The sequence below is a fragment of the Enterobacter sp. PL_is379 genome, assembly GCF_055817355.1.
Genome location: NZ_JBVPGT010000023.1, coordinates 1 through 57,671, shown reverse-complemented (window position 1 = coordinate 57,671; position 57,671 = coordinate 1). Strand labels below are relative to the sequence as shown.

The window sequence follows — 57,671 nt, the reverse complement described above, 5'->3', positions numbered from 1 at the left end:
ATAACTACCCGCTGATCCTCTGCGAAGCGCTCTCAATCGGCGTGCCGGTGATTGCCACCCACAGCGATGCGGCACGTGAAGTGCTGGAAAAATCCGGCGGGAAAACCTTCACGGAGCAGGAGGTCCTGCCCCTGGTACAGCTGCCGAAGGCGCAGATTGCTGAGATCGTTTTTGGCACTGACCTGGAATCGTTCCGCAACCGCAGCCGCAAGGCCTACAGCGGACAACAGATGCTGGAGGAATATGTCTCGTTCTATCAGAGTCTGTAGTTATCTGCTGCTGCCGCTGATCTACCTGCTGGTCAACGTCAAAATTGCCCAGCTCGGCGAAAGCTTCCCGATAACCATCGTGACCTTCTTGCCCGTTCTGCTTCTGCTGTATGTCGATAAAATCAACCTGAAGAAGCTGATGATTGCCTTAGGGCTGGGCACGGGCCTGACGCTGTTTAACTACATCTTTGGCCAGTCGCTGGATGCCAGTAAATACGTCACGTCAACCATGCTGTTTGTTTATATCGTCATTATTATCGGTATGGTCTGGAGTATTCGGTTTAAAACTATTTCTCCACACAATTATCGGAAAATCCTTAGGTTCTTTTATATTGCCGTTGCGTTAATTGTTATGCTTGCCGCACTGGAGATGGCGCAAATTATTCTGACCGGTGGCAGCAGCCTGATGGAGATAATTTCGAAATATCTCATTTACAGTAACAGCTATGTATTGAACTTCATCAAGTTTGGCGGGAAGCGTACTACAGCCCTCTATTTTGAACCGGCGTTTTTCGCTCTGGCGTTAATCTCAATTTGGCTCAGCATCAAACAGTTTGGTATCAAAACGCCTAAGACCGATGCTATGATTCTTGCAGGAATTGTTCTGTCTGGATCGTTCTCAGGGGTAATGACATTTATCCTGTTTTACCTGCTGGAGTGGGCGTTCCAGTACCTGAACAAAGATGCGATTAAGAAAAAACTGCCGCTGGCGATTATCTCTCTGACGGTATTTATGGTAGGCGTGATATTTGCCTTCCCGTACATCTCAGAACGTTTGGGTGATTTGGGAACGGAAGGGTCTTCGTCCTATTATCGCATCATTGGGCCACTGGTGATGGTGGGTTATTCCTTAACCCATATTGATGGGGTAGTAAGATTCGGCTCACTTTACGAATATGTTGCATCATTCGGAATCTTTAACGGTGCGGATGTCGGTAAAACCATAGACAATGGTCTGTATCTGTTAATTATTTATTTTTCGTGGTTCGCCGTACTGTTGACCCTGTGGTATCTGTTTAAAGTTTTCAAAATGATGATTAACGCGTTTGGTGATAACCAGAACTTTCGCGTTCAGCTTTATCTTTTTACTCCGGTGTCGCTGTTTTTTACCGGGTCAATATTTAGCCCGGAATATGCTTTCTTGATTGTCTGTCCGTTTATTCTGCGCAAGGCGCTTAATATTACGAGCGTATGACGAAATGAGGTGATTTATGTTTCTTAGCGTCATTACTGTCGCTTTTCGTAATTACGAAGGGGTGGTAAAAACCTGGCGCTCGCTGCGCAACCTGGCGCGCGATCCAAGCCTCACCTTTGAGTGGATTGTGGTCGACGGCGGCTCGAACGATGGCACGGCGGAGTTTCTGGAAAAACTCAACGGTGAGTTCAACTTACGCTACATCAGCGAGAAAGATAAAGGCATCTACGATGCGATGAATAAAGGCATCAACATGGCACAAGGCCGTTATGCCATCTTCCTGAATTCGGGCGACATTTTCCATGATGACGTGGCGCTTTTTGCCCGTCAACTGGCGCGCCAGAAAGAGGATGCCATGTATATTGGCGATGCGCTGCTCGATTTTGGCGACGGACATAAAGTGTGCCGCAGCGCGAAGCCAGGCTGGTATATCTATCACAGCTTACCGGCCAGCCATCAGGCCATTTTCTTCCCGGTAAAAGGTCTGAAAAAACAGCCTTACGATTTGCAGTATAAAGTGTCTTCGGATTATGCACTGGCTGCCAGCCTGTACAAATCAGGTTACCCGTTCCGTCGAATTAAAGGGCTGGTATCTGAATTCTCAATGGGCGGCGTGTCAACGTCTAATAATCTGGAATTGTGCCAGGATGCCAAAAACGTACAGCGTAAAATATTACGCGTGCCGGCATTCTGGGCGGAATTGTCTTATTTATTACGCGTGCGCACCACGGGTAAAACGAAAGCCTTATATAACAAAGCCTGAATATAAGGAAACGTAATGCAGGATCTAAAAGGTTTCTCGGTACCGAAAGGTTTTCGGGGCGCGGGCGGTATTAAAGTGCAGCTGTGGTGGGCCGTTCAGGCCACCTTATTTGCCTGGTCACCGCAAATACTGTACCGCTGGCGAGCATTTTTATTGCGCCTGTTTGGTGCAAAAATAGGAAAAAACGTAGTCATCCGACCTTCGGTAAAAATTACCTATCCCTGGAAATTAACGCTTGGGGATTACGCCTGGGTAGGGGATGACGCGGTGTTATATACCCTGGGCGAAATTACGATTGGCGCAAATTCGGTGGTTTCACAGAAATGTTATTTGTGCACCGGCAGCCACGATTTTATGAGTCAGCATTTTGATATTACCGCTTCGCCTATTGTGATTGGCGAAAAATGCTGGCTGGCAACGGATGTTTTTGTTGCACCGGGTGTTTCTGTTGGCGATGGCACGGTAGTCGGTGCCCGCAGCAGCGTTTTTAAATCGCTACCGGCAAATAAAGTTTGCCGTGGCAACCCCGCAGTGGTGATACGCGAACGCGTTGAAACTGATTAAATTCATAAGTAGAGGAATATAAACATGTCTAAAGTCGCTCTCATCACCGGCGTTACCGGGCAGGATGGTTCTTACCTGGCAGAGTTCCTGCTGGAAAAAGGTTATGAAGTGCACGGTATTAAACGTCGTGCGTCTTCTTTCAACACCGAACGTGTGGATCATATCTATCAGGATCCTCACGCGGCGAACCCGAAATTCCACCTGCACTACGGCGACCTGACCGATACCTCCAACCTGACCCGTATCCTGCAGGAAGTGCAGCCGGATGAAGTGTACAACCTGGGCGCGATGAGCCACGTAGCGGTCTCCTTCGAGTCCCCGGAATACACCGCTGACGTTGATGCCATGGGTACGCTGCGTCTGCTGGAAGCGATCCGCTTCCTCGGCCTTGAGAAGAAAACTCGCTTCTACCAGGCATCCACCTCTGAGCTGTACGGTCTGGTGCAGGAAATCCCACAGAAAGAGACCACGCCGTTCTACCCGCGCTCTCCGTATGCGGTTGCAAAACTGTACGCCTACTGGATCACCGTGAACTACCGTGAATCCTACGGCATGTACGCCTGTAACGGCATCCTGTTCAACCACGAATCTCCACGTCGTGGCGAAACCTTCGTGACCCGCAAAATCACCCGCGCTATCGCCAACATCGCGCAGGGTCTGGAGTCTTGCCTGCACCTCGGCAACATGGATTCCCTGCGTGACTGGGGCCATGCCAAAGACTACGTGAAAATGCAGTGGATGATGCTGCAGCAGGAACAGCCAGAAGACTTCGTAATTGCGACCGGCGTGCAGTACTCCGTACGTCAGTTCGTTGAAATGGCCGCGGCACAGCTGGGCATCAAACTGCGCTTTGAAGGTACCGGCGTGGAAGAGAAAGGTATCGTTGTGTCCGTGACCGGCCACGATGCACCGGGCGTGAAGCCAGGCGACGTGATTGTGCAGGTTGACCCGCGCTACTTCCGTCCTGCTGAAGTAGAAACCCTGCTGGGTGACCCAACCAAAGCGCACGAGAAGCTGGGCTGGAAACCAGAAATCACTCTGCAGGAAATGGTTTCCGAGATGGTTGCCAAAGATCTTGAAGCAGCGAAAAAACACTCCCTGCTCAAGTCTCATGGCTACGAGGTTGCCATCGCGCTGGAGTCCTGAGAATGACAAAACAACGTATTTTTGTCGCCGGTCATCGCGGAATGGTGGGTTCCGCGATTGTGCGCCAGCTCGAGCAGCGCGGTGACGTAGAAGTGATTGTCCGCACCCGCGACGAGCTGAACCTGCTCGACAGCCGTGCGGTACAGGACTTCTTTGCTAACGAACGCATTGACCAGGTGTATCTGGCGGCGGCGAAAGTGGGCGGCATTGTTGCCAACAACACTTACCCGGCGGATTTCATCTACGAGAACATGATGATCGAGAGCAACATCATTCACGCGGCGCATCTGCACAACGTGAACAAGCTGCTGTTCCTCGGCTCATCCTGTATATACCCGAAAATGGCGAAGCAGCCGATCGCCGAAAGCGAGCTGCTGCAGGGCACGCTTGAAGCAACCAACGAGCCGTACGCGATTGCCAAGATTGCCGGGATCAAGCTGTGCGAGTCCTATAACCGTCAGTACAACCGCGACTATCGTTCGGTGATGCCGACCAACCTGTACGGACCGCACGACAATTTCCACCCGAGCAACTCGCACGTGATCCCGGCGCTGCTGCGCCGCTTCCACGAGGCGACCGCCGAGAACGCACCGGACGTGGTGGTGTGGGGCAGCGGTACGCCGATGCGTGAATTCCTGCACGTGGACGACATGGCTGCCGCCAGCATTCACGTGATGGAGCTGGATCGCGAGGTGTGGCAGGAGAATACCGAGCCGATGCTGTCGCATATCAACGTCGGTACCGGCGTGGACTGCACCATTCGCGAGCTGGCGCAAACCATCGCGCAGGTGGTGGGTTACAAAGGTCGCGTGGTGTTTGACGCCACCAAGCCGGACGGTACGCCGCGCAAGCTGCTGGACGTGACCCGTCTGCATCAGCTGGGCTGGTATCACGAGGTGTCACTGGAGCAGGGACTGGCCAGTACCTACCAGTGGTTCCTGGAAAACCAGCACCGCTTCCGGGGGTAACGATGTTTTTAAGTCAGGAAGATTTTGCCACGGTAGTGCGTTCCACTCCGCTCATCTCAATTGATTTGATTGTGGAGAACGAACGCGGCGAGTTCTTGCTGGGGAAACGAACCAACCGTCCTGCACAGGGCTTCTGGTTCGTGCCCGGCGGGCGCGTGCAGAAGGATGAGACGTTGAGCGATGCGTTTAAGCGTCTCACTCTGGCGGAACTGGGCCTGCAGCTGCCGATGGCGGCGGGCCAGTTTTACGGGGTCTGGCAGCACTTCTATGACGATAACTTTTCAGGCACCGGGTTCACCACGCACTACATCGTGCTGGGATTCCGCCTGAAGGTGAGTGAGGCAGACCTGCGTCTGCCTGATTCTCAGCATGACGACTACCGCTGGCAGACGCCAGAGGCGCTGCTGGCCAGCGACAATGTGCACGACAACAGCCGTGCCTATTTCCTGGCCGATCGTCAGTCCGGAGTGCCGGGCTTATGAAAATTTTAGTGTACGGAATCAACTACTCGCCGGAGCTAACCGGCATCGGGAAGTACACCGGCGAGATGGTCGAGTGGATGGCGAGCCAGGGACATGACGTGCGGGTCATTACCGCGCCGCCGTACTACCCGGAATGGAAAGTCGGGGAGCGCTACTCAAGCTGGCGCTACCGTCGCGAAGAGGGTGCAGCGACCGTCTGGCGCTGCCCGCTGTATGTGCCTAAGCAGCCCTCGACGCTGAAACGGTTGATTCATCTCGGCAGCTTTGCCCTGAGCAGTTTCTTCCCGCTGATGGCGCAGCGTCGCTGGAAGCCGGATCGCATCATCGGCGTGGTGCCAACGCTGTTTTGCACGCCGGGCATGCGTCTGCTGGGCAAACTCTCCGGCGCGCGCACCCTGCTGCACATTCAGGATTATGAAGTTGACGCCATGCTGGGCCTGGGGATGGCAGGCAAAAGCAAGGGCGGCAAGGTGGCTAAGCTCGCCAGCGCGTTTGAGCGCAGTGGCTTACACAACGTGGATTACGTCTCAACGATTTCGCGCTCGATGATGAACAAGGCGCAGGAGAAGGGCGTCCCGGCGGAGAAGGTGATCTTCTTCCCGAACTGGTCCGAAGTGGCGCGTTTTCGCGACGTGACTGAGCAAGACGCTCAGGCGCTGCGCGCGCAGCTTGGTTTGCCTGAAGATCAAAAAATCATTCTTTACTCAGGCAACATCGGCGAAAAGCAGGGGCTGGAGAGCGTTATTGAAGCGGCCCAACTGCTGAACCAACATCCGTGGACGTTTGTGATTGTCGGGCAGGGTGGTGGAAAAGCGCGGCTGGAAAAAATGGTCGGCGAACGCGGCCTGACCAACGTGAAATTTTTCCCGCTTCAGTCTTACGAGGCACTGCCTGCGCTGCTGAAGATGGGCGACTGCCATCTGGTGGTGCAAAAACGCGGTGCCGCGGATGCGGTGCTGCCGTCCAAGCTAACCAACATTCTGGCAGTGGGCGGCAACGCGGTGATTACGGCAGAAGCCGAAACAGAATTAGGCCAGCTGTGTGACAGCTATCCGGGCATTGCCGTGTGCGTGGAGCCGGAATCGGTCCCGGCGCTGGTCACCGGCATTGAACAGGCACTTGCCATGCCAAAAGTGAACACGGTGGCACGTGAATATGCCGAACGCACGCTCGAGAAAGAGAACGTGCTGAGCCAATTTATTGCAGATATACGGGGATAAATCATGAGTCAAACCACTTTGTATCCGGTTGTGATGGCTGGTGGCTCTGGTAGCCGGTTGTGGCCGCTGTCCCGCGTGCTCTATCCAAAACAGTTCCTCTGTCTGAAAGGGGATCTCACCATGCTGCAGACGACGGTAAACCGTCTGCACGGCGTGGAGTGTGAAAGCCCGGTGGTGATTTGTAACGAACAGCACCGCTTTATTGTTGCCGAGCAGCTGCGCCAGCTGAACAAACTTACTGAAAACATCATTCTGGAGCCTGCCGGTCGTAACACCGCGCCTGCGATCGCCCTGGCGGCGCTGGCGGCAAAACGCAGCAGCCCGGACTGTGACCCGCTGATGCTGGTTCTGGCGGCAGACCACGTTATCCAGCAGGAAGACGCATTCCGCGACGCGGTGCGTGCGGCCATTCCTTACGCCGAAAGCGGCAAACTGGTGACCTTCGGCATCGTGCCGGATCTGCCGGAAACCGGCTACGGCTACATCCGTCGCGGCAGCGTGGCGCTGGGTGAAGGCGACAGCGTGGCGTTTGACGTGGCGCAGTTTGTCGAAAAACCGAATCTGGAAACCGCGCAGGCCTACGTTGCCAGCGGTGAGTATTACTGGAACAGCGGGATGTTCCTGTTCCGCGCCGGACGCTATCTGGAAGAGCTGCGCAAATACCGCCCGGATATTCTGAACGCCTGCGAGAAAGCGATGGCGGTGGTGGACCCGGATCTCGACTTCATCCGCGTGGATGAAGAGGCGTTCCTCGCCTGCCCGGAAGAGTCCATTGACTACGCGGTGATGGAGCGCACGGCAGATGCCGTTGTGGTGCCGATGGATGCGGGCTGGAGCGATGTGGGCTCCTGGTCCTCCCTGTGGGAGATCAGCGCCCATACCCCGGAGGGTAACGTCCATCACGGCGATGTCATTAGCCACAAAACGGAAAATAGCTACGTCTACGCCGAGTCCGGCCTGGTCACCACGGTCGGGGTGAAAGATCTGGTGGTTGTCCAGACCAAAGACGCCGTGCTGATTGCCGACCGTAACGCCGTGCAGGACGTTAAAAAAGTGGTGGAGAAAATTAAGGCGGATGGTCGCCACGAGCACCATATTCACCGCGAAGTGTACCGTCCGTGGGGGAAATATGACTCCATTGATTCCGGTGACCGCTATCAGGTGAAACGCATCACCGTGAAGCCGGGCGAGGGGCTGTCGGTACAGATGCACCATCACCGTGCCGAGCACTGGGTGGTGGTGGCGGGTACCGCCAAAGTCACTATCGACGGTGAAGTCAAACTGCTGGGTGAAAACGAGTCCATTTATATTCCGCTGGGGGCGACGCACTGTCTGGAGAACCCGGGGAAAATTCCTCTCGACTTAATTGAGGTGCGTTCCGGCTCGTATCTGGAAGAGGACGATATCGTACGCTTCCAGGACCGCTACGGGCGGGTGTAGCACTCTGCATTATGCCCGGTGGCGCTGCGCTTACCGGGCCTACGAATGACAAAAAAATTAATTTGGCCATTTAGTGGTCAGGGCCGACTGTTGCCTGAAAAAGGGGTCATCATGGAAAAATTAACCTGTTTTAAAGCCTACGATATTCGCGGCAAGCTGGGCGAAGAGCTGAATGAAGACATTGCGTGGCGCATTGGCCGCGCGTACGGCGAATACTTAAAACCGCAGACCATCGTGCTGGGCGGCGACGTGCGCCTGACCAGTGAATCCCTGAAGCTGGCCCTGGCGAAAGGGCTGCAGGACGCGGGCGTGGACGTGCTGGACATCGGTCTTTCCGGCACCGAAGAGATTTACTTTGCCACCTTCCACCTGGGCGTGGACGGCGGTATCGAAGTGACGGCCAGCCACAACCCGATGGACTACAACGGCATGAAGCTGGTGCGCAAGGGCGCACGCCCTATCAGCGGCGACACCGGCCTGCGCGACGTGCAGCGTCTGGCGGAAGCCAATGACTTCCCGCCGGTGAATGAGGCTAAGCGCGGCAGCTACAAAAAAATCAACCTGCAGAAAGAGTACATCGACCACCTGCTGGGCTACATCAACGTGGCGAACCTCAAGCCGCTGAAGCTGGTGATCAACTCCGGTAACGGCGCGGCCGGCCCGGTGGTGGATGCGCTGGAAGCCCGCTTTAAGGCGCTGAACGTGCCGGTGACCTTCGTGAAAGTGCACAACACCCCGGACGGCAACTTCCCGAACGGTATTCCTAACCCGCTGCTGCCGGAGTGCCGCGACGACACCCGCAACGCGGTGATTGAGCACGGTGCGGACATGGGTATCGCCTTTGACGGTGACTTCGACCGCTGCTTCCTGTTCGACGAGAAAGGGCAGTTCATCGAGGGCTACTACATTGTCGGCCTGCTGGCGGAAGCGTTCCTTGAGAAAAACCCCGGGGCGAAAATCATTCATGACCCGCGCCTGTCATGGAATACCGTCGACGTGGTGTCCGCGGCAGGCGGCACGCCGGTGATGTCCAAAACCGGCCACGCCTTCATCAAAGAGCGCATGCGCGAAGAAGACGCCATTTACGGCGGCGAGATGAGCGCCCACCACTACTTCCGTGATTTTGCCTACTGCGACAGCGGGATGATCCCGTGGCTGCTGGTCGCCGAGCTGCTGTGCCTGAAGGGGCAGACGCTGGGCGAGCTGGTGCGTGACCGCATGGCGGCGTTCCCGGCGAGCGGGGAGATCAACAGCAAGCTGGCGCAGCCGGCCGAGGCCATTGCCCGCGTGGAGCAGCATTTTGCGATTCACGCGCTGGAAATTGACCGTACGGACGGCATCAGCATGGCGTTCCCGCAGTGGCGCTTTAACCTGCGCTCGTCCAACACCGAGCCGGTGGTGCGCCTGAACGTGGAGTCCCGTGCTGATACCGCGCTGATGGAAGCCCGAACGAAGGACATTCTGGCGCTGTTGAATCAGTAATAATTGCCCCTTCCGGTGGGAGGGGGAACCGAATACAGGAACAACGATGACGAATCTAAAAAAACGCGAACGAGCGAGAACGAATGCATCGTTAATCTCTATGGTGCAGCGTTTTTCTGATATCACCATCATGGTCGGTGGATTGTGGGCGGTGTGTCGGATCAGCGGGCTGCCGTTCTTATATATGCATCTGCTGATGGCCCTGATTGCGCTGGTCGTGTTTCAAATGATCGGCGGAATGACCGATTTCTACCGCTCGTGGCGCGGCGTCAAAATGACTACCGAACTGATGCTGCTGCTGCAGAACTGGACCTTGAGCCTGATCTTCAGCGCAGGCCTGGTGGCATTCAGCCATGATTTTGACAATCGCCTCGTCACCTATCTCTGCTGGTATCTGTTAACCAGCGTCGGCATGGTGGTGTGCCGCTCCCTGATCCGCTTTGGTGCGGGCTGGCTGCGTAACCGGGGTTATAACCGTCGCTTCGTTGCCGTGGCGGGCGATCTGCCGGTCGGGAAGGTGCTGCTCGACAGCTTCCGCAAAGAGCCGTGGTTAGGGTTTGAAGTGGTGGGGATTTATCACGACGCGAAGCCGGGCGGTGTCCCAGCGGACTGGGCGGGTAATTACGACCAGCTTATTGAAGACGCGAAAGCCGGCAAAATTCACAACGTCTACATTGCCATGCAGATGAGAGACGAATCCCGCATTAAGCAACTGATGCGCGAGCTGGCGGACACCACCTGCTCCGTGATCCTGATCCCGGACGTGTTTACCTTCAACATTCTTCACTCCCGTATTGAAGAGGTGAACGGCGTGCCGGTAGTACCGCTATACGACACGCCGCTGTCGGGCATTAACCGCGTGCTGAAGCGCGTGGAAGATATCGTGCTCTCTTCACTGATCCTGCTGCTGATTTCGCCTGTTCTGTGCTGCATTGCCCTGGCGGTGAAGCTGAGCTCTCCCGGCCCGGTTATCTTCCGCCAGACCCGCTACGGTATGGACGGTAAGCCGATTATGGTGTGGAAATTCCGCTCCATGAAGGTGATGGAAAACGACAAGGTGGTGACCCAGGCAACGCAGAACGATCCACGCGTCACCCGCGTGGGGAACTTCCTGCGCCGCACCTCACTGGATGAACTGCCGCAGTTTATCAACGTCTTTACCGGCGGCATGTCGATTGTTGGCCCGCGTCCGCACGCGGTGGCGCACAACGAGCAGTATCGCTCGCTGATTGAGGGTTACATGCTGCGCCATAAGGTGAAGCCGGGCATCACCGGTTGGGCGCAGATCAACGGCTGGCGCGGCGAAACCGACACGCTGGAAAAAATGGAAAAACGCATCGAGTTCGATCTGGAGTACATCCGCGAGTGGAGCCTCTGGTTCGATATCAAGATTGTTTTTCTGACCATCTTCAAAGGTTTCGTGAACAAAGCGGCGTACTAAGATGAGCTTACGTGAAAAAACCATCAGCGGCGCCAAGTGGTCAGCGATGGCGACCATCGTCATCATTGGCCTCGGCCTGGTGCAGATGACGGTGCTGGCGCGCATTATTGATAATCACCAGTTCGGCCTGCTGACCGTCTCGCTGGTGATTATCGCGCTGGCCGATACGCTGTCTGATTTTGGTATCGCCAACTCGATTATCCAGCGCAAAGAGATTAGCCATCTGGAGCTGACCACGCTCTACTGGCTGAACGTGGGGCTGGGGATTTTCGTGTTTGTGCTGGTGTTTCTGCTGAGCGATACCATCGCCAGCGTGCTGCACAACCCGGATCTCGCTCCGCTGATGCGCACGCTGTCGTTTGCTTTCGTGGTGATCCCGCACGGACAGCAGTTCCGCGCGCTGATGCAGAAAGAGCTGGAGTTCAACAAGATCGGCATGATCGAGACCAGCGCCGTTCTGGCGGGCTTTACCTTCACCGTGGTGAGCGCCCATTTCTGGCCGCTGGCTATGACCGCTATTCTGGGATACCTGGTTAACTCGGCCGTGCGTACGCTGCTGTTCGGCTACTTTGGCCGCAAGATCTACCGTCCGGGGCTGCATTTCTCTCTCGCGTCCGTCTCGTCCAACCTGCGCTTTGGCGCGTGGCTGACGGCGGACAGCATCATCAACTATGTGAATACCAACCTGTCGACGCTGGTGCTGGCGCGTATTCTTGGCGCGAGCGTGGCGGGGGGCTACAACCTGGCCTACAACGTCGCGGTGGTGCCGCCGATGAAGCTGAACCCGATTATCACCCGCGTCCTGTTCCCGGCGTTTGCCAAGATTCAGGACGACACAGAGAAGCTGCGCGTCAACTTCTACAAGCTGCTTTCCGTGGTGGGGATTATTAACTTCCCGGTGCTGCTGGGGCTGATGGTGGTGTCCAGCAACTTCGTGCCGCTGGTGTTTGGTGAAAAGTGGAACGGCATCATTCCGATCCTACAGCTGCTGTGCGTGGTAGGGCTGCTGCGCTCCGTGGGGAATCCGATTGGTTCCCTGCTGATGGCAAAAGCGCGCGTGGACATCAGCTTTAAGTTCAACGTGTTCAAAACCTTCCTGTTTATTCCGGCGATTATCGTCGGCGGGCATATGGCCGGCGCCATCGGCGTGACGCTGGGCTTCCTGCTGGTGCAGATCGTCAATACCGTTCTGAGCTACTTCATCATGATCAAGCCGGTGCTGGGTTCCAGCTACCGTCAGTACATCCTGAGCCTGTGGCTGCCGTTCTATCTCTCATTGCCAACCCTGGCGGTGAGCTACGGCCTGGGCATCATCCTCAGCGGCCACTTGCCGCTGGCCGCGCTGCTGGCGGTGCAGGTTGCCGCGGGAGTGCTGGCCTTCGTCGTGATGATCGTACTTTCTCGCAATGCGCTGGTGGTAGAGATGAAGCGCCAGTTTTGCCGTAACGAAAAAATGAAAACGCTGCTTCGCGCAGGCTAGTTATTTAAGAGGCCATTATGAAATTATTAATTCTTGGCAACCATACCTGCGGCAACCGTGGCGACAGCGCCATCCTGCGCGGTTTACTGGATGCAATTAACACCCTTAAGCCTGAGACCGAAGTGGACGTGATGAGCCGTTATCCGGTCAGCTCATCCTGGTTACTGAACCGCCCGGTGATGGGCGACCCGCTCTACAGCCAGATGAAACAGCATAACAACGCCGCGGGCGTGATGGGCCGCGTGAAGAAAGTGCTGCGTCGTCGCTATCAGCACCAGGTGCTGCTTTCCCGTGTGACCGATACCGGCAAGCTGCGCAACATCGCTATCGCGCAGGGCTTTACCGACTTTGTTCGCCTGCTGTCCGGCTATGACGCCATTATCCAGGTCGGCGGCTCGTTCTTCGTCGATCTCTACGGCGTGCCGCAGTTTGAGCATGCGCTGTGCACGTTCATGGCGAAAAAGCCGCTGTTTATGATCGGCCACAGCGTGGGGCCTTTCCAGGATCCGCAGTTTAACCAGCTGGCGAACTATGTGTTTGGCCACTGCGATGCGCTGATCCTGCGCGAGTCGGTCAGCCTCGACATGATGAAGCGCAGCGAAATTGACACCTCAAAAGTTGAGCACGGCGTGGATACCGCCTGGCTGGTGGATCATCAGGACGACAGCTTCCAGGCGAGCTACGCGGTGCAGCACTGGCTCGACGTGGCGGCGAAACAGAAAACCGTCGCAATAACCCTGCGCGAGCTGGCGCCCTTTGATAAACGTTTAGGCACGACGCAGGCGGCGTATGAGAAAGCCTTCGCCGACGTGGTAAACCGCGTGCTGGACAGCGGTTACCAGGTGCTGGCGCTCTCAACCTGCACCGGTATCGACAGTTACAACAAAGACGACCGTATGGTGGCGCTGAACCTGCGTAATCTTGTGAACGATCCGTCCCGCTATCACGTGGTGATGGATGAACTGAACGACCTGGAGATGGGCAAGCTGCTCTCCGCCTGCGACCTGACGGTGGGCACCCGTCTGCACTCCGCCATTATCTCCATGAACTTCGGCACGCCGGCCATTGCCATTAACTATGAGCACAAGTCCGCCGGGATTATGCAGCAGCTCGGTATGCCGGAAATGGCGGTGGATATTCGTCATCTGCTGGATGGATCGCTCGGGGCGATGGTGGGGGACACGCTCGGCCAACTGCCTGCTATCAATGAACGTCTGGCGGTGGCGGTGAAAGCCGAGCGCGAGAAGGGCATTGGGATGGTGAAATCGGTACTCGATCGCGTACGGGAGGGGAAATGAAGGTTGGTTTCTTCTTACTGAAATTTCCGCTGTCGTCCGAAACGTTTGTTCTGAACCAAATCACCGCGTTTATCGATATGGGATATGACGTGGAGATTATCGCCCTGCAAAAGGGCGATACCCAAAACACCCATGCGGCGTATACCCAGTATGGGCTGGAGGCGAAAACCCGCTGGCTGCAGGATGAGCCGTCCGGGAAGCTGAGCAAGCTGCGCCACCGGGCCAGCCAGACATTACGCGGGATCCACCGCGCGTCGACGTGGCGGGCGCTGAATGTTTCCCGCTATGGGGCGGAGTCACGCAATCTGATCCTGTCGGCCATCTGCGGGCAAACGGCGCAGCCGTATCGTGCCGACGTGTTTATCGCTCACTTTGGCCCGGCGGGCGTCACCGCCGCGAAGCTGCGCGAACTGGGGGTGATTGACGGTAAAATTGCGACCATCTTCCACGGTATCGACATCTCAAGCCGTGAAGTGCTGAACCACTACACGCCGGAATACCAGCAGCTTTTCCGACGCGGCGACATGATGCTGCCTATCAGCGACCTGTGGGCCGGACGGCTGAAAAACATGGGCTGTCCGGGAGAGAAAATTGCCGTTTCGCGAATGGGCGTGGATTTAACGCGCTTCACGCGTCGTCCTGTAAAGGTGCCGGGAACACCGCTGCAGATCATCTCCGTCGCGCGTCTGACCGAGAAGAAAGGGCTGCATGTGGCGATTGAAGCCTGCCGCCAGCTGAAAGCGCGCGGGGTGGATTTCCACTACCGCATTCTCGGCATTGGGCCGTGGGAGCGTCGTCTGCGCACGCTTATCGAACAGTATCAGCTGGAAGATGTCGTAGAGATGCCCGGTTTCAAGCCGAGCCACGAGGTCAAGGCCATGCTCGACGAGGCAGATGTGTTCCTGCTGCCCTCCGTAACGGGTGCCGATGGTGATATGGAAGGCATTCCGGTGGCGCTGATGGAGGCGATGGCCGTGGGTATACCGGTGGTATCGACCCTGCACAGCGGGATCCCGGAGCTGATTAAGTCGGACCATTCCGGCTGGCTGGTGCCGGAGAATAACGCCATGGCCCTTGCGGACCGATTAGCTGCCTTCAGCGACATCGACCAGCAGGCGCTGGAGCCGGTGCTCCAGAATGCCCGAGAAAAAGTTGAAACCGATTTTAACCAGCAGGTGATTAATCGCCAGTTAGCGAGCCTGCTGCAAACGTTGTAACGCCGAGGATGTATGCTGAAAAAGATTACCCGACGCACCTTTGTCTCTTCTCTGTCCGTTCTGGCGGCCACGCCGCTTCTGTCGTCACGCATTGCGCGGGCGGCAACCGGAAGAACGGTCTCTGTTAATCAGTACAATAACAACGACTGGATCGCCGCCTTTAAGCAGGCATTTACTGATGGCGACACGGTTGTGGTCCCTGCCGGGCTCACCTGCGAAAACATCAACACGGGTATTTTCATTCCCGACGGTAAAACGCTGCTGATCCGCGGGGCGTTAACCGGTAACGGGCGCGGCCGCTTTGTGCTGCAGGAAGGCAGCAAAGTGATAGGTGAAGGAGCGGGCCGCACGGAGAACATTACGCTCGACGTTCGCGGCTCTGACTGCGTCATCAAAGGGCTGGCCATGAGCGGTTTTGGCCCGGTGACCCAGATCTACATCGGCGGCAAGAAACCGAGCGTAATGCGCAACCTGCTGATTGATAACATCAGCGTGAGTCAGGCCAACTACGCCATCCTGCGTCAGGGTTTCCATAACCAGGTGGACGGAGCGCGCATCACCAACAGCAAATTTAGTCACCTGCAGGGCGATGCGATCGAGTGGAACGTCGCCATCAACGATCGCAATATCCTGATCTCCGATCATGTCATCGACAACATCAACTGCACCAACGGCAAGATCAACTGGGGCATCGGCATTGGCCTCGCCGGCAGCACCTACGATAATGACTATCCGGAGAAGCAAACCGTCAAGAACTTCGTGGTGGCCAACATTACCGGCAGCAACTGTCGCCAGCTGGTGCACGTGGAAAACGGCAAACATTTTGTTATCCGCAATATTAAAGCCAAAAATATTACTCCCGACTTCAGTAAAAAGGCGGGAATAGACAACGCCACGGTGGCCATTTATGGCTGTGATAATTTCATTATTGATAATGTCGATATGGTGAACAGTGCTGGAATGTTAATTGGCTATGGGGTGATAAAAGGCGATTATTTGTCCATCCCGCAGAACTTCAAGCTCAATAATATTCACCTCGATAACCGCCAGCTTGCCTATAAATTGCGCGGAATACAGATTTCATCCGGTAACGCGACCTCGTTTGTGGCGATAACCAACGTGGATATGCAGCGTGCTACGCTTGAACTGCACAACAAGCCGCAACATCTTTTTTTACGCAACATCAATGTGATGCAGGAAGCCGCTGTGGGGCCCGCCCTGAAGATCAACTTCGACCTGCGCAAGGATGTGCGGGGTAAATTTATGGCGAAAGACGAGACGCTGCTGTCGCTGGCGAACATAAAAGCCGTTAATGAGAAGGGGCAAAGCTCGGTGGATATTGACCGGGTCGACCAGCAGGTGGTGAATGTGGAAAGGCTGAACTTTGCGCTTCCGCACAGATATTAGACAATCGTCAGTTTTGAGACTATTCCTGGCATAAAAACGTGATCGAATCAGAGTACAACTACAGAAATTGGTGATGCGAAGGCGTAACATTGCCTCTGGATTACGGCAAATCATGCTGGCGAAAACAGGTTTAAGAGCTATAATTCGTCAACCATTTTAAGGTGGAAGAAATAATGATTAATTTGAAAGCAGTCATTCCGGTAGCAGGCCTGGGCATGCATATGCTGCCAGCCACAAAAGCCATTCCTAAAGAGATGCTGCCGATCGTCGACAAGCCAATGATTCAATACATTGTTGACGAGATTGTTGCTGCAGGGATCAAAGAAATCGTCCTGGTTACGCACTCCTCTAAGAATGCGGTAGAAAACCACTTCGACACCTCTTACGAACTCGAAGCGTTGCTGGAGCAGCGCGTCAAACGCCAGCTGCTGGCGGAAGTACAGTCTATTTGTCCGCCTGGTGTGACCATCATGAACGTGCGTCAGGCGCAGCCGCTGGGTCTGGGTCACTCTATTCTGTGTGCCCGTCCGGTTGTGGGTGACAATCCGTTTATCGTTGTTCTTCCGGACATTATTATCGATACCGCTTCTGCCGATCCGCTGCGTTACAACCTGGCGGCAATGGTGGCTCGTTTCAATGAAACGGGTCGTAGCCAGGTGCTGGCGAAACGCATGAAAGGCGATCTCTCTGAGTATTCCGTAATTCAGACGAAAGAGCCGCTGGAGACGGAAGGGCAGGTGAGCCGCATCGTTGAGTTCATCGAAAAACCGGATCAGCCACAGACGCTGGACTCAGACCTGATGGCGGTTGGTCGCTATGTTCTGAACGCCGACATCTGGGCGGAACTGGAAAAAACCGAGCCAGGCGCCTGGGACCGTATTCAGTTGACCGACGCGATTGCCGAACTGGCGAAAAAACAGTCTGTTGACGCGATGCTGATGACCGGCGACAGCTATGACTGCGGTAAGAAAATGGGCTATATGCAGGCGTTCGTGAACTATGGGCTGCGCAACCTGAAGGAAGGGGCGAAGTTCAGAAACCGGATTGAGAAATTGCTGGCTAACGACTGATATTTCAGCCTCGATCTGAACAAACGGCAGTCATTATTTTGGTGTGTTGATTTCTAACCAAAATGATGACTGCCGTTTTTTGTTATAAATTAAACGATTACATGAAGTTATCTAATATAAATCTGGACCGCTTTGTAGCGATTTGTGCTTGTTTCTGAGGTCGTTTAGGACGACAATTAACGCCAGTTTTTTGTCTGTATCCAGACAAGAAAAATCATTTAATCAAACATCGCTCAGTGCACTGGTAGCTGTTAAGCCAGGGGCGGTAGCGTGCTCAATTTCTGAAACTGGTTATAAATTCTCAGTTTTCAGAGCGCCAGTATCCAGACATATACACTAGACGGAACAGATAACGTGAAAATTCTTGTGACGGGCGGGGCCGGCTTTATCGGCTCAGCGGTTGTACGACATATTATTAAAAATACCCAGGACGACGTCGTCAACGTGGACAAGCTGACCTATGCCGGCAACCTTGAGTCGCTTAGTGAAGTCAGCGACAGTGACCGCTATGTTTTTGAACATGCCGATATTTGCGACAAAGACGCGATGGATCGCATTTTCGCAAAGCATAAGCCTGACGCAGTGATGCACCTGGCCGCTGAAAGTCACGTTGATCGTTCCATTACTGGCCCGGCAGCGTTTATCGAAACGAATATCGTCGGCACTTACGTGCTTCTGGAATCTGCTCGTGCATACTGGTCAACGTTGGATGAGCAGGCGAAGAAAGCGTTTCGTTTCCATCACATCTCTACCGACGAAGTGTATGGTGATTTACCGCATCCGGATGAGCATCCGGCATCAACTGAGCTGCCACTCTTCACTGAAACTACCGCGTATGCACCAAGCAGCCCGTATTCAGCGTCGAAAGCCTCCAGTGACCATCTCGTGCGTGCCTGGCTGCGTACCTACGGTTTCCCGACTATTGTCACCAACTGTTCGAATAACTACGGCCCGTACCATTTCCCGGAAAAACTGATCCCTCTGGTTATCCTGAATGCGCTGGACGGTAAAGCACTGCCTATTTACGGGAAGGGTGACCAGATTCGTGACTGGTTGTATGTAGAAGATCATGCGCGTGCACTCTACACCGTTGTCACTCAAGGGAAACCTGGGGAAACGTACAATATTGGCGGACATAACGAGAAGCAGAACCTGGACGTAGTGCATACGATTTGCGATCTGCTTGATGAGATAGTGCCTAAAGAGGGGTCATATCGAGATCAGATTACGTATGTAGCTGACCGTCCGGGTCATGACCGCCGCTACGCGATTGATGCGCATAAAATTGGCGTTGAGCTGGGCTGGAAGCCTGAGGAGACGTTCGAAAGCGGAATTCGTAAGACGGTGGAATGGTATCTGAGCAATCAGAACTGGGTTAACAACGTGAAAAGTGGTGCTTATAAAAGTTGGATCGAGCAGAACTACGGGGAACGTTAATAATGAATATTCTTCTGTTCGGTAAAACAGGGCAGGTGGGCTGGGAACTCCAGCGTGCGCTTGCCCCACTAGGAAACTTAATAGCGGTCGATGTGCATTCTAAAGAGTATTGCGGAGACTTTAGCAATCCTAAAGGAATTGCGGAAACTGTTCGTACAATTAGACCTGACGTTATCGTTAATGCCGCAGCGCATACGGCCGTAGATAAGGCTGAGTCTGAGCCGGATTTTGCCAGACTCCTCAACGCAACAAGCGTTGAAGCGATAGCCAAAGAAGCCGCAAAAATAGACGCATGGGTTATTCACTACTCTACCGACTATGTATTCCCCGGTGACGGTGAAAAGCCATGGTATGAAACGGATTTGACTGCTCCACTGAATGTGTACGGTGAGACAAAGCTTGAAGGTGAAAAGGCATTACAGGCGCATTGTCCTAAGCATCTTATTTTCCGTACCAGTTGGGTATATGCGGGGAAGGGCAACAATTTCGCTAAAACGATGTTGCGGCTCGCAAAATATCGTCAAGAACTCTCCGTAATCAATGATCAAGTTGGTGCCCCAACGGGGGCTGAGTTGTTAGCCGACTGTACAGCGCATGCTATTCGTGTCGCAATGAGGAAGCCTGAAGTTGCAGGCCTCTACCATCTGGTCGCGTCAAATACGACAACCTGGTATGACTATGCAGCACTGGTGTTTGATGAGGCCAGAAAAGCAGGTATTGAGTTGGCCATTGAAAAGCTAAATGCGGTTCCAACATCGGCTTACCCGACTCCTGCACGTCGACCGCATAACTCACGCTTGAACACAGAGAAATTTCAGGCGAATTTTGGTCTTGTACTCCCTTCCTGGGATATTGGCGTAAAACGGATGCTTACCGAGCTTTTTACGACACAATCAATTTAATGAGATAAATGCCCTTATATTGGCATTTGGTTTTTATAGAGAAAAAATGATGGCTACGCGTAAAGGTATTATTCTGGCCGGTGGTTCTGGCACTCGTCTGTACCCTGTGACCATGGCGGTGAGTAAACAACTACTGCCAATTTATGACAAACCAATGATCTACTATCCGCTGTCAACACTCATGCTGGCAGGGATAAAAGATATTCTTATTATCAGCACTCCACAAGATACACCGCGTTTTGAACAATTGCTGGGTGATGGCAGCCAGTGGGGACTGAATCTGCAATATAAAGTACAACCAAGTCCAGATGGCCTTGCACAGGCATTTATCATCGGTGAAGAGTTTATCGGTGATGGCAGCTGCGCTTTGGTATTGGGTGACAATATTTTCTACGGGCATGACCTACCGAAGCAACTTGAAGCCGCAGTAGATAAAGCTGATGGTGCTACTGTATTTGCCTATCATGTTAATGACCCTGAGCGCTATGGTGTGGTGGAGTTTGATAAGAGCGGCACCGCAATTAGTTTGGAAGAGAAGCCGTTAGAACCGAAGAGCAATTACGCCGTTACAGGGCTGTATTTCTATGATAATGACGTGGTTGAAATGGCAAAAAATCTGAAGCCGTCTGCACGTGGTGAGTTAGAAATTACAGATATTAACCGTATTTATCTTGAGCAGGGACGCCTGTCTGTTGCAATGATGGGGCGTGGGTACGCGTGGCTGGATACGGGGACCCATCAGAGTTTGAATGAGGCAAGTAATTTTATTCAGACAATAGAAGAGCGACAAGGTTTAAAAGTTTCGTGTCCAGAAGAGATTGCATATCGTAAGGGTTTTATAAATGTTGATGACTTACGGAAACTTGCTGAACCCTTAATAAAAAATAACTATGGCCAGTATCTTATGAATTTAGTAAAAGGTAACGAAAATGAATGTTATTAAAACAGCAATTCCTGAAGTGTTAATATTTGAACCGAAGGTTTATGGTGATTCAAGAGGTTTCTTTTTCGAAAGCTATAATGAAAATGTTTTCAGTGAGGCAACTAATCGTAAAGTTGATTTTGTCCAGGATAATCATTCAAAATCTAAGAAGGGTGTGCTTCGCGGACTGCATTATCAGCTAGAACCGTATTCACAAGGAAAACTTGTACGTTGTATTGTGGGTGAGGTTTTTGATGTGGCCGTTGATATTCGGCGGACCTCTGAAACATTCGGAAAATGGGTTGGTGTGAATCTTTCTGCACAAAATAAGCGTCAACTTTGGATTCCAGAAGGTTTTGCTCATGGTTTTCTGGTGCTTAGCGAGGAAGCTGAGTTTGTATATAAAACTACAGCGCAATATTCTGTTCAACATGAACGGTGTATTCTATGGAATGATGAAGAGCTCTCTATTGATTGGCCAATTAATAATGAATCATTGATTATTTCGGACAAAGACTTATCAGGTGAGAATTTTTCTTTATTTTTTTAATTGAAAAGATTCAGGATGCTTTGTGAATAAGAATCTGATGAAGAATATCCTTTCTCTACTTGCTGTTCAGGGAGCTAATTATTTAATACCACTGCTAACATTACCTTTTCTGGTTGTTACGCTTGGGCCCAAGGCATTTGGTAACCTAAGTTTTTCTATAGCAGTTGTACAATATTTTGTGTTGCTTGTCGATTACGGTTTTAGTTTGTCAGCGACAAGACAAATATCAACAGCAGCAGAAACAAAAAAAAATATTAGTTCCATATTCTGGAATGTCATGGCGTGCAAAATAATATTATTTATTGCAAGTATCATAATTTTGTTTCTATTGATAAATAGCAGCACGTATATTAAATCAAACAGTGTCGTTATAATTTATTCTTTAGGTTTGGTTCTGGGCAATCTTCTTTTTCCAGTATGGCTTTTTCAAGGGCTGGAAAAAATGGGAATTGTTTCAATAATCAATATAGCGACTAAATTTCTTAGTGTTCCACTCATCTTTTTGATCGTCAAAGAACCACAAGATGACCGAGTTGTTGCTTTGATTTATAGCTTGGTAGCTACTCTGGCAGGTATCATCTCATTAATAATGACAGCAAAACTTAATCTGATAGGAAAAGTTGCTGTTACGATCTCTGATGTCAAATTCCAGTTTGCAAATGGGTGGCATCTGTTTATTTCTGGTGCCTCTGTGAGTTTATATACAACTAGCGTGACGGTCATTTTAGGTTTTGTCGCAGGGCCACATGCCGTTGGATTTTTTACCTCTGCGGATAAAATCAGGCAAGCTTTCCAGGGGTTAATAGTACCTATATCACAGGCATGCTTCCCAAGGATTAATGCGGTTCTAACACAGAATAGAGAAAAAGGTATTCAGCTAATCAGAATTTTATTTAAATTACAATCACTAGGAACACTTTTGATAAGCATTTGCTTATTTGTTGGGGCTCCATATATCATTCAAATATTATATGGGAATGATTATACCAATTCTATTACAGTATTAAAAATTCTTGCATTTTGTCCATTCTTGGTTGGAATTAGCAATGTGCTTGGTATACAAACAATGCTTCCTATGGGGTATACGAAAGAGTTTAGCAAGATATTACTAATTGCAGGTTTTATATCTTTAGCTGCTATATATCCGCTAGCAAAATTTATTAAGGAAGATGGTGCTGCACTGTCTGTGCTATTAACTGAGAGCTTAGTCGTAGCGATGATGGCTTATTTTATTTTTATAGAAAAAAAGTTATTAAGTAAGAGAGATAGCAATGAAATATGATTTCTTGATAGTCGGTAGTGGCCTCTTTGGTGCAACATGTGCACATGAATTAACAAAAAGAGGCAGTCGAGTTTTAGTTATCGATAAGCGAAACCATATTGGAGGCAATGTTTATACTGAAAATACTGATGGTATTCATGTTCACAAATATGGCGCACATATTTTTCACACTAACGATAAAAAAATATGGGATTATGTAAATTCTTTTGTAGAGTTCAATCGGTTCACTAACTCCCCGTTAGCATATCATCAGGGTAGGTTATATAACCTACCTTTCAATATGAATACATTCTATCAGCTGTGGGGAACTATTACACCAGAAGAAGCCAGAAAGGAAATAGCTAGGCAACGTGAAGAAATGTTAGGAAAGGTCCCTACAAACTTAGAGGAACAGGCAATTTCGCTGGTAGGTAGAGATATTTATGAGCGACTTATAAAAGGCTATACAGAAAAACAGTGGGGTAGAAAAACAAGTGAATTACCGGCTTTCATAATTAACAGAATCCCTGTGAGATTTACATTCGATAATAATTATTTCTCTGACCGCTATCAGGGTATACCAGAAGGTGGATATACAGCAATAATTGAAAAAATGCTTCAGGGGGTAGATGTAAGGTTAAATTGTGATTATCTTTTAGAAAAAGAACACTATAATAAGATTGCTGAAAAAACAATATATACTGGCCCTATTGATGCTTATTTTAATTTTTGCTATGGCACCCTTGAATATAGATCCCTTCGTTTCGAAAATGAGCATTTAAATACCCCGGATTATCAAGGGAATGCAGTTGTTAATTATACAGACTCCGAAGTTAAATTTACTCGAATTATAGAGCATAAACACTTCCAGCCAGTTGATTGTGATTACACAATTATAACAAAAGAATACCCACAAGAATGGACACCTAAGGATGAAGCATATTATCCAATTAACGATCAAAAAAATATGAATTTGTATCATCAGTATCGAAAGCTAGCCTCTGAAGAGAAAGTTTTATTTGGTGGAAGATTAGCTGAGTATAAATATTATGACATGCATCAAATAATACGCTCGGCCTTCAATTTATTAGAAAAAATATAATTATGAAAAAAATTAAAATTGTCCATATCTGCATGGGATTTCCAGTTGAATATCCTGGTGGCATAACTAATTACGTCCGTTCTTTAGCAACTGCGCAGTCAAAAAATGGTGATAAGGTAGTTGTTTATTGCAATGGAGAAAACAATAAAAATACAGAATCGGATTATTTAGTTAAGCGTTATAATTCTAGCATTAGACCTTTCACATTAAACTTGTTTGCGAGTGATCCTTCATATCTTGAATTTTACAATGATCTGGTGTCTGAAAAGGCAGATGTGTATCATATACATTCATTGCTGGGAATTGATATCAGCTTTTCAGAGTTATTTTCGAAATCAGGGTTGAATTATATAGTTAGTTTACACGATTATAATCTAATTTGCCCTAGAGTATTTATGGTTGACAAAAAACAAAATGTTTGTCGAAATATCGATCTCAGTAAATGTTCGAATTGTGTAGGAAAATTAGAGCAGTTTGATTTTCTGACCCGTGGGCTGAACAAGTTAAAAATAACAATACCAACATTTCCTAGCGATCGCATTTATAAGCGAACATACTTTTTCACAATGCTTCTTAGGAATGCGCGCTTTGTACTTCCAGTTTCAACTCGTGTCGGTGAGATTTTTTCTGATTTTACTAAGTCTAATCAGAAAACAGTAAGTATAGGTAATGACACAGCTTATGTAGTTCCAGAAAGAATTAAAGTAATAAGTGATAAAATAAACGTTGCTTTCCTAGGTAGTTTTACAAGAATCAAAGGTGCCGAGTTATTCATAGAAATTTGCAAGAAGAATACTAATCCTCAATTAAAATTCAGCTTTTATGGTAGAGGCGACAGTGAATTGCTTAAAAAATTTAAAGCTGTAGGTGGAGAAGATTTTGGTCCATATAATGCAAATACATTACCAGAAATTTTGAAAAAGATAGATGTTGGTGCTGTTTTATCTATTTGGGAAGATAATGGTCCCCAAGTGGTGATGGAAATGCTTAATAATGCAATCCCTGTTCTGGGAACTAAACGTGGAGGAATTACTGATTTTATCTCTGCAGAGAATGGTTTCCTGTTTGAACCTGATGAAGGGGTTAGTTCTGCTTTAAATTGGTTAAATACTTTATCACCCAATGTAGTAAAGAATTATCATGGTAACATACAACAACTTAAAACTCCCGAGCAACATTATTATGAAATAAATAATATATATTTAGAAAGTTTGTCTAAAAAAGAGGTCACTAATGGGGATTTTTTCGTTTATAAATAAAAATATAACCCTCTATTCTCATAAAAAAAAATGGCGTAAGTTGAATAAACATAATGAAACAGTTGCTATGAGGATATTTGACAGAGACAAAGTTTCTGTGGGTAATTACACTTACGGCCATCTAAATGTATTTGAATGGGGAATGATAGAAGAGAGATTACAAATAGGAAATTTTGTCTCTATCGCAGAGGGAGTGAAATTTATTCTCGGTGGTAATCATTCAATAGATGGCTATTCAACATTTCCATTTAGCGCCAAGGCTGGTTTAGATGCGGAAATAGATGCCAAATCAAAGGGCGCGATTGTGGTTAATGATGATGTATGGATTGGGCTTGATGCAGTCATTTTATCTGGAGTTACAATTGGACGCGGAGCAGTTATTGCAGCAGGAAGTATAGTCACTCGTGATGTACCGTCGTACGCAATTGTTGCAGGAAATCCAGCTAAATTAGTAAAATACCGATTATCACAAGATGAAATAAAGGTTGCTTCCAATATTGATTTTAAAAAAATCAAAGTTGAATTAATTAATGAAAAAAATGTTCATGTTTTATATAGCAAGCCTAAAGAAGTTGAATTAATTAAAATAAATAGGTTATATGGCGATGAGTAATGAGATTATAAAACCTTTTGTATTGGCTTATTATCTTCCACAGTTTTACGAAACTCCAGAAAATAACGAATGGTGGGGTAATGGGTTTACAGAGTGGACTGCGTTGAAACAAAGTGTACGGTATCAAAGCAAACAGCAAATAAGGCAACCTGTAGAACCGCTTGGATTTTATGAACTGCCCCAAAAAGAAGTTTTAGAGCAGCAATATGAGTTTGCTAAAGAACATAATATTGATGGTTTCTTAATTTGGGATTACTGGTTTGGTAATGGAGAAAAACTCTTAGAAAAGCCGAAAGATTATTTGCTTGAAAATAATGTTAATTTCAAATATGCATTTATATGGGCCAATCATAGTTGGTACAATAAAACAAAAAACACAATGCTAAAAGAACAATTATTTTTAGGTGAAAAAGATTATAAAAGTTATTTTGATAGTCTTTTGCCGCATATGAAAAAAGACATGTATCTCAAAATAAATAATAAGCCAATTTTTGGTGTGTTTATGCCATCAATCATTCCAGATCTTGACGTTTTCATGCGTGTTTTTACTCGCGCAGCAATTGAAAATGGTTTTGACGGAATTTATTGGATTGCAGAAAATACTAAAAAAGAAAATCCTTTCGCAAAGGCATTCGATTGCTATCTTAATAGTACGAAATATTTTATAAATAGGAAGTTTCTTCATCCAATAAATTTCACAAAAGAAATTTTGATTAAAAAATTAAATTATAATAGAATCGGACCAATCAACTATAGTTATAAAAGGCTTGTTTCAAATTATTCAGATTATGATGGCAGTGAAGTCGCTGCTGTATTTACTGGATGGGATACTACACCAAGGCATAAACGGCGAGGGACAATCCTACATGGCTTCAATGAGTCTTCTTTTGAACGTCATATCACTAACGTTTTCCAATATTCCAAAGAAAGAAAAAAAGAATTAATTATTATTAAATCATGGAATGAATGGGCTGAAGGAAATCTACTAGAACCTGATCATATATTCCGTAAAAATTTGCTTGATATTTTCTCTAAAAACTACAAGAAAATATTTGGTGAGTAAGAGGGAACAATGCTAAAACGAAATTTATCAGCTAATTTGTTCTTGTTGTTTTTATTGTTAATGCCTATTAACAATATTTTTGAAGTCTATGCAATGAAGCAGGGCGTTCTCCCATATGGTGGTTGGAGTATGGCATTAACTCCGGCATATATAAAAATTTATAAAGATGTATTCCTTTTCATCTTTGGCATTTTTATACTTTTCCAATTAGCTAATTCGCATCAATATCGAATATATTTTTTTAGTTACCCGGTAATTCCTATATTGTTCTTGATAGTATTGATGCTTATTTTTGTAAGCATCTCTATAATTAATAGTAGTATGTTAACTGCAATTCTTGGGCTACGTGCTTATATGAATGTAGTATATATTTTTGTAGGCTTGATGCTTTTTCCTACGTTAAAAAAAGAAAAATTACATAACGTATTGTTTTTATTGATATTGCTTCAATTAATCTTGCAAGTTTATCAATACATCGAAGGGCAGGGAATTCCTGTTTTTGCCGAATTACGGTCGCCCGGATTTTTTATTGTCCCAGCAACAGCTGGTCTATTTTCATTGTTAACATATTATGCATTGCCGCGGAATAAAACTAACTTTTTTTTATGCTTTACGTCGCTTGTTTTGTCAACGAGTACAATTGGTTTAGTTGTTTTTATTTTTACCATAATCTATTGTTTTTGCAGACGATATATTAACAACCTTTTAGGAATGACATTATTCTCAATTCTAGGTGTAAGTGTTTTGAGCATTTTATACAATTTTGCTGCTGATATCACAGGCCGAGGGGCGGGGGCTATAGAAAGCTTAAATGCGCGTATTGGTATCCTTTCAACTGTTTACTCAAAAAGCGACATTGGTACCATTATTTGGGGGAATGGCTTTGGTCTTGCGACTTCACAGGCTACACTTTCAGAATCGACTGAATATTTTATTACAGACAATACCTTTCTATCTCTGTTTCTCAATATGGGAATGATAGCAGTTGTATTTTATATTGTTTTTCTTGTTACTCTTTTTATAGCAGATAGGTCAAAAATGATTTTCTTTACTGTTTTGTTATATAGTATTACTGCAAATATATTTGAGTTAAACCCTGTATCTGCTCTACTTTTCGTTATCGTAGGATTTATTTTCCATGATTTTTATACGAATCACAAGAATCCTGCGTTTATTAAAAACACCCATATAAAGGTATAAAGATGAAGAGGGTTTTATTCATTTCTGCTTTCCATCCAAGTGGTATTGGTTCGATTGGCGCAGGCGAAGCCATTTGTGGTAATAATTTAAAAGAGTTTTTAGCACAGAGTTATGAAGTTGATGTAATCGTATGCACTCCTTCAGATCAGCGCAGGAATGAAGAACTCGCAACTCGCTGTGCATCTTATGTTGAAGAACATACGTCTAAAATAAAGCAAATATCAGGAATATTATTTAACTTTTTTAAAGGAAGCATTTTTGCACCTTGGTTTTATACACGCATAACACCATTCTTAATAAAGATAATCCAGCATAAACTTGATCAAAATGACTATGATATTGTGTGGTTAGACTTTCCTTCCGTTTTGGGATGTGTTGATCATATTAAACATAATAATATTCATTATTTTGCACATGATGTTGTTTCACAGCGGATCAGTCGAACTAAAATAAATAAGATTTTCTTTCCATGGGTTGGTACTATTGAAAGTGGTTTATTAAATAAACTCACTGGTATAAGAACCATGTCAAATAAAGATAAGGACCTAATAAGAACATTAGGATTCAATGGTGCTGTTTCAGTTGTTGAATTGGGACAACAACGTGTTGGGCAGGTTGATAATGGTACTGAAATTTCAAAGATAGTGTCCTCATTTGCTGGTAAAACTAATCTTGTTTTTTTCGGTAATATGAAACGTTCTGAAAATCATTGGTCCATTTTATGGTTTATTTTCTTTCACTTTATAAAAATGAAAAAAGAAAAAAGAAATCTAAACTTATGGGTTTTAGGAATTCAGCCACGGCAGTCGCTTAAAATTTTAGAGAAATTAATCACGGGAGTCCACGTCGTGGGAGCTGTCGATGATCCTGTGCCAGCCTTTATTAGAGCTGACTTAAATATAGCTCCACTATTATATGGGGCAGGTGTAAAAATAAAAGTGTTACAGATACTTGATGCAGGTGCAAAAGTTGTTGCAACAGAGATTGGTGCTGAGGGGATTCAACATCATGAAAATCTTTTTATTGTCAACAAAGCTGATATTAGTAAAAAAATTCTAACTTTGCTGGAATAAAAAACATGCATTCTTTTGCTTTAATTATACCAACATATAACGCTGGTGCTGGTTGGGAAGAGTGGTTCTTGGCTTTAAAGAAACAGACTATTCAGCCTTCAGAGGTGATTGTAATTGACTCGGCTTCTAAAGATGATACATGTGAAATAGCACGTCGTTATGGTAGCGTAATCATCAATATCACCAGTGAGGAATTTAATCATGGAGGCTCTAGAAATAAAGCATCTTTAAATGTCCATGATTGTGAATTTATTATATTCCTTACACAAGATGCCATCCTTGACAATGAAAATTCGCTTGCTCAGATGGTAAATGTATTCCAGAATCCTGACGTTGCAGCCGTTTGCGGAAGACAAATTCCTCACTATGATGCAAACCCTCTAGCAGTTCATGCAAGAAATTTTAATTATAGTTCTGTTTCTCAAATAAAAAGCCAGTCTGATATAAGTACTTTCGGTATCAAAACCGTATTTATGTCGAATTCTTTTGCTGCCTATCGGCGTACCGTTTTTGAAGAATTAGGTGGTTTTCCTGAACATACAATTCTTGCCGAAGACATGTTTATGGCGGCAAAAATGATTCAGGCGGGTTATAAGGTCGCGTACTGTGCTGAGGCGGTGGTAAGACATTCTCATAACTATACCCCGCGAGAAGAGTTCCAGCGATATTTTGATACTGGCGTATTCCATGCTTGTACACCATGGATCCAGCGTGACTTTGGGGGCGCTGGTGGAGAAGGATTACGGTTTGTTAAATCTGAAATACGGTTTCTTCTTAAAGAGTCGCCTTTATGGATACCGAGGGCGTTACTTACAACTGTTGCTAAGCTTTTAGGATATAAGTTAGGAAAACGTTGGCAATCGCTACCATTGCCTTTGTGCCGGACTTTAAGTATGTACAAGAGTTACTGGAATAATATCCAGGGATCAAAAATGAAAGAGATAAAATAAATGTCTGTTCTTCCCGTAATAATGGCAGGCGGTACAGGCAGTCGTCTGTGGCCACTTTCGCGTGAATATCACCCCAAACAGTTTCTTAGCGTTGAAGGTAAGTTTTCGATGCTACAAAATACCATAGCTAGATTAGCTCCGCTCACAACGACTGCGCCTGTTGTTATATGTAACGATCGTCATCGCTTTCTCGTGGCAGAGCAGCTTCGTGCCATTAATAAACTAGCCAATAATATCATTCTTGAACCTGTAGGCCGTAATACAGCTCCAGCGATTGCACTAGCTGCATTAAGCGCTCGGCAAAATTCGCTGAATAATGATCCTATCTTGCTGGTCCTCGCTGCGGACCATGTTATTCGAGATGAGGTCGCCTTTATTCGAGCCATTATGCAGGCGGAACCCTTGGCTGCGAAGGGTAAACTTGTGACTTTTGGCATCGTTCCTACGCATGCTGAGACGGGGTATGGATACATACGATGTGGTGAAAATCTCGGGGAAGATGCGTATGCTGTTGCTGAATTTGTCGAGAAACCTGACCTTGATACCGCCTACCATTACCTTGAAACTGGAAAATATTACTGGAATAGTGGCATGTTCCTTTTTCGTGCGAGCGCTTATCTAAATGAGTTAAAAAAATTATCTCCTAATATTTATCTTGCATGCGAAAAAGCAGTAGGGCGTGTAAATCCCGATCTTGATTTCATTCGTATTGATAAAGAGGCCTTTACGCTTTGTCCCAGTGATTCCATAGACTATGCCGTGATGGAACATACTCAGCACGGGGTTGTTGTGCCAATGGATGCAGGCTGGTCAGATGTGGGGTCATGGTCTTCGTTATGGGATATTTCTGCAAAAGATCAGCAAAGAAACGTCCTGCACGGGGACGTCTTTGCATATAGAAGTGAAGATAATTATATTTTTTCAGAAAATGCATTTGTGAGTACTTTAGGCGTCAGTAATCTCGTTATCGTTCAGACAGCAGATGCTGTACTCGTTGCGAATAAAAATGATGTACAAGATGTTAAGAAAATTGTAGACCATTTAAAACAAAAAAATAGAGCCGAGTATAGGCAACATCAAGAAGTTTTTCGTCCATGGGGAAAATATAACGTTATCGATAGTGGCGTTAACTATTTAGTCAAGCGTATTACTGTTAACCCTGGAGAGAAATTTGTTGCGCAAATGCATCATCATCGTGCGGAACATTGGATTGTAGTATCTGGCACTGCCCGTGTAACAAAGGGAGAGCAGACTTTTATAGTCTCAGAAAATGAGTCAACATTTATCCCACTTCAGACTATTCATGCATTAGAAAATCCAGGATTGATTCCTTTAGAATTAATAGAAGTACAGTCTGGCTCTTATCTTGGTGAGGATGACATAATCCGCCTTGAGCAGCGTTCAGGATTTTCGGAGGAAGAGACAGATGAATCAAATTTGTAATAGCCGCAATGTAATCAGCTCTTCAGGCATAGCTTTTGGGACCAGTGGTGCTCGCGGTCTTGTTACCGATTTTACACCTGAAGTTTGTGCCGCATTTACCGCTTCGTTTGTGCAAGTTATGAAGCAAAATTTCGTATTTAAGACGGTTGCATTGGCGATTGATAACCGACCAAGCAGCTATGCAATGGCTCAGGCTTGTGCTGCAGCATTGGATGATAGAGGAATTAGTACTAATTTTTATGGCGTTATTCCGACACCGGCTTTAGCGCTTCAGGCTATGACCGATAAGATTCCTGCAATCATGGTGACGGGCAGCCACATACCGTTTGATCGGAACGGGCTAAAATTCTACCGTCCCGATGGTGAAATTACTAAAGATGATGAATTAGCCATTCTTAGTGCTAAAGCTATATGCGAAGAGCTTGTACTCAAGACTTTGCCAGTTTCAACAATCGCTGCTGAAAATTACATCACGCGTTATCTATCCTTGTTCCCTACGCCATTTCTTAAGAATAAGCGCCTTGGAATTTATGAACATTCAAGTGCAGGACGCGATCTCTATAAACCCTTGTTCGAAGCCTTGGGGGCCGAAGTTATCAGTTTGGGTAGAAGCGACAACTTTGTTCCTATCGATACTGAAGCCGTTAGTGAAGGCGATAGGGTGAAAGCGATCTACTGGGCTGAGCATTATAAGCTAGATGCTATTTTTTCTACTGATGGTGACGGCGATAGGCCTTTAATTTCCGATGAGAAAGGGCACTGGTTGCGAGGCGATGTGCTAGGCCTATTGTGTTCATTAGCACTTTCTGCTGATGCAGTCGCTATTCCTGTGAGTTGCAATAGTATGATTTCTTCCGGAGATTTCTTTACGCATGTTGAACTTACTAAAATCGGCTCCCCATATGTAATCGCAGCCTTTTCTGAACTTTCAAAACGCTATAAAAATATCGCTGGCTTTGAAGCTAACGGCGGGTTCCTGTTAGGAAGCGATGTGATCATTAACGGTCAGGCATTAGCGGCACTACCAACTCGCGATGCTGTGTTGCCCGCTATCATGCTTCTTTACAGCAGCAGAGACAAAAATATTAGCTCTCTTGTTGAACAACTGCCTTGTCGCTACACTCACTCTGATCGATTACAGAATGTTACACCTGAAAAGAGCAACAAGTTGATTGCGATGGGCATAAAAAACCAGCAATTGTTGTTGAATAAAATAGGCTTACAAGACGAAATTGCTGTATCGCTAGATACAACGGATGGAATAAGAATGACGCTTGGCAGTAACAGTATCGTGCATTTACGACCTTCAGGTAATGCTCCAGAGTTACGCTGTTATGCAGAAGCGAATTCACTCGAGTCAGCTCAACATATTGTGAAAAGAGTTCTTGCTACCATTGGTAATACTTAGTTCAATATATTTTCTTTTCATTTGTGTTCGGGTGTGATTATATAAATATATATTTATACAATCTTTTGTTACCCATTTAGAGGGTGAGGGTTAATGGATAATATTGATAACAAGTATAATCCACAGTTATGTAAGGTCTTTTTGGCTGTGTCAGATCTGATTTTCTTTAATATGGCTTTGTGGCTTTCTTTAGGGTGTGTATATTTAGTTTTTAATGAAGTTCATCGTTTTATTCCGCAAGAACAATTAGACTCGCGCTTCTTTTCCCATTTCTTACTTTCAATCGTCTGTGTAGGATGGTTTTGGATACGGTTGCGTCATTACACTTATCGCAAACCATTCTGGTATGAATTAAAAGAAATTATTCGGACTATTGTGATTTTTGCCGTGTTTGACTTGGCGCTTATTGCGTTTACAAAATGGCAGTTTTCTCGTTATGTTTGGGTATTTTGCTGGTCGTTTGCGCTGATTTTGGTACCCTTTTTCCGTGTGCTCACAAAGCACTTGCTCAATAAATTAGGCATCTGGAAAAAAACAACCGTCATTCTTGGCAGTGGTGAAAATGCGATCGGTGCATACAATGCCTTGCAGAGTGAAGAGATGATGGGTTTTGATGTTGTTGCTTTCTTTGATACTGATGCTGCAACGTCTGAAGTTTGCTCTCTACCGGTAATACAAGATGCAGAGAAAATTTGGAGTTTAAATCGCACCGGAGATATTCATTATATACTTGCCTATGAATATACTGAGCTTGATAAAACACAATTATGGCTCCGTGAATTATCTAAACACCATTGTCGTTCAGTTACAGTTGTGCCTTCTTTCCGTGGATTGCCCTTATATAATACCGATATGTCCTTCATTTTTAGCCATGAAGTGATGTTATTGAGGATACAAAACAATCTTGCCAAAAGGACCTCTCGTTTTCTTAAGCGTACTTTCGATATTGTTTGCTCTTCATTAATATTGTTAGTCGCATCACCACTCATGATGTACCTGTGGTACAAAGTGACACGTGATGGGGGGCCAGCCATTTATGGTCATCAGCGCGTAGGGCGAAACGGTAAGTTATTCCCGTGCTACAAATTCCGCTCAATGGTGATGAATTCTCAGGAAGTGTTAAAAGAGCTTCTGGATAGCGATCCGGAGGCGAGGGCTGAGTGGGAAAAAGATTTTAAATTAAAAAATGATCCACGCATTACTGCTGTAGGACGTTTCATACGTAAAACCAGCCTTGATGAATTACCGCAATTATTTAATGTGCTTAAAGGCGAAATGAGCCTTGTCGGCCCGCGGCCTATCATTTCTGATGAGTTGGAACGGTACTGTGATGATGTTGACTATTATCTGATGGCGAAGCCAGGCATGACGGGCTTATGGCAGGTGAGTGGCCGTAATGACGTAGATTATGATACACGCGTCTATTTTGATGCATGGTACGTCAAGAACTGGACACTATGGAATGACATAGCCATTTTGTTTAAAACGGTGAAGGTTGTGTTACATCGCGATGGCGCATACTGAGATCCTCAGATGATACTTTACTAGAAAATATGTAGTTTTGTGATGAGTGCATCAATTGCTACCCTCTTACCTCTCCCTTGAGTTAACATGTTTTTTACTTAACCCGTCGCTTTCATTCCGGCGGGGTATCCACACCTGACAGGAGTATGTAATGTCCAAGCAACAGATCGGCGTTGTCGGTATGGCAGTGATGGGGCGCAACCTGGCGCTCAACATCGAAAGCCGTGGTTATACCGTCTCCGTTTTCAACCGCTCCCGTGATAAGACCGAAGAAGTGATTGCCGAGAACCCAGGCAAGAAACTGGTTCCTTTCTATACGGTTAAAGAGTTTGTTGAGTCTCTGGAAACGCCTCGTCGTATCCTGTTAATGGTGAAAGCAGGCGCAGGTACCGATGCAGCTATCGACTCCCTGAAGCCTTACCTCGAAAAAGGTGACATCATCATTGATGGCGGTAACACCTTCTTCCAGGACACCATTCGTCGTAACCGTGAACTGTCTGCTGAAGGTTTCAACTTCATCGGTACCGGTGTATCCGGTGGCGAAGAGGGCGCGCTGAAAGGCCCATCCATCATGCCTGGCGGCCAGAAAGAAGCATACGAACTGGTTGCGCCTATTCTGACCAAAATCGCTGCTGTTGCAGAAGATGGCGAGCCGTGCGTGACCTATATCGGTGCGGACGGTGCGGGTCACTATGTGAAAATGGTGCACAACGGTATTGAATACGGCGATATGCAGCTGATTGCTGAAGCCTACTCCTTGCTGAAAGGCGGTCTGAACCTCTCTAACGAGGAGCTGGCTGAAACCTTTACCGAGTGGAACAAAGGCGAGCTTAACAGCTACCTGATTGACATCACCAAAGATATCTTCACGAAAAAAGATGAAGAGGGTAAATACCTGGTTGATGTGATTCTGGATGAAGCAGCGAACAAAGGTACCGGTAAATGGACCAGCCAGAGCTCTCTGGATCTGGGCGAACCGCTGTCTCTGATCACCGAATCTGTCTTCGCGCGTTACATTTCTTCCCTGAAAGAGCAGCGCGTCGCGGCGTCTAAAGTGCTGTCTGGCCCACAGGCTAAACCAGCAGGCGATAAAGCAGAATTCGTTGAAAAAGTGCGTCGTGCACTTTATCTGGGTAAAATCGTTTCTTACGCGCAGGGCTTCTCTCAGCTGCGTGCGGCATCAGACGAGAACAACTGGGACCTGAATTACGGTGAGATTGCGAAGATCTTCCGTGCGGGCTGTATCATTCGTGCCCAGTTCCTGCAGAAAATCACCGATGCCTATGCTGAAAATGCCGGTATCGCCAACCTGCTTCTGGCACCGTACTTCAAGAAGATTGCGGACGAATACCAGCAGGCGCTGCGTGATGTAGTTGCCTATGCTGTTCAGAATGGTATTCCGGTTCCAACCTTCTCTGCTGCAGTAGCCTACTACGACAGCTACCGTGCGGCAGTCCTGCCTGCAAACCTGATTCAGGCACAGCGTGACTACTTCGGTGCGCATACTTACAAGCGTACCGATAAAGAAGGTGTGTTCCATACCGAATGGATGGAATGAGTTAACACGCTCGCAGTCATCGCAACCCGGAGCTCGTCTCCGGGTTTTTTTATGCAAAAACTGCCGCCTGTTACTCGAAGTAGTCTGAATCTCATCCCCCTCGCAGTGATTACTCCTGGTTTGCCTTGACAGTCCAGTTTGCCAGGAGGTACAAAGCCCAACAGTTATGTTTATCGCGATGGCCTGGGGGCCATCAGTACAGTTAACTTACAGAAGTCATTAGCGAATGAAAATTACAATCTCCGGAACAGGATACGTCGGTCTCTCTAACGGCATTCTGATTGCTCAGAATCATGAAGTGGTTGCGCTGGATATCGTGCAGGCCAAAGTGGATATGCTCAATCAGAAAAAATCTCCGATTGTCGACAAAGAAATCCAGGACTATCTCAGCAATAAACCGCTGAATTTCCGCGCCACGACTGACAAAGAAGATGCATATCGCGATGCGGATTACGTCATCATTGCGACGCCTACTGACTACGATCCTAAAACCAACTACTTCAACACCTCAACGGTAGAGGCGGTGATCAAAGACGTTATCGCGATCAACCCTGATGCGGTAATGGTCATTAAATCGACCATTCCTGTCGGTTTTACCAAATCCATCAAAGAGAAGTTTGGGATTGATAACATCTTCTTCTCGCCGGAGTTCCTGCGCGAGGGGAGAGCACTTTACGATAACCTGCATCCTTCGCGTATTGTTATTGGCGAACGTTCTGAGCGTGCTGAGCGGTTTGCCGCTCTGCTTCAGGAAGGGGCGCTCAAGAAAGATATTCAGGTGTTGTTTACCGACTCCACTGAAGCTGAGGCGATTAAGCTCTTCGCTAATACCTATCTGGCAATGCGAGTGGCTTATTTCAATGAGCTCGACAGCTATGCAGAGAGTCTTGGGCTGAATACCCGTCAGATTATTGAAGGGGTATGTCTCGATCCGCGCATTGGTAATCACTACAACAACCCTTCATTTGGCTACGGTGGCTACTGTCTGCCAAAAGACACTAAGCAACTGCTGGCAAACTATCAGGCTGTGCCAAACAACCTGATATCGGCGATTGTTGATGCTAACCGCACACGTAAAGATTTCATCTCCGATTCCATCCTTGCGCGTCAACCGAAAGTCGTCGGGGTGTACCGTCTGATCATGAAGAGTGGCTCCGATAACTTCCGCGCCTCTTCCATTCAGGGGATCATGAAGCGCATTAAGGCGAAAGGGGTTGAGGTTGTCATCTATGAGCCTGCCATGCCGGACGATCAGTTCTTCAATTCACGGGTGATCCGCGATCTGGACGCATTTAAGAAAGAAGCCGATGTCATCATTTCAAACCGCATGGCGGAAGAGCTGGCTGACGTGGCGGATAAGGTTTATACCCGCGATCTGTTTGGTAGCGACTGATTCTCTTCTTTATCCTATAAAAAACCCGGCTGAGTTGCCGGGTTTTTATTTTCAGACTTTGTAGAAATCGCGGTACCAGTCAACGAAGTTCTTCACCCCATCTTTAACCGAGGTTTGTGGTTTAAATCCGATCGCGTCATAAAGTGGCTGGGTATCGGCGCTGGTTTCCAGAACATCCCCGGCCTGGAGTGGCATCATATTTTTTTCCGCTTTTTTACCCAGGGCCTCTTCCAGAGCGGTGATGTAGTCCATCAGCTCTACTGGTGAACTGTTGCCGATGTTGTAAACCCGGTAAGGCGCTGAGCTGCTTGCAGGTGACCCGGTCTCAACGGTCCAGTTTGAGTCAGGCTGGGGAATAACATCCTGCAGGCGAATAATCGCTTCAGCAATATCATCAATGTAAGTGAAGTCGCGCTTCATCTTACCGTAGTTATAGACATCGATGCTTTTGCCTTCAATCATCGCCTTCGTAAACTTGAATAACGCCATGTCCGGGCGCCCCCATGGGCCGTACACGGTGAAGAAACGCAGGCCGGTGGTTGGCAAGTTGTACAGATGCGAATAGGTATGCGACATCAGCTCATTGGCTTTTTTGGTCGCGGCATAGAGTGATACCGGGTGATCCACGGAATCGTCAGTCGAGAAGGGCATCTTGCGGTTGAGGCCATATACGGAGCTGGATGAGGCATAAAGCAGATGCTGAACGTTGTTATGGCGGCAGCCTTCCAGCACGTTGAGATGGCCGATAAGGTTGGCGTCCGCGTACACGTGAGGGTTTTCAAGGGAGTAGCGCACACCCGCTTGCGCGGCCAGATGAATCACACGATCAAACTTCTCACCGGCGAAAAGCGTGGCCATACCTTCCCGGTCAGCTAATTCCAGCTTGTGGAAGGTGAAACCCTCAGAGTTTAACAGTTCCAGGCGTGCCAGCTTCAGGTTGACATCGTAGTATTCATTAAGGTTATCAATACCGACAACCTGATGACCGGCCTCCAGGAGGCGTTTACTCACATTTGCACCGATAAAACCAGCTGCACCCGTTACCAGAAATTTCATCTCTTCCCTCATAGCCTATATTCTTACAGATGCCATAGCGCATCACATGGCCTCTATGATACCGCGAAGGGAGGTAAGTTACATAACCGATCTTTCCGATATTACTCATCGGATTCTTATAGAAAAATTGCCAGCAATAGATAAACTATGCAAACAACATAAAGTTTGCCCGTTTTCATCTGTTAGGGATTATATGACACAATATAACAATAGTCAGGTCAGTCGAAGCAATGATCCTGAGCAAATCGATTTACTTGATTTAGTGCTGCAGCTGTGGCGTGGGAAGTGGATGATAGCAACCTTTGTTGTTGTTTTTATCGTCCTGGCAATTGGGTATCTCTCTGTCGCGAAGGAGAAATGGACCTCCAGTGCGATCATTGCGCAGCCTGATGCTGCCCAGATAGCAACCTATTCAAATGCATTGAATATCCTTTATGGTACCGCAGCACCTTCAATGCTGGACACGCAAACGCGCGCTATTGACCGTTTTAATGCCTCTTTCTCAGCGTTGTCTCAGGCGCTGGACAATCAGACAGTACCTGAAAAACTCACCATCGAGCCTGCTGTTAAAGGGCAAGCACTGCCATTAAGCGTCTCCTATACCAGTACATCCGCAGAAGCCGCACAAAAGCAATTGGCGCAGTATATCCAGCAGGTCGATGAGCAAACGGCGAAAGAACTTGCCGTTGACCTTAAGGACAACATCAAGGAACAGATAAAAACCCTGAATGACTCCCTGCAAAACCAAGAGAAGGTTGCTCAGGAGCAAAAAGATCTGCGTATCAAACAGATTGCTGAGGCACTCAAGAATGCTGAAGCAGCGAAAATTTCCTCTCCACAGCTCCAGCAAACCCAGGATGTCACGCAGGAAACATTGTTCCTGCTGGGAAGCGAAGGTCTGAAGTCGATGATTGACAATGAGGCTTCTCGTCCGTTGGTCTTCTCAACGGCCTATTACCAGACCAAGCGAAATCTGTTGGACATCCAGAATCTGAATGTAAACCCGGATACGATCCACGTCTATCGTTACGTGATGAAACCGGATCTGCCCGTTCGACGCGACAGCCCGAAAAAAGCGGTTGTTCTGATTCTTGCCGTTCTGCTGGGTGGAATGATTGGTTCAGGTGTGGTACTTGGCCGTAACGCCTTACGAAACTACAAACCAAAAGCCTGATTTGCGGATTAAAAAAAACCGGGGATATACCCCGGTTTTTTTATTTGTGACGCTTACGAAGATTCTCTATCACCGCCGTCAAATCCAGCTCCTGATCCTGCAGCAGCACCAGCAGGTGATACATCAAATCAGACGCTTCATTCGTCAGTTCCTCGCGGTCATGCACCGTCGCGGCCAGCGCGGTCTCAACTCCTTCTTCTCCTACCTTCTGTGCGATACGCTTGGTTCCGCTGGCGTACAGCTTCGCGGTGTAGGAACTTTCGGGATCCGCCGTTTTACGCTCTGCCAGCAGCTGTTCCAGTTGATACAGGAACAACCACTGGTGGCTCGTCTCACCGAAGCAGCTGCTGGTGCCCTTGTGGCAGGTCGGCCCGATCGGATTGACCAGCACCAGCAGGGTGTCGTTATCGCAGTCCGGCGTAATGCTGACCACGTTCAGGAAATGACCCGAGGTTTCCCCTTTGGTCCACAGGCGCTGTTTCGTGCGCGAGAAAAACGTCACTTTGCCGCTGTCGATCGTTTCTGCGAGCGCGTCCTGGTTCATATACCCCAGCATCAGCACTTCGCCTGAGACGGCATGCTGGACAACTACCGGCAGTAATCCGTCCGTTTTTTTCCAGTCCAGCTGCGCCTGTTGTTGCTCTGTTAACATACCCTGATCTCCACGCCCTGGTCGGCCAGGTACGTTTTTAACTCACCAATATTAATAATCTGTTTGTGGAAAACGGACGCGGCCAGCGCACCGTCCACGTTGGCATCACGGAATGCTTCGAGGAAGTGTTCCATGGTGCCCGCGCCGCCGGAGGCGATCAGCGGAACGTGGCAGACCGCACGGACTTTTTTGAGCTGCTCCAGATCGTAACCGTTACGCACGCCGTCCTGGTTCATCATGTTGAGGACAATCTCGCCCGCGCCACGCTTCTGCACTTCCTGCACCCAGTCGAGCGTTTCCCACTGCGTTACGCGCGTGCGGCTTTCGTCACCCGTATATTGATTGACGTGGTACTTGCCCGTTGCGGCGTCATACCAGGTGTCGATCCCAACCACAATACACTGCACGCCAAAACGATCGGCCAGGCGGGTGATCAGCTCCGGGTCGGCCAGGGCAGGGGAATTGATGGAAATCTTGTCGGCACCAAACGAGAGAATTTTGGCGGCGTCGTCTGCGGATTTAATCCCGCCCGCCACGCAGAACGGAATATCGATCACTTCCGCCACGCGCGCCACCCAGCTTTTGTCGACCACGCGGCCATCGCTGGAAGCGGTGATATCATAAAAGACCAGCTCGTCTGCGCCTTCATCGGCATAGCGTTTTGCCAGCGGGACGATGTCGCCAATGATCTCGTGGTTGCGGAACTGCACGCCTTTCACGACCTGGCCGTCACGTACGTCCAGGCAAGGGATTATCCGTTTTGCCAGCATTGAATCGCCTCCGTCACAGTAAATTTACCTTCCAGCAGGGCTCGGCCCACAATCACGCCCTGAACGCCCGTTCCGCGCAGCGCGGCAATATCGTTTAAATCACCAATTCCGCCAGAAGACTGGAAGGCTACCTGCGGATAACGCGCACAGACCTCTTCATACAGCGAGACGTTGGAGCCCGCCAGCGTACCGTCGCGAGAGATGTCCGTGCATAACACGTGCTTCAGGCCGACGGGGAGATACATCTCGACCAGCGCTTCCAGCGTCACGCCGGAGTTTTCCTGCCAGCCGCTGACCGCCACCTGCTTATTACCCTGTTCATCAATACGAACATCCAGCGCCAGCACCAGCGCGTCGGCGCCAAAGCGGCGGAACCAGCCTTTTACGGTCTCTGGCTCTTTCACGGCGGTTGAACCGACCACCACGCGCGCTACGCCCGCGTCCAGCAGCGCCGCAACGTCATCTTCCGTACGCACGCCGCCGCCAACCTGTACCGGCACATCAACACCGGCGACCAGATTTTTCAGCAGGGGGATCTGGCGCTTCGCCGGATCTTTCGCGCCCGTCAAATCCACCAGATGCAGCACCTGCGCACCCTGGGCGGCATAATCCTGCAGACGCGGCAGCGGGTCGTTTCCGTAGTCTCGCTGCTGGCCGTAATCGCCCTGGTGGAGACGGACAACCGTGCCGTCAATTAAATCTAAAGCGGGAATAATCATCACATCTCCAGGAAGTTTTTCAGCAGCTGCGCGCCTGCGGCGCCAGAGCGCTCCGGGTGAAACTGCACGCCGAAGAAATTGTCTTTCTGTACGGCCGCGGTAAACGCCTCGCCGTAGGTGCACTGGGCGATCGTATTCACGTTCACCGGCATGGCGTAGCTGTGCACGAAGTAAAAATACGCACCGTCTTCAATGCCGCGAAAAAGCCTGTCGCCCGCTTTGGCGTACACGCGGTTCCAGCCCATATGCGGCAGAGGCAGGCCGTGATCGGTCATTTTCGGCACGTCTTCGTCGATAATGCCCAGCAGGTCAACGCCGTTGCTCTCTTCGCTGCGGCGGCCCAGGATCTGCATGCCCAGGCAAATCCCCAGCACCGGCTGGGTACAGGCTTTGATCAGATCGACCAGCTCGCGTTCGCGAATCTGATCCATCGCGGCCTGCGCGGTTCCCACGCCCGGTAAAAAGAGTTTGTCTGCACGCAGCACCACGTCCGGGTCACGGCTGACCACCGGCTCGTAGCCGTGGCGCGCAATCGCCGACTTTACGGAGTTCAGGTTGGCGCATCCGGTATCCAGAATCACCACGTTCATTACAGCACTCCTTTTGATGAGGGCAGGGCATCGCCTTCCACGCGGATTGCCTGGCGCAGCGTTCGGCCGAAGGCCTTGAAGAGACTCTCTACGCGGTGGTGGTCGTTCTTGCCTTTGGTCTTCAGGTGTAGCGTCAGGCCCATGGTGTAGGACAATGAACGGAAGAAGTGCTCCACCATTTCGGTGCTCAGATCGCCCACGCGCTGGTAATTGAAGTCTGCTTTATATTCCAGATGCGGACGACCTGAGATGTCCATCGCGCAGCGCGCCAGGCACTCGTCCATCGGCAGGACAAAGCCAAAACGGTTGATGCCGCGTTTATCACCGAGCGCCAGCTTGAGAGCTTCGCCCAGCGCCAGGCCGGTATCTTCCACGGTGTGGTGATCGTCAATATAAAGGTCGCCTTTTACCGTGATCTCCATGCGGAAACCGCCGTGGGTGGCAATCTGGTCCAGCATGTGGTCGAAGAAACCGACGCCGGTGTGGATCTTGCTGCCGCCTTCGCGGTCCAGCCAGACCTTCACATCAATCTGCGTCTCTTTGGTGTTGCGTTCAACGTGCGAGAAGCGGTCACGTTTTGTCAGTTGTTCGCCAATCATCGCCCAATTAAGGTTGTTGCGGTCGTAGCGAAGCCCCGCGATGCCCATGTTTTCCGCGAGTGTAATATCGGTGATACGATCGCCGATGACATAGCTGTTGGCCTTATCCAGCACATCCGCCGCCAGATAGCGCTCGACCAGCTTCACCTTTGGCTTACGGCAGTCACACTCGTCGGCCGGCATGTGAGGGCAAATCAGTACCTCATCAAAAACCACACCCTGAGAGATCAGAACCTGCATCATCAGATTATGCGGGCCGTCAAAGTCTGCCTGCGGGAAGCTGTCGGTACCCAGACCGTCCTGGTTGGTGATCATCACCAGCTTGTATCCGGCTTTTTGCAGCTTAAGCAGCACCGGGATTACGTCAGGTTCGAACGCCAGCTTGTCGAATCGGTCGACCTGAAAATCAGCTGGTGGCTCCGAAATAAGGGTGCCGTCACGATCGATGAAAAGGATCTTCTGGGTCATACTTTCTCCGCTTTCAGGGCGTCAATCACGCGCTGGCTCTCTGCACGGGTGCCGACGGTAATGCGCAGGCATCCGCTCAGAGAAGGTTGTTTATTCTGGTCTCGTAAGATAATGCCCTGATCCCATAAAGATTTAAATACGGCGCTGGAAGCGGTAAAGCGCACCAGGATGTAGTTGGTTTCCGAGTCGAACACCTTCTCCACGCACGGGATATCTTTCAGGGCCGTCACCAGGTACTGACGCTCTTCCAGAATTTGCGCCACGCGCTCGCGCATGGCGTTGATGCCCTGCGGCGCCAGCGCCTGTGCGGCAATGTCGGCAACCGGCGTGGAGAGGGGGTACGGAGCGATCACCTTCAGCAGCAGGTCGATGACCTCTTTATTGGCCAGCGTAAAGCCGCAGCGCAGGCCCGCGAGGGCGAAAGCCTTCGACAGCGTACGCAGCACCACCAGGTGCGGATACTCTTCAATCCAGCCTGCCAGCGTCGCCTTCGGGCAGAACTCGATGTAGGCTTCGTCGGCCACCACCAGCGCTTTACCGCGCGTCATCTCCAGCAGGGTTCGGATATCCTGCGGGTTGATAATCTGTCCGGTGGGGTTGTTCGGGCTACAGACAAACACGACCTTTACGCCGTCAAGATTGTCGGCAATGCCCTGCAGATCCAGCTGCCAGTTCTCCAGTGAGAGCACGTTGCGGCACGCCACCCCGAAGGTTTCCGCGCTGACGCTGTACATGCCGTAGGTCGGCTGGCAGTACATCACCGCATCTTTGCCCGGCTCGCAGAAGGCGCGGATCAGCAGTTCAATGCCTTCATCCGCGCCGCGGCTGACCAGCACCTGCTCCGGCTTCACGCCCGCGTACTGCGCGTAGTTTTCAATCACCGCTTTTGGCTGACACTCCGGATAGCGGTTCAGCGTTTGCTGCGACAGCTCAAACTGTACCGCCGTTGGATATTCGTTGGCGTTCAGCCAGACATCCCCTTTACCGCCCAGACGACGCGCAGACTGATAGGGCGTCAGGCGACGGACATTTTCACGGGCTAATTCTTCAATGTTCATGCTTGCTCCTTCAGGGCTGCAACGCGCAGCGTAACGGCATTTTTGTGGGCGGTCAGGCGCTCGGCGGCGGCCAGGGTTTCAATAGTAGACGCCAGAGACGCAAACCCTTCGCGGGAGAGTTCCTGCACGGTCATGCGTTTCTGGAAATCCGCCAGGCCCAGGCTGGAACAGGTTGAGGTATAGCCATACGTTGGCAGCACGTGGTTGGTGCCGGAGGCGTAATCGCCCGCAGACTCCGGTGACCAGTCGCCGAGGAACACCGAGCCCGCGCTGGTAATGCTGTCGACCAGATCGCGCGCGTTGCGGGTCTGAATAATCAGGTGCTCCGGGCCGTACTGGTTAGAAATGGCAATGCACTGGTCCAGGTCGCGCGCCACAATCAGGCGGCTGGCCGCTAACGCCTGGCGTGCCGTGTCGGCGCGGGGCAGGTCGGCAAGCTGACGCTCCACAGCTTCGCCTACGCGTTTTGCCATATCGGCATCCGGCGTCAGCAGGATGACCTGCGAGTCCGGGCCGTGTTCCGCCTGGGAAAGCAGGTCGGACGCCACGAAGTCCGGCGTGGCGCCGCTGTCGGCAATCACCAGCACTTCAGACGGACCGGCGGGCATATCGATGGCCGCACCGTCCAGACGCTGGCTGACCTGGCGCTTAGCTTCGGTCACGTACGCATTTCCCGGGCCAAAGATTTTGTCGACCTTGGGAATGGATTCTGTGCCGAACGCCAGGGCTGAAATCGCCTGCGCGCCGCCCACTTTATAGACCGCCTGCACCCCGCACAGCTTCGCCGCGTACAGGATCTCGTCGGCAATCGGTGGCGGTGAGCAAAGCACCACTTTCTGACATCCGGCAATGCGTGCGGGAGTCGCCAGCATCAGTACGGTGGAGAAAAGCGGGGCAGAGCCGCCGGGAATATAGAGGCCGACGGACGCAACCGGGCGCGTGACCTGCTGGCAACGCACGCCGGGCAGGGTTTCCACATCCACGGTCTGCAGCTTTTGCGCGGTGTGGAAGGTATCAATATTTTTCACCGCAACGGCCATCGCCTGCTTGATGTCGTCACCCAGACGATTGCTGGCATCAATGATTTCCTGCTCGGTAACCCGTAATGCGCCGACTTCCGTCTTATCAAACTTTGCGCTGTATTCACGTAGCGCGTCATCGCCGCGGGCTTTGACGTTATCCAGGATCTCCGCCACGGTGCGCGAGATGCTTTCAGAGGCGGAAATTGCCGGGCGCATCAGCAGCTCGCGCTGCTGTGCGTCGCTACAGGTATTCCAGTCGATGATTGTGTTAAAGCTCATGGCCATTACTCCATCATCTTCTCAATCGGCAGCACCAGGATGGAGCTTGCGCCCAGCGCCTTCAGTTTTTCCATGGTTTCCCAGAACAGGGTTTCGCTGCTCACCATGTGCATCGCCACGCGCTGCTGATCGCCCGCCAGCGGCAGGATGGTTGGACGCTCGGCGCCAGGCAGCAGGGCAATCACTTCATCCAGACGCTCGGTCGGGGCGTGCATCATGATGTACTTGGACTCACGCGCCTGAATTACGCCCTGAATACGGGTCAGCAGTTTGTCGATCAGCTGCTGCTTAGCGTCGGCCATCTCGCCGTCACGCTGAATCAGGCACGCTTTGGAGCGGTAGATCACTTCCACTTCGCGCAGACCGTTCGCTTCCAGCGTCGCGCCGGTAGAGACGAGGTCACAGATGGCGTCCGCCAGACCCGCACGCGGGGCCACTTCAACAGAGCCGTTCAGCAGACAGGATTTAAACTGCACGCCTTTCTGATCCAGATAACGCTTTAACAGGTGAGGGTAGGAGGTGGCGATACGTTTGCCGTTCAGCGCGGCCGGACCGTCCCAGGCTTCATCAACCGGCGTCGCCAGCGACAGGCGGCAGCCGCCGAAGTCCAGACGACGCAGGGTGAAGTAACGTGGGTCTTCGCCCTGCGCGCGGCGGGTCAGCAGCTCTTCTTCCAGCACGTTTTCCCCGATGATGCCGAGGTCAACGACGCCATCCATGACCAGGCCGGGAATATCGTCATCACGCACGCGCAGAATGTCGATGGGCATGTTTTCAGCCAGAGCAATCAGGCGCTGGGTGTGCAGGTTAATTTTAATCCCGCAGCGGGCCAGCAGTTCGCGTGAATCGTCACTTAAACGGCCTGATTTTTGAATAGCTATGCGTAAACGTGAGTTATCTAACATTCTTTATTCCTCGTTAACCTGTTTTAACCTGTCTGAATTCGGTCCAAAAAAAAGCCCCCGGAAGAAGATCTTCCGGGGGCTTTCTCATGCGTTCATGCACCACTGGAAGATCCAAACGTCTTCCAGCACACATCGCCTGAAAGACTAGTCAGGATGATGGTGATGATGGTGGTGTTTAAATTGAACGCGTGTCATATAAATTCTCGATGAATGCTTATTCATTTGATGTCTTTTAACGTAAACCAGTTGTACGACATATTGCAAGGGCTTTTTTTGATCATTAATTCATTTCATATTGATGCTATGAATTGTGTGTTCTGCCGGGCTGGCGTAGCCTTATAAAAGACGAGTGAGAGTCAGGAGAATTCGCATGAAAAAGGTCGCGATTGTCGGTTTAGGATGGCTGGGAATGCCGCTGGCGATGTCATTAGCCGCGAAAGGCTGGCAGGTGACCGGGAGCAAAACCACGGCGGATGGGGTAGAGGCAGCGCGCATGTGCGGTATTGATGGCGTTGAACTGCGTCTTGAACCGGAACTGGTGTGTGACGCTGACGACCTGGACACGCTGATGAACGTCGATGCGCTGGTGATCACTCTCCCCGCACGGCGCAGTGGCCCGGGCGAGTCGTTTTATCTGCAGGCGATGCAGGAGATTGTCGACAGCGCGCTGGCGCACCATGTTCCCCGCATCATTTTTACCAGCTCGACCTCGGTCTATGGTGAGGTTGAGGGCGTGGTGAAAGAAAGTTCCGAGCGCCGTCCCGTTACGGCCAGCGGTCAGGTTCTGAAAGAGCTGGAAGATTGGCTGCATAATCTTCCCGGCACGCAGGTTGATATCGTACGTCTGGCGGGGCTGGTGGGCCCTGGCCGTCATCCGGGACGCTTTTTCGCCGGGAAGTCTGCGCCAGATGGCCAGCATGTTGTCAATCTTGTGCATCTTGACGATGTTGTTGCCGCGATTGAGCTACTCTTACAGGCTCCGAAAGGTGGACACATCTATAATATATGTGCACCGTCTCATCCGGCGCGCAGCACGTTTTACCCGCTGATGGCACGTCAGCTGGGCCTGGCGCCACCGGTCTTTGGTGAGGCAAAGGATGACAGTAAAGGCAAAATTGTTGATGGCAATCGCATTTGTCATGAGCTGGGGTTTGAGTATCAGTATCCCGATCCGCTGGTGATGCCCATGGAATAAGTCCCGCAGCGGAGACGATCGCACACCAGAAGGGGGCGAGCATGAAACCGCTGCTGGATGTTCTTATTATTCTGGATGCACTGGAAAAAGAGGGGAGCTTTGCCGCTGCGTCGGCAAAACTCTACAAAACCCCTTCGGCCCTGAGCTATACCGTTCAAAAACTGGAAAGCGATCTCAATATCCAGATCCTCGATCGCTCCGGGCATCGAGCCCGTTTTACCCGTACCGGGCAAATGCTGCTGGAAAAGGGACGCGAAGTCCTCCACACCGTTCGTGAACTCGAAAAACAGGCCGTAAAACTCCATCAGGGCTGGGAAAACGAGCTGGTGATTGGCGTGGATGATACCTTTCCCTTTTCTCTCCTGACGCCGCTGATTGAAGCCTTTTATCAACACCACAGCGTGACCCGACTCATTTTTATAAACGGCGTGCTGGGAGGTTCCTGGGATGCCTTAACCCAGGGCAGGGCGGATATTTTTGTCGGTGCACTCCACGAGCCTCCCCAGTTGAGCGAGTTTGGTTTTGCGCGTCTGGGCGTGCTGGAGCAGGTGTTCGCTGTGGCGCCCCATCATCCGCTGGCTCAGGAGCCTGAACCGCTTAACCGCCGCGTGATTAAAGGCTACCGCGCGATTGTGGTGGGGGACAGCTCTCGTCCGGAATGTGCGGTTTCCTCGCAGCTGCTTGACGAGCAGGAGGCTATCACCGTTTTCGACTTTAAAACCAAGCTGGAGCTGCAAATCAGCGGCCTGGGCTGCGGCTATTTACCCCGCTATCTGGCACAGCGGTACATTGACAGCGGTGCGCTTGTTGAAAAACAGGTACTTGCTCAAAACAGCCATGAATCGGTATGGGTGGGCTGGAATGAACAGACCTCCGGGCTGGCCAGCGCCTGGTGGCGGGACGAAATTTTAGCAAATAGTGCTATCGCCGCTGTATATGCTCAGGGCAGTGTCGAGAAATCAGCCAGTTAGGAAAAAGAAAATTACCCGCTGCGTTGCAAAGTATTGCCTTTTGTATCCGATGTGGGGCAAAATGCCGCCGCTGCAACCAAATGAATAATCGACGATATAAAAGGCGTCGGTTATTTTTTTTTGCATGTACGAAACGAAACTAAAAACCAAGAGGCCGGGCTTCGTACCGGATAGATATTTACTAAAATCCGACAGTTGTTGTCGCTGAGGAAGAAAGAAATGGGGCAATTTTTCGCTTACGTGGCGGTTATCACCGTAAAGGAGATTAACTATGTCGCATAACGCAACTCCAAACACCTCTCGCGTGGAATTACGTAAAACGCTTACGTTGATTCCGGTTGTTATGATGGGCCTGGCCTATATGCAACCAATGACGCTGTTCGATACATTCGGTATCGTATCGGGCCTCACCGACGGTCATGTGCCGACGGCTTACGGCTTCGCGCTGATTGCGATCCTCTTTACCGCGCTGAGCTACGGTAAGCTGGTGCGTCGCTATCCGTCTGCCGGTTCTGCCTACACCTATGCCCAGAAATCCATCAGCCCGACGGTTGGCTTTATGGTGGGCTGGTCTTCGCTGCTCGACTACCTGTTCGCGCCGATGATCAACATTCTGCTGGCAAAAATCTATTTTGAAGCGCTGGTGCCGTCGATTCCATCCTGGATGTTCGTCGTGGCGCTGGTGGCCTTTATGACGGCCTTCAACCTTCGTAGCATTAAGTCTGTTGCCAACTTTAACTCCGTTATCGTTGTGCTTCAGGTTGTCCTGATTGCCGTTATTCTTGGCATGGTGATCTATGGCGTGTTCCACGGTGAAGGCGCTGGCACGCTGGCGAGCAGCAAACCGTTCTGGTCTGGTGATGCGCATGTGATCCCGATGATTACCGGGGCAACCATTCTGTGCTTCTCCTTTACCGGTTTTGACGGGATCAGCAACCTGTCTGAAGAAACCAAAGATGCAGAGCGCGTGATTCCTCGCGCCATCTTCCTGACGGCGCTGATTGGCGGTCTGATCTTTATTTTCTCGACCTATTTCCTGCAGCTGTACTTCCCGGATATCTCTCGCTTCAAGGATCCGGATGCATCTCAGCCGGAAATTATGCTGTATGTGGCGGGTAAAGCGTTCCAGGTTGGCGCGCTGATCTTCTCCACCATCACCGTACTGGCGTCCGGTATGGCCGCGCATGCAGGCGTTGCGCGTCTGATGTACGTGATGGGTCGCGATGGCGTATTCCCGAAAAGCTTCTTCGGCTACGTGCATCCAACCTGGCGTACCCCGGCGATGAACATTATCCTGGTCGGTGCGATCGCGCTTCTGGCAATTAACTTTGACCTGGTGATGGCAACGGCGCTGATTAACTTCGGTGCGCTGGTGGCGTTTACCTTTGTTAACCTGTCGGTTATCTCTCAGTTCTGGATCCGTGAAAAGCGTAACAAGACGCTGAAAGATCACTTCCAGTATCTGTTCCTGCCGATGTGTGGTGCCCTGACCGTGGGCGCGCTGTGGGTTAACCTGGAAGAGAGCTCGATGGTGCTTGGCCTGATTTGGGCGGGTATCGGCCTGGTTTACCTGGCCTGCGTCACGAAGAGCTTCCGTAACCCGGTTCCTCAGTACGAAGACGTCGCGTAAGACTGTGTCGGGTGGCGGCTACGCCTTACCCGACCTACAAAACCCAAGCGGGCAAAAAAAAGCCGGAGACATCGCCTCCGGCTTTTTTATACCCATCGATCAAACTATCTCTTGCGCGTACTGGAACAGGGATTTCAGCAGCGCCTGTTTCTCAGCATTCCCTTCATACTGGCCATAAAGCATTTCCAGCTCCTGGGCGTAGCTGTGCAGATACTCTGGCGTAAACACGTTACGACGGTGCTGCAGCCAGCGTTCCTGCTCTGCTTCATCCAGGGTTCCCGGGTAGTTACGCGCGCGATAATTAAACATCAGCTTTTCAATACGTTTATCGGCGAAGGTGATATCCAGGGCAGGCAAGTTACGCGGCTCGGTTTGCAGAACGATATTCATTGCAGCGCGATCGGCATCGCTGAAGAAACCATTATAGAGCTGGGCATCCACGTTTTCTGACGGTACGAACGGCTCGGCTTCGGCAAAAATGGCGACCACCTTCTCGCGCACCTGCGGGTTTTCGCGCAGCACTTTCAGGTTATCGAGGCAGTGCTGCCGGTTAATGCCCAGCCTGTCTGCATCTTCCGGGCGCAGCGTATTGGCCTGCGCCAGGACCGGACATTTATTGATATGCACCAGTTTGACCGGCACCGCAGGCAGCTCGCCGAGTTCATTCTTCGGCGTGTACAGCCGTTCGCGCAGGGTATCGCTGTCGAGCTCCAGCAGCGGCGAAATATCGCCGGCCAAATCCACCATAATCACCGCATTGCGGTTGTCCGGATGCCAGGCCAGCGGGGCGACCCAGCTGGTATTACCGCGCCAGGCGCCAAACATGCCGGAAATATGCACCATCGGCTTCATCTGCGGCACATCAATCAGCGTGGTCAACTTCTGTTTACTGCGGTGGCTCAGCAGATACTCGAACAGTCGTGGCTGCGCGCTTTTCACCAGCTTCGCCATGGCAATGGTGGCATAGACGTCGGCCATCGCGTCGTGAGCATTGCTGTGCTCGATGCCGTTGGCGCGCGTCAGGTGTTCCAGCCGGAAGCTGGTCAGCCCTTCCTCATTTTCCGGCCAGTTAATGCCTTCGGGACGCAGGGCATAACAGGCGCGCATGATGTCGAGCAAATCCCAGCGCGAATTGCGGTTCTGCCAGCTCCAGGCATAGGGATCGTAGAAGTTACGATAGAAGATGTTGCGCGTCACTTCGTCATCGAAGCGGATGTTGTTGTAACCGACCACGCAGGTATTGGGGACGGTAAACAGGTCGTGGATGCGTCGGGCGAATTCTGCCTCGTTAACGCCTTTTTCCCGCGCTTCCTGAGGAGTGATCCCGGTGACCATCACCGCGCCGGGCTGCGGCAGGTAGTCATCCGCAGGCTTGCAGTAAAAGACCTCTGGCTCGCCAATGATGTTGAATTCGTCGTCGGTACGGATGGCGGCAAACTGCGCCGGTCGGTCCAGCGCCGGGTGAGTGCCAAAGGTTTCATAGTCATGAAATAAAAAAGTCGGGCGAGCGGCAGAGTCAGACACCAGTAATACCATCCTGTTAAAAAATGACGTCACTATGGTAAACGATCGTGCGGTCGAGACCGAATAAAAAGCACCTCCGCGTTGCAGATTTGCGCGCCAGCTTCAGAGAAAAATCTGCGTTCTGTCACATTTTTTTGCAATTAAGCCAGGTAACGACATCAGAACTCCCGTAAAAAGGTCATCGATTTTTAATGACCTGAGGATATACCGTTGAAACGCCGTCTGTTTATTGCTGTTTCTTTACTCGCTTCGAGTGTCTCATCTGCTTTTGCGGCCGAACCACTGGATTTTTCGCCGCAGCCTCCGGCCATTCAGGCTGGCTCCTGGGTGCTGATGGATTACACGACTGGTCAGATCTTAACGGCGGGCAACGAACATCAACAACGCAATCCGGCGAGCCTGACCAAGCTGATGACGGGGTATGTGGTTGATCGGGCCATTGATAGCCACCGCATTACCCCGGACGATATTGTCACCGTAGGACGCGATGCCTGGGCAAAAGGGAACCCGGTGTTTGACGGTTCATCGCTGATGTTCCTGAAAGAAGGCGATCGCGTCTCCGTGCGCGACTTAAGCCGCGGCCTGATTGTCGACTCCGGCAACGACGCCTGCGTGGCGCTGGCCGATCACGTGGCGGGCGGTCAGCCGCAGTTTGTGAAGATGATGAACGACTACGTGCAGAAGCTGAACCTGCGCGATACGCATTTTGAAACCGTCCACGGGCTGGATGCGCCGGGCCAGCACAGCTCGGCCTATGACCTGGCCGTACTCTCCCGCGCCATCATCCACGGTGAGCCCGAGTTTTATCATATGTACAGCGAAAAGAGCCTGACCTGGAACGGGATCACCCAGCAAAACCGTAACGGCCTGCTGTGGGATAAAACCATGAACGTGGACGGGCTGAAAACAGGGCATACCTCGGGGGCGGGTTTTAACCTGATTGCGTCCGCCGTTGACGGCCAGCGCCGGTTAATCGCGGTAGTGATGGGGGCGGACAGTCCGAAAGGGCGCGAAGACCAGGCCCGGAAACTGCTGCACTGGGGGCAGCAGAATTTCGATACGGTGCAGATCCTGCATAGCGGTAAAAAAGTGGGGACAGAGCGGATCTGGTACGGCGATAAGGAGCAGGTGAAACTGGGTACCGACCAGGACTTCTGGCTGGCCCTGCCGAAAGCGGAAGTGCCTAACATCAAAGCCAAATACGTACTGGATAAAAAAGAGCTGGAAGCGCCGATCGCCGCGCACCAGCGGGTCGGGGAGATCCAGCTCTACGACCGCGACAAAGTGGTCGCGCACTGGCCGCTGGTGACGCTGGAAGCCGTTGATAAAGGCGGCTTGTTCTCTCGGCTGAGCGATTATCTGCACCATACGCTCTAACGGCAGATGAGCAGACTGGCAGGGTTGCGAGTCTGCTCACATAATAAACACTCCTCGTTTGCTGATAATAGTAATCCGGTTTTATAGTGTATAAATATACAGTAATAAGCGGAGGCAGCATGGACTACAGCATTAAGCAGCAACAGAAACGTAAGATTGCCGGTTTTCATTTGGTCGGACCGTGGGAACAAACGGTAAAACAGGGCTTTGAACAGCTGGTGATGTGGGTCGACGGGCGTCACATTGAGCCGCTGGAGTGGGTGGCGGTTTACTACGATAACCCGGATGAAGTCCCGCCAGAAAAACTGCGCTGTGATACGGCCGTTACGGTACCGGATGATTTCGTTATCCCGGAAAATAGCGAAGGCGTCATGATGACGGAAATCGCGGCCGGGGATTATGCCGTGGCGACGGCGCGCGTGGAAAACTACGACTTCGCCACGCCGTGGTATCAGTTCTTCAATTCTCTGCTGCAGGACAATAAGTACCAGATGGCGCTCAAACCCTGCTTCGAGCGCTATCTCAATGACGGCAATGCGGACGGTTACTGGGATATCGAAATGTATATCGCGGTAGAGCATAAAACGGTTTAGGCCTGTTAAATGAAGGGTTTTTCAGCCGGGAGCGATCCACCCGGCTGAAAACACAGTACAATTGTGATTTGCCGTGTAGCTGGAGAGCGGGTGTGCGTCCCGACAAATCATTAACCCCTTTTGAAATTCGGTTGTACAAACATTACCGCGTGGTGCATGGGTGCCGCATCGCGCTGGCTTTCGTGCTGACGTTTGTACTGGTGCGTTTGCTGGATGTTCCGGAAGGGACGTGGCCGCTGATCACGCTGGTGGTGGTGATGGGGCCCATCTCGTTTTGGGGGAACGTTGTTCCGCGCGCTTTAGAGCGAATTGGTGGGACGGTTTTAGGCTCAGCCCTTGGGCTTATTGCTCTGAAGCTGGAGCTCATCTCATTTCCCGTTATGCTGGCGTGGTGCGGTGCCGCCATGTTCCTGTGCGGCTGGCTGGCGTTGGGCAAAAAACCTTATCAGGCGCTGCTGATCGGTATTACGCTCGCGGTGGTGGTCGGTGCGCCCGCCGGGGATATGACCACGGCGCTGTGGCGAAGCGGGGATGTCATCCTGGGTTCACTGCTGGCGATGCTCTTCACCGGTATCTGCCCGCAGCGTGCTTTTCTGCACTGGCGTATTCAGATGGCCAGCTACGTCACCGCGTTTAACCGCGTCTATCAGGCCGGTTTTTCCCCTAATCTGGTTGAGCGCCCGCGCCTGGAAAAGCACCTGCAGACCATCCTTAACGACGTGGTCAAAATGCGCGGCCTGATCACGCCCGCCAGCAAAGAAACCCATATTCAGAAATCGATTTTTGAAGCCATCCAGACGGTAAGCCGCAATCTGGTCTGCATGCTTGAGCTGCAAATCAACGCACACTGGGCCACGCGCCCCAGCCATCTGTTGATGCTTAACGCGCAGACCCTCAAAGAGACCCAGCAGATGACGCAGCAAACACTGTTGACCATCGCTCATGCGCTCTATGAAGGGAACCCGCAGCCGATACTGGCCAACAGCGAGCGACTGAACGAGATCGTCGCGGAGCTGAAGCAGTTAATCAATGAACGCCAGAGCGATAACGTGGCGGAAACGCCTATTCATGGCTACGTCTGGCTGAGCATGGAACTGGCGCGGCAGCTTGAGCTGTTATCGCACCTGATTTGCCGGGCGCTGCGCAAATAAAAGGCGTATGTGACCGCTGCTGCTTCGATTCAGCAGCAATTGGGGTTATGATAGCTTTAAACGATATACTCATTGTCATTCGCAGCCGCTGTCAGTAAGGTTATTGTTACAACGGTTGCCTTAACGAATCCGAATCTCACATTATCAGGGGTGTAAAAATGGAAACTACCAAGCCTTCGTTCCAGGATGTTCTGGAATTCGTCCGCCTGTTCCGCCGCAAAAACAAACTGCAGCGTGAAATCCAGGACGTTGAGAAGAAGATCCGTGACAACCAGAAACGTGTTCTGCTGCTCGACAACCTGAGCGACTACATCAAGCCAGGCATGAGCGTTGAAGCTATTCAGGGCATCATCGCCAGCATGAAGAGCGACTATGAAGACCGTGTTGATGACTACATCATCAAAAACGCTGAGCTGTCCAAAGAGCGTCGCGACATCTCCAAGAAGCTGAAAGTGATGGGCGAAATCAAAAACGGCGAAGCAAAAAGCGAGTAATCGCAGCGAATAGTGAAAAAGGCTCTCTGGTGACAGAGAGCCTTTTTTTATGGCTCAGAACGCGGCTGTAGCTGGTAAATCCAGGCCTGGACCTGCTTGCCTTCAGCAGTGGTCACCGTGACCTCAACCCGATCGTAGCCGTCTTCAAACTCATCCAGCATTGGCCAGTGTGTGGCAAGGTTATCAGAGATAAACAAATAGCCTTCGACGCGGGGGCCATCGGGGTGGAGCACGATCCCCGGGAAGTCCGCCGCAGCGCCCCAGCCGCGTTCGTAAAACGTACCGGATACGGAACCGGCCAGCCATTCGCCGCCAATCTTTTCAAGAATATGCGCATTTGAGTGGCCCGGGCGCAGCGTGCCGTAGACAAACAGAGCGTTCATTTTCCCTCATCCGCAAAGCAAAAAGCCTGCTTTAAAAGCAGGCTTTTCAAATTTGGCTCCTCTGACTGGACTCGAACCAGTGACATACGGATTAACAGTCCGCCGTTCTACCGACTGAACTACAGAGGAATCGTTGTGGAGGCTTATCTTAGCGGCGAAAAAAGTTTTGTCAAACCTGATCTTAGGGAAAATCGACTGATTGCTGATTCTGTCGTCAGTTTGTTGTAAATCCACACATCTTTTTCCGGAAAATACTTTGCAGGATGAGCATTTCTCCCCCATCATTTGAAATGGAGTTTCAACTTTTCTCGCTAAGGTCCATTTTGAACGTTACTGCCTCCTTACGCCAGGCGATCGTGCGCACGCCATGGTATGCAAAACGTAAAAGCTATCGGGTTCTCTTCTGGCGTGAAATCACCCCTCTTGCCGTGCCTATCTTCCTGGAAAATACCTGCGTTTTGCTGATGGGAGTCCTGAGTACCTTCCTGGTGAGCTGGCTGGGGAAAGAGGCGATGGCCGGGGTGGGGCTGGCGGACAGCTTTAACATGGTGGTGATTTCGTTCTTTGCCGCCATTGACCTTGGGACGACGGTGGTGGTGGCCTTTAGCCTCGGCAAGCTGGACCCCAAACGTGCACGCGAGGCGGCCCGCCAGTCGCTGATGATCATGACCATTTTTTCAATTGTTCTGGCGGCGGTGATCCACTATTTCGGCAAAGAGATTATCGACTTTGTCGCCGGGGAGGCCACGAATGAGGTTAAAGACCTGGCGCTGACCTACCTGGAAATGACCGTCATCAGCTATCCGGCGGCGGCCATTGCGCTGATTGGTAGCGGTGCGCTGCGCGGGGCGGGCAACACCAAAATTCCGCTGCTGATCAACGGCGGAATGAATATCCTGAATATCATTATCAGCAGCGTGCTGATTTACGGTGTGTTCTCGTGGGACGGGCTGGGGTTCGTCGGCGCCGGACTGGGGCTGACCATTTCACGCTATATCGGTGCGGCTGCCATCATCGGGGTGCTGATGGCGGGGATCACTCCCTCGCTACGTCTGACGCTGAAAAGTTATTTTCGCCCCTTTAATTTCGCCATTATCTGGGAAGTGATGGGGATCGGCATTCCTGCAAGCATTGAGTCGGTGTTATTTAACGGCGGGAAATTGCTGACGCAGATGTTTGTCGCCGGCATGGGCACCGACGTGATCGCCGGTAACTTCATCGCCTTCTCCATCGCCTCGCTGATTAACCTGCCGGGTAACGCGCTGGGCTCTGCATCAACCATCATCACCGGGAAACGGCTCGGGAAAGGGCAGATAGGCCAGGCGGAGCGACAGCTGCGGCACGTCTTCTGGCTGTCGACCATTGGACTGACCGTGATTGCCTGGGGAACCGCCCCGTTTGCCGGGCTGATGGCTTCGTTCTATACCCACGAAGACGACGTTAAAGAGGTCGTTAAGATCCTCATCTGGCTCAATGCGGCCTTTATGCCCATCTGGGCGGCCTCATGGGTACTGCCCGCCGGGCTAAAGGGCGCGCGCGACGCCCGCTTTGCGATGTGGGTGTCGATGCTAGGCATGTGGGGATGTCGCGTCGTGGCGGGGTATACGCTCGGGGTGATGCTCGGATGGGGAGTGGTCGGCGTCTGGCTGGGGATGTTCCTCGACTGGGCCGTGCGGGGCGCGCTGTTCTACTGGCGGATGGTCAGCGGGCGCTGGCTGTGGAAATATCCGCGAAAAAATGCCTGACAATTGCGCGAAATGGAGAATAATTCGGCAAACGATCGGAAATATGCATTCTGCCTTTGACATCCCGGGGAGGCATCGATAATATGCGCCCCGTTCACACGATTCCTCTGTAGTTCAGTCGGTAGAACGGCGGACTGTTAATCCGTATGTCACTGGTTCGAGTCCAGTCAGAGGAGCCAAATTTGAAAAGCCTGCTTTTAAAGCAGGCTTTTTGCT

Annotated in this window: 55 protein-coding genes, 2 tRNA genes and 1 other annotated feature (1 of these 58 running past the window's edge); of the genes, 44 read left to right on the top strand and 13 right to left on the bottom strand. The window is 50.2% G+C overall.

Features of this window, described 5'->3' with window-relative positions; translation table 11 throughout:
- From wcaC to ugd, 33 genes are all read left to right on the top strand, one after another.
- A protein-coding gene (wcaC, locus tag AC0TOY_RS05085) for a colanic acid biosynthesis glycosyltransferase WcaC (protein ID WP_048992951.1) crosses the window boundary here: on the top strand, positions 1–269 show its end. It extends 949 nt beyond the left edge of the window; the window shows 269 of its 1,218 coding nt (coding positions 950–1,218); its start codon lies off the left edge, out of view; it ends in the stop codon at positions 267–269.
- Positions 244–1,464 carry a colanic acid polymerase WcaD gene (gene wcaD, locus AC0TOY_RS05080; RefSeq protein ID WP_370883469.1) on the top strand — a complete coding sequence of 407 codons (1,221 nt, stop codon included), beginning with the start codon at positions 244–246 and terminating at the stop codon, positions 1,462–1,464. Before wcaC ends, wcaD begins: the two co-directional genes overlap by 26 nt.
- Positions 1,465–1,480: 16 nt before the next feature.
- Entirely contained in the window at positions 1,481–2,227 is a 747-nt protein-coding gene (gene wcaE, locus AC0TOY_RS05075) for a colanic acid biosynthesis glycosyltransferase WcaE (protein ID WP_024908104.1), read from the top strand.
- Between the two features lie 15 nt (positions 2,228–2,242).
- On the top strand, positions 2,243–2,791 hold the full coding sequence (wcaF, locus tag AC0TOY_RS05070) for a colanic acid biosynthesis acetyltransferase WcaF (RefSeq protein ID WP_048224018.1): 549 nt from the start codon (positions 2,243–2,245) through the stop codon (positions 2,789–2,791).
- 24 nt (positions 2,792–2,815) lie between these two features.
- Positions 2,816–3,937, top strand: coding sequence for a GDP-mannose 4,6-dehydratase (gene gmd / locus AC0TOY_RS05065; RefSeq protein WP_014884502.1), 1,122 nt, complete (start codon positions 2,816–2,818; stop codon positions 3,935–3,937).
- A 2-nt stretch (positions 3,938–3,939) separates the two neighbouring features.
- Positions 3,940–4,905 (top strand): GDP-L-fucose synthase, encoded by a 966-nt coding sequence (gene fcl, locus AC0TOY_RS05060; RefSeq protein WP_024908102.1) that lies wholly within the window; start codon positions 3,940–3,942, stop codon positions 4,903–4,905.
- A 2-nt stretch (positions 4,906–4,907) separates the two neighbouring features.
- Positions 4,908–5,387, top strand: a complete 480-nt coding sequence (locus AC0TOY_RS05055; protein WP_473721566.1) for a GDP-mannose mannosyl hydrolase — start codon at positions 4,908–4,910, stop codon at positions 5,385–5,387.
- Positions 5,384–6,607: a colanic acid biosynthesis fucosyltransferase WcaI gene (wcaI, locus tag AC0TOY_RS05050; protein WP_024908100.1), complete on the top strand. Its 1,224-nt coding sequence runs from the start codon at positions 5,384–5,386 to the stop codon at positions 6,605–6,607. Before AC0TOY_RS05055 ends, wcaI begins: the two co-directional genes overlap by 4 nt.
- 3 nt (positions 6,608–6,610) lie before the next feature.
- Positions 6,611–8,047 (top strand): mannose-1-phosphate guanyltransferase, encoded by a 1,437-nt coding sequence (gene cpsB, locus AC0TOY_RS05045; protein ID WP_267215057.1) that lies wholly within the window; start codon positions 6,611–6,613, stop codon positions 8,045–8,047.
- A gap of 111 nt (positions 8,048–8,158) precedes the next feature.
- Entirely contained in the window at positions 8,159–9,529 is a 1,371-nt protein-coding gene (cpsG, locus tag AC0TOY_RS05040) for a colanic acid biosynthesis phosphomannomutase CpsG (RefSeq protein ID WP_473721565.1), read from the top strand.
- A gap of 46 nt (positions 9,530–9,575) precedes the next feature.
- Entirely contained in the window at positions 9,576–10,970 is a 1,395-nt protein-coding gene (gene wcaJ, locus AC0TOY_RS05035) for an undecaprenyl-phosphate glucose phosphotransferase (protein WP_248165184.1), read from the top strand.
- Between the two features lies 1 nt (position 10,971).
- Positions 10,972–12,450: a colanic acid undecaprenyl disphosphate flippase WzxC gene (gene wzxC / locus AC0TOY_RS05030; protein WP_267216979.1), complete on the top strand. Its 1,479-nt coding sequence runs from the start codon at positions 10,972–10,974 to the stop codon at positions 12,448–12,450.
- 17 nt (positions 12,451–12,467) lie between these two features.
- On the top strand, positions 12,468–13,748 hold the full coding sequence (gene wcaK, locus AC0TOY_RS05025) for a colanic acid biosynthesis pyruvyl transferase WcaK (RefSeq protein ID WP_024908095.1): 1,281 nt from the start codon (positions 12,468–12,470) through the stop codon (positions 13,746–13,748).
- The gene (wcaL, locus tag AC0TOY_RS05020) at positions 13,745–14,965 is read left to right on the top strand and encodes a colanic acid biosynthesis glycosyltransferase WcaL (RefSeq protein ID WP_148769851.1); all 1,221 of its coding nucleotides are present in this window, start codon (positions 13,745–13,747) and stop codon (positions 14,963–14,965) included. Before wcaK ends, wcaL begins: the two co-directional genes overlap by 4 nt.
- A 12-nt stretch (positions 14,966–14,977) precedes the next feature.
- On the top strand, positions 14,978–16,372 hold the full coding sequence (gene wcaM / locus AC0TOY_RS05015) for a colanic acid biosynthesis protein WcaM (protein WP_290093365.1): 1,395 nt from the start codon (positions 14,978–14,980) through the stop codon (positions 16,370–16,372).
- A 173-nt stretch (positions 16,373–16,545) separates the two neighbouring features.
- Complete coding sequence (gene galF, locus AC0TOY_RS05010; RefSeq protein ID WP_032646468.1) at positions 16,546–17,442, top strand: GalU regulator GalF; 897 nt, start codon at positions 16,546–16,548, stop codon at positions 17,440–17,442.
- A gap of 354 nt (positions 17,443–17,796) precedes the next feature.
- A complete protein-coding gene (rfbB, locus tag AC0TOY_RS05005) occupies positions 17,797–18,879 on the top strand; it encodes a dTDP-glucose 4,6-dehydratase (RefSeq protein ID WP_024908092.1) in 1,083 nt (360 codons plus the stop codon).
- Positions 18,880–18,881: 2 nt separating this feature from the next.
- Positions 18,882–19,781 (top strand): dTDP-4-dehydrorhamnose reductase, encoded by a 900-nt coding sequence (gene rfbD, locus AC0TOY_RS05000; protein WP_473721564.1) that lies wholly within the window; start codon positions 18,882–18,884, stop codon positions 19,779–19,781.
- A gap of 49 nt (positions 19,782–19,830) precedes the next feature.
- Positions 19,831–20,724 carry a glucose-1-phosphate thymidylyltransferase RfbA gene (gene rfbA, locus AC0TOY_RS04995; RefSeq protein WP_473721563.1) on the top strand — a complete coding sequence of 298 codons (894 nt, stop codon included), beginning with the start codon at positions 19,831–19,833 and terminating at the stop codon, positions 20,722–20,724.
- Positions 20,711–21,253: a dTDP-4-dehydrorhamnose 3,5-epimerase gene (gene rfbC / locus AC0TOY_RS04990; RefSeq protein ID WP_473721562.1), complete on the top strand. Its 543-nt coding sequence runs from the start codon at positions 20,711–20,713 to the stop codon at positions 21,251–21,253. The genes rfbA and rfbC overlap by 14 nt, the downstream gene beginning before the upstream one ends.
- Before the next feature lie 22 nt (positions 21,254–21,275).
- Positions 21,276–22,535, top strand: a complete 1,260-nt coding sequence (locus AC0TOY_RS04985; RefSeq protein ID WP_473721561.1) for a flippase — start codon at positions 21,276–21,278, stop codon at positions 22,533–22,535.
- A complete protein-coding gene (glf, locus tag AC0TOY_RS04980) occupies positions 22,525–23,616 on the top strand; it encodes a UDP-galactopyranose mutase (protein ID WP_473721560.1) in 1,092 nt (363 codons plus the stop codon). The genes AC0TOY_RS04985 and glf overlap by 11 nt, the downstream gene beginning before the upstream one ends.
- 2 nt (positions 23,617–23,618) lie before the next feature.
- A complete protein-coding gene (locus AC0TOY_RS04975; protein ID WP_473721559.1) occupies positions 23,619–24,875 on the top strand; it encodes a glycosyltransferase in 1,257 nt (418 codons plus the stop codon).
- The gene (locus AC0TOY_RS04970) at positions 24,850–25,488 is read left to right on the top strand and encodes a CatB-related O-acetyltransferase (RefSeq protein ID WP_473721558.1); all 639 of its coding nucleotides are present in this window, start codon (positions 24,850–24,852) and stop codon (positions 25,486–25,488) included. Before AC0TOY_RS04975 ends, AC0TOY_RS04970 begins: the two co-directional genes overlap by 26 nt.
- Positions 25,475–26,551, top strand: a complete 1,077-nt coding sequence (locus AC0TOY_RS04965) for a glycosyltransferase WbsX family protein (RefSeq protein ID WP_473721557.1) — start codon at positions 25,475–25,477, stop codon at positions 26,549–26,551. The genes AC0TOY_RS04970 and AC0TOY_RS04965 overlap by 14 nt, the downstream gene beginning before the upstream one ends.
- A 9-nt stretch (positions 26,552–26,560) precedes the next feature.
- Positions 26,561–27,751 carry a hypothetical protein gene (locus AC0TOY_RS04960; RefSeq protein ID WP_473721556.1) on the top strand — a complete coding sequence of 397 codons (1,191 nt, stop codon included), beginning with the start codon at positions 26,561–26,563 and terminating at the stop codon, positions 27,749–27,751.
- A gap of 2 nt (positions 27,752–27,753) precedes the next feature.
- Positions 27,754–28,824, top strand: a complete 1,071-nt coding sequence (locus AC0TOY_RS04955; protein ID WP_473721555.1) for a glycosyltransferase family 4 protein — start codon at positions 27,754–27,756, stop codon at positions 28,822–28,824.
- Positions 28,825–28,829: 5 nt separating this feature from the next.
- The gene (locus AC0TOY_RS04950) at positions 28,830–29,774 is read left to right on the top strand and encodes a glycosyltransferase family 2 protein (RefSeq protein ID WP_473721554.1); all 945 of its coding nucleotides are present in this window, start codon (positions 28,830–28,832) and stop codon (positions 29,772–29,774) included.
- Positions 29,775–31,217: a mannose-1-phosphate guanylyltransferase/mannose-6-phosphate isomerase gene (locus AC0TOY_RS04945; protein WP_473721553.1), complete on the top strand. Its 1,443-nt coding sequence runs from the start codon at positions 29,775–29,777 to the stop codon at positions 31,215–31,217.
- Positions 31,201–32,625, top strand: coding sequence for a phosphomannomutase (locus tag AC0TOY_RS04940; protein ID WP_473721552.1), 1,425 nt, complete (start codon positions 31,201–31,203; stop codon positions 32,623–32,625). The genes AC0TOY_RS04945 and AC0TOY_RS04940 overlap by 17 nt, the downstream gene beginning before the upstream one ends.
- A gap of 93 nt (positions 32,626–32,718) precedes the next feature.
- Positions 32,719–34,149, top strand: a complete 1,431-nt coding sequence (locus tag AC0TOY_RS04935) for an undecaprenyl-phosphate galactose phosphotransferase (RefSeq protein WP_473721551.1) — start codon at positions 32,719–32,721, stop codon at positions 34,147–34,149.
- Between the two features lie 151 nt (positions 34,150–34,300).
- The gene (gene gndA / locus AC0TOY_RS04930) at positions 34,301–35,707 is read left to right on the top strand and encodes an NADP-dependent phosphogluconate dehydrogenase (RefSeq protein ID WP_342821765.1); all 1,407 of its coding nucleotides are present in this window, start codon (positions 34,301–34,303) and stop codon (positions 35,705–35,707) included.
- A gap of 226 nt (positions 35,708–35,933) precedes the next feature.
- Positions 35,934–37,100 (top strand): UDP-glucose 6-dehydrogenase, encoded by a 1,167-nt coding sequence (gene ugd / locus AC0TOY_RS04925; RefSeq protein WP_024908081.1) that lies wholly within the window; start codon positions 35,934–35,936, stop codon positions 37,098–37,100.
- 51 nt (positions 37,101–37,151) lie between these two features.
- Here ugd and AC0TOY_RS04920 read toward each other — a convergent pair whose 3' ends face one another.
- Entirely contained in the window at positions 37,152–38,156 is a 1,005-nt protein-coding gene (locus AC0TOY_RS04920) for an NAD-dependent epimerase (RefSeq protein WP_024908080.1), read from the bottom strand.
- A 193-nt stretch (positions 38,157–38,349) separates the two neighbouring features.
- Here AC0TOY_RS04920 and wzzB point away from each other — a divergent pair, with 193 nt between their 5' ends.
- Entirely contained in the window at positions 38,350–39,330 is a 981-nt protein-coding gene (wzzB, locus tag AC0TOY_RS04915) for an LPS O-antigen chain length determinant protein WzzB (protein WP_157189427.1), read from the top strand.
- A 40-nt stretch (positions 39,331–39,370) separates the two neighbouring features.
- On the opposite strand, the gene hisIE is transcribed toward wzzB, so the two are convergent.
- The 9 genes from hisIE to hisL form a co-directional block, all read right to left on the bottom strand.
- Complete coding sequence (gene hisIE, locus AC0TOY_RS04910; protein WP_417927586.1) at positions 39,371–39,982, bottom strand: bifunctional phosphoribosyl-AMP cyclohydrolase/phosphoribosyl-ATP diphosphatase HisIE; 612 nt, start codon at positions 39,980–39,982, stop codon at positions 39,371–39,373.
- A complete protein-coding gene (gene hisF / locus AC0TOY_RS04905) occupies positions 39,976–40,752 on the bottom strand; it encodes an imidazole glycerol phosphate synthase subunit HisF (protein WP_023330862.1) in 777 nt (258 codons plus the stop codon). The genes hisIE and hisF overlap by 7 nt, the downstream gene beginning before the upstream one ends.
- Entirely contained in the window at positions 40,734–41,471 is a 738-nt protein-coding gene (gene hisA / locus AC0TOY_RS04900) for a 1-(5-phosphoribosyl)-5-[(5-phosphoribosylamino)methylideneamino]imidazole-4-carboxamide isomerase (protein WP_148769857.1), read from the bottom strand. Before hisA ends, hisF begins: the two co-directional genes overlap by 19 nt.
- Positions 41,471–42,061, bottom strand: a complete 591-nt coding sequence (gene hisH, locus AC0TOY_RS04895; protein WP_032646447.1) for an imidazole glycerol phosphate synthase subunit HisH — start codon at positions 42,059–42,061, stop codon at positions 41,471–41,473. Before hisH ends, hisA begins: the two co-directional genes overlap by 1 nt.
- Positions 42,061–43,128 (bottom strand): bifunctional histidinol-phosphatase/imidazoleglycerol-phosphate dehydratase HisB, encoded by a 1,068-nt coding sequence (gene hisB, locus AC0TOY_RS04890; protein WP_473721550.1) that lies wholly within the window; start codon positions 43,126–43,128, stop codon positions 42,061–42,063. The genes hisH and hisB overlap by 1 nt, the downstream gene beginning before the upstream one ends.
- The gene (hisC, locus tag AC0TOY_RS04885; protein WP_407821479.1) at positions 43,125–44,186 is read right to left on the bottom strand and encodes a histidinol-phosphate transaminase; all 1,062 of its coding nucleotides are present in this window, start codon (positions 44,184–44,186) and stop codon (positions 43,125–43,127) included. The genes hisB and hisC overlap by 4 nt, the downstream gene beginning before the upstream one ends.
- A complete protein-coding gene (gene hisD / locus AC0TOY_RS04880) occupies positions 44,183–45,487 on the bottom strand; it encodes a histidinol dehydrogenase (RefSeq protein WP_047061175.1) in 1,305 nt (434 codons plus the stop codon). The genes hisC and hisD overlap by 4 nt, the downstream gene beginning before the upstream one ends.
- A 5-nt stretch (positions 45,488–45,492) precedes the next feature.
- Entirely contained in the window at positions 45,493–46,392 is a 900-nt protein-coding gene (gene hisG, locus AC0TOY_RS04875; protein WP_000886595.1) for an ATP phosphoribosyltransferase, read from the bottom strand.
- A gap of 45 nt (positions 46,393–46,437) precedes the next feature.
- Positions 46,438–46,561, bottom strand: a sequence feature (His leader region).
- A complete protein-coding gene (hisL, locus tag AC0TOY_RS04870; protein WP_001364200.1) occupies positions 46,537–46,587 on the bottom strand; it encodes a his operon leader peptide in 51 nt (16 codons plus the stop codon). Its footprint overlaps the feature before it by 25 nt.
- 175 nt (positions 46,588–46,762) lie before the next feature.
- On the opposite strand from hisL, the gene AC0TOY_RS04865 reads away from it, so the two are divergent.
- The 4 genes from AC0TOY_RS04865 to plaP all read left to right on the top strand — a co-directional run bounded on the left by AC0TOY_RS04865 (position 46,763) and on the right by plaP (position 50,188).
- Positions 46,763–47,587, top strand: coding sequence for an SDR family oxidoreductase (locus AC0TOY_RS04865; RefSeq protein WP_024908072.1), 825 nt, complete (start codon positions 46,763–46,765; stop codon positions 47,585–47,587).
- A 41-nt stretch (positions 47,588–47,628) separates the two neighbouring features.
- Entirely contained in the window at positions 47,629–48,558 is a 930-nt protein-coding gene (locus AC0TOY_RS04860) for a LysR substrate-binding domain-containing protein (protein ID WP_024908071.1), read from the top strand.
- Between the two features lie 219 nt (positions 48,559–48,777).
- Positions 48,778–48,840, top strand: a complete 63-nt coding sequence (yoeI, locus tag AC0TOY_RS04855) for a membrane protein YoeI (protein ID WP_100245854.1) — start codon at positions 48,778–48,780, stop codon at positions 48,838–48,840.
- Positions 48,830–50,188, top strand: a complete 1,359-nt coding sequence (plaP, locus tag AC0TOY_RS04850; protein ID WP_008499462.1) for a putrescine/proton symporter PlaP — start codon at positions 48,830–48,832, stop codon at positions 50,186–50,188. Before yoeI ends, plaP begins: the two co-directional genes overlap by 11 nt.
- 99 nt (positions 50,189–50,287) lie before the next feature.
- On the opposite strand, the gene sbcB is transcribed toward plaP, so the two are convergent.
- Entirely contained in the window at positions 50,288–51,724 is a 1,437-nt protein-coding gene (sbcB, locus tag AC0TOY_RS04845) for an exodeoxyribonuclease I (protein ID WP_473721597.1), read from the bottom strand.
- A gap of 198 nt (positions 51,725–51,922) precedes the next feature.
- Here sbcB and dacD point away from each other — a divergent pair, with 198 nt between their 5' ends.
- From dacD to AC0TOY_RS04825, 4 genes are all read left to right on the top strand, one after another.
- Positions 51,923–53,089 carry a serine-type D-Ala-D-Ala carboxypeptidase DacD gene (dacD, locus tag AC0TOY_RS04840; RefSeq protein WP_032646438.1) on the top strand — a complete coding sequence of 389 codons (1,167 nt, stop codon included), beginning with the start codon at positions 51,923–51,925 and terminating at the stop codon, positions 53,087–53,089.
- 119 nt (positions 53,090–53,208) lie between these two features.
- Positions 53,209–53,682, top strand: coding sequence for a DNA gyrase inhibitor SbmC (gene sbmC, locus AC0TOY_RS04835; RefSeq protein ID WP_024908068.1), 474 nt, complete (start codon positions 53,209–53,211; stop codon positions 53,680–53,682).
- Positions 53,683–53,774: 92 nt separating this feature from the next.
- Positions 53,775–54,833, top strand: a complete 1,059-nt coding sequence (locus AC0TOY_RS04830; RefSeq protein WP_473721549.1) for an FUSC family protein — start codon at positions 53,775–53,777, stop codon at positions 54,831–54,833.
- A gap of 158 nt (positions 54,834–54,991) precedes the next feature.
- Positions 54,992–55,327, top strand: coding sequence for a DUF496 family protein (locus tag AC0TOY_RS04825; RefSeq protein ID WP_008499467.1), 336 nt, complete (start codon positions 54,992–54,994; stop codon positions 55,325–55,327).
- Positions 55,328–55,374: 47 nt separating this feature from the next.
- On the opposite strand, the gene AC0TOY_RS04820 is transcribed toward AC0TOY_RS04825, so the two are convergent.
- A complete protein-coding gene (locus AC0TOY_RS04820) occupies positions 55,375–55,710 on the bottom strand; it encodes a gamma-glutamylcyclotransferase family protein (protein ID WP_473721548.1) in 336 nt (111 codons plus the stop codon).
- Positions 55,711–55,763: 53 nt separating this feature from the next.
- Positions 55,764–55,839, bottom strand: a tRNA-Asn gene (locus AC0TOY_RS04815).
- Positions 55,840–56,000: 161 nt separating this feature from the next.
- On the opposite strand from AC0TOY_RS04815, the gene emmdR reads away from it, so the two are divergent.
- Together emmdR and AC0TOY_RS04805 are read left to right on the top strand one after the other, a co-directional pair.
- Positions 56,001–57,455, top strand: a complete 1,455-nt coding sequence (gene emmdR, locus AC0TOY_RS04810) for a multidrug efflux MATE transporter EmmdR (protein ID WP_139210916.1) — start codon at positions 56,001–56,003, stop codon at positions 57,453–57,455.
- A gap of 103 nt (positions 57,456–57,558) precedes the next feature.
- Positions 57,559–57,634: transfer RNA gene (locus AC0TOY_RS04805), tRNA-Asn, on the top strand.
- The last annotated feature ends 37 nt before the right edge of the window (positions 57,635–57,671 follow it).

What these genes read in the sequence shown, in the direction of transcription:
- wcaL (WP_148769851.1), top strand. Translation starts at nt 13,745, where the DNA reads ATGAAGGTTGGTTTCTTCTTACTGAAATTTCCGCTGTCGTCCGAAACG.
- cpsB (WP_267215057.1), top strand. Translation starts at nt 6,611, where the DNA reads ATGAGTCAAACCACTTTGTATCCGGTTGTGATGGCTGGTGGCTCTGGT.
- hisIE (WP_417927586.1), bottom strand. Translation starts at nt 39,982, where the DNA reads ATGTTAACAGAGCAACAACAGGCGCAGCTGGACTGGAAAAAAACGGAC.
- fcl (WP_024908102.1), top strand. Translation starts at nt 3,940, where the DNA reads ATGACAAAACAACGTATTTTTGTCGCCGGTCATCGCGGAATGGTGGGT.
- hisF (WP_023330862.1), bottom strand. Translation starts at nt 40,752, where the DNA reads ATGCTGGCAAAACGGATAATCCCTTGCCTGGACGTACGTGACGGCCAG.
- hisB (WP_473721550.1), bottom strand. Translation starts at nt 43,128, where the DNA reads ATGACCCAGAAGATCCTTTTCATCGATCGTGACGGCACCCTTATTTCG.
- wcaK (WP_024908095.1), top strand. Translation starts at nt 12,468, where the DNA reads ATGAAATTATTAATTCTTGGCAACCATACCTGCGGCAACCGTGGCGAC.
- AC0TOY_RS04865 (WP_024908072.1), top strand. Translation starts at nt 46,763, where the DNA reads ATGAAAAAGGTCGCGATTGTCGGTTTAGGATGGCTGGGAATGCCGCTG.
- rfbC (WP_473721562.1), top strand. Translation starts at nt 20,711, where the DNA reads ATGAATGTTATTAAAACAGCAATTCCTGAAGTGTTAATATTTGAACCG.
- ugd (WP_024908081.1), top strand. Translation starts at nt 35,934, where the DNA reads ATGAAAATTACAATCTCCGGAACAGGATACGTCGGTCTCTCTAACGGC.
- hisD (WP_047061175.1), bottom strand. Translation starts at nt 45,487, where the DNA reads ATGAGCTTTAACACAATCATCGACTGGAATACCTGTAGCGACGCACAG.
- wzxC (WP_267216979.1), top strand. Translation starts at nt 10,972, where the DNA reads ATGAGCTTACGTGAAAAAACCATCAGCGGCGCCAAGTGGTCAGCGATG.
- AC0TOY_RS04820 (WP_473721548.1), bottom strand. Translation starts at nt 55,710, where the DNA reads ATGAACGCTCTGTTTGTCTACGGCACGCTGCGCCCGGGCCACTCAAAT.
- rfbD (WP_473721564.1), top strand. Translation starts at nt 18,882, where the DNA reads ATGAATATTCTTCTGTTCGGTAAAACAGGGCAGGTGGGCTGGGAACTC.
- AC0TOY_RS04965 (WP_473721557.1), top strand. Translation starts at nt 25,475, where the DNA reads ATGGCGATGAGTAATGAGATTATAAAACCTTTTGTATTGGCTTATTAT.
- emmdR (WP_139210916.1), top strand. Translation starts at nt 56,001, where the DNA reads ATGGAGTTTCAACTTTTCTCGCTAAGGTCCATTTTGAACGTTACTGCC.
- wcaD (WP_370883469.1), top strand. Translation starts at nt 244, where the DNA reads ATGTCTCGTTCTATCAGAGTCTGTAGTTATCTGCTGCTGCCGCTGATC.
- wcaI (WP_024908100.1), top strand. Translation starts at nt 5,384, where the DNA reads ATGAAAATTTTAGTGTACGGAATCAACTACTCGCCGGAGCTAACCGGC.
- AC0TOY_RS04860 (WP_024908071.1), top strand. Translation starts at nt 47,629, where the DNA reads ATGAAACCGCTGCTGGATGTTCTTATTATTCTGGATGCACTGGAAAAA.
- sbmC (WP_024908068.1), top strand. Translation starts at nt 53,209, where the DNA reads ATGGACTACAGCATTAAGCAGCAACAGAAACGTAAGATTGCCGGTTTT.
- AC0TOY_RS04940 (WP_473721552.1), top strand. Translation starts at nt 31,201, where the DNA reads ATGAATCAAATTTGTAATAGCCGCAATGTAATCAGCTCTTCAGGCATA.
- cpsG (WP_473721565.1), top strand. Translation starts at nt 8,159, where the DNA reads ATGGAAAAATTAACCTGTTTTAAAGCCTACGATATTCGCGGCAAGCTG.
- wcaE (WP_024908104.1), top strand. Translation starts at nt 1,481, where the DNA reads ATGTTTCTTAGCGTCATTACTGTCGCTTTTCGTAATTACGAAGGGGTG.
- AC0TOY_RS04960 (WP_473721556.1), top strand. Translation starts at nt 26,561, where the DNA reads ATGCTAAAACGAAATTTATCAGCTAATTTGTTCTTGTTGTTTTTATTG.
- sbcB (WP_473721597.1), bottom strand. Translation starts at nt 51,724, where the DNA reads ATGGTATTACTGGTGTCTGACTCTGCCGCTCGCCCGACTTTTTTATTT.
- gmd (WP_014884502.1), top strand. Translation starts at nt 2,816, where the DNA reads ATGTCTAAAGTCGCTCTCATCACCGGCGTTACCGGGCAGGATGGTTCT.
- hisH (WP_032646447.1), bottom strand. Translation starts at nt 42,061, where the DNA reads ATGAACGTGGTGATTCTGGATACCGGATGCGCCAACCTGAACTCCGTA.
- hisC (WP_407821479.1), bottom strand. Translation starts at nt 44,186, where the DNA reads ATGAACATTGAAGAATTAGCCCGTGAAAATGTCCGTCGCCTGACGCCC.
- wcaM (WP_290093365.1), top strand. Translation starts at nt 14,978, where the DNA reads ATGCTGAAAAAGATTACCCGACGCACCTTTGTCTCTTCTCTGTCCGTT.
- hisG (WP_000886595.1), bottom strand. Translation starts at nt 46,392, where the DNA reads ATGTTAGATAACTCACGTTTACGCATAGCTATTCAAAAATCAGGCCGT.
- glf (WP_473721560.1), top strand. Translation starts at nt 22,525, where the DNA reads ATGAAATATGATTTCTTGATAGTCGGTAGTGGCCTCTTTGGTGCAACA.
- AC0TOY_RS04945 (WP_473721553.1), top strand. Translation starts at nt 29,775, where the DNA reads ATGTCTGTTCTTCCCGTAATAATGGCAGGCGGTACAGGCAGTCGTCTG.
- AC0TOY_RS04825 (WP_008499467.1), top strand. Translation starts at nt 54,992, where the DNA reads ATGGAAACTACCAAGCCTTCGTTCCAGGATGTTCTGGAATTCGTCCGC.
- AC0TOY_RS04955 (WP_473721555.1), top strand. Translation starts at nt 27,754, where the DNA reads ATGAAGAGGGTTTTATTCATTTCTGCTTTCCATCCAAGTGGTATTGGT.
- AC0TOY_RS04975 (WP_473721559.1), top strand. Translation starts at nt 23,619, where the DNA reads ATGAAAAAAATTAAAATTGTCCATATCTGCATGGGATTTCCAGTTGAA.
- plaP (WP_008499462.1), top strand. Translation starts at nt 48,830, where the DNA reads ATGTCGCATAACGCAACTCCAAACACCTCTCGCGTGGAATTACGTAAA.
- AC0TOY_RS04935 (WP_473721551.1), top strand. Translation starts at nt 32,719, where the DNA reads ATGGATAATATTGATAACAAGTATAATCCACAGTTATGTAAGGTCTTT.
- AC0TOY_RS04970 (WP_473721558.1), top strand. Translation starts at nt 24,850, where the DNA reads ATGGGGATTTTTTCGTTTATAAATAAAAATATAACCCTCTATTCTCAT.
- AC0TOY_RS04920 (WP_024908080.1), bottom strand. Translation starts at nt 38,156, where the DNA reads ATGAAATTTCTGGTAACGGGTGCAGCTGGTTTTATCGGTGCAAATGTG.
- AC0TOY_RS04950 (WP_473721554.1), top strand. Translation starts at nt 28,830, where the DNA reads ATGCATTCTTTTGCTTTAATTATACCAACATATAACGCTGGTGCTGGT.
- gndA (WP_342821765.1), top strand. Translation starts at nt 34,301, where the DNA reads ATGTCCAAGCAACAGATCGGCGTTGTCGGTATGGCAGTGATGGGGCGC.
- hisA (WP_148769857.1), bottom strand. Translation starts at nt 41,471, where the DNA reads ATGATTATTCCCGCTTTAGATTTAATTGACGGCACGGTTGTCCGTCTC.
- rfbA (WP_473721563.1), top strand. Translation starts at nt 19,831, where the DNA reads ATGGCTACGCGTAAAGGTATTATTCTGGCCGGTGGTTCTGGCACTCGT.
- wcaJ (WP_248165184.1), top strand. Translation starts at nt 9,576, where the DNA reads ATGACGAATCTAAAAAAACGCGAACGAGCGAGAACGAATGCATCGTTA.
- AC0TOY_RS05055 (WP_473721566.1), top strand. Translation starts at nt 4,908, where the DNA reads ATGTTTTTAAGTCAGGAAGATTTTGCCACGGTAGTGCGTTCCACTCCG.
- wcaF (WP_048224018.1), top strand. Translation starts at nt 2,243, where the DNA reads ATGCAGGATCTAAAAGGTTTCTCGGTACCGAAAGGTTTTCGGGGCGCG.
- galF (WP_032646468.1), top strand. Translation starts at nt 16,546, where the DNA reads ATGATTAATTTGAAAGCAGTCATTCCGGTAGCAGGCCTGGGCATGCAT.
- wzzB (WP_157189427.1), top strand. Translation starts at nt 38,350, where the DNA reads ATGACACAATATAACAATAGTCAGGTCAGTCGAAGCAATGATCCTGAG.